Source organism: Sporosarcina luteola, from assembly GCF_007991495.1.
GTDB lineage: Bacteria > Bacillota > Bacilli > Bacillales_A > Planococcaceae > Sporosarcina > Sporosarcina luteola.
The window spans coordinates 57,672-115,342 of sequence record NZ_BJYL01000003.1 but is presented as its reverse complement, the minus strand read 5'-3'; the positions used below and the strand labels follow the sequence as shown (position 1 = coordinate 115,342).

Annotated in this window: 53 protein-coding genes and 1 pseudogene (2 of these 54 cut by a window edge); 15 read left to right on the top strand and 39 right to left on the bottom strand. The window is 41.7% G+C overall.

Going from position 1 to position 57,671, the window contains the following annotated elements:
- Window positions 1-462: the 3' portion of a creatininase family protein gene (locus SLU01_RS00920; RefSeq protein WP_218029682.1), read on the top strand. It extends 297 nt beyond the left edge of the window; only the last 462 of its 759 coding nucleotides appear in the window; the start codon falls outside the window, past its left edge; its stop codon occupies window positions 460-462.
- A 276-nt stretch (window positions 463-738) separates the two neighbouring features.
- On the opposite strand, the gene SLU01_RS00915 is transcribed toward SLU01_RS00920, so the two are convergent.
- The 5 genes from SLU01_RS00915 to SLU01_RS00895 all read right to left on the bottom strand — a co-directional run bounded on the left by SLU01_RS00915 (window position 739) and on the right by SLU01_RS00895 (window position 6,152).
- Complete coding sequence (locus SLU01_RS00915; protein WP_147054360.1) at window positions 739-2,238, bottom strand: tripartite tricarboxylate transporter permease; 1,500 nt, start codon at window positions 2,236-2,238, stop codon at window positions 739-741.
- Between the two features lie 15 nt (window positions 2,239-2,253).
- A complete protein-coding gene (locus SLU01_RS00910) occupies window positions 2,254-2,724 on the bottom strand; it encodes a tripartite tricarboxylate transporter TctB family protein (protein WP_147054359.1) in 471 nt (156 codons plus the stop codon).
- A gap of 70 nt (window positions 2,725-2,794) precedes the next feature.
- On the bottom strand, window positions 2,795-3,778 hold the full coding sequence (locus SLU01_RS00905) for a tripartite tricarboxylate transporter substrate binding protein (RefSeq protein ID WP_170232541.1): 984 nt from the start codon (window positions 3,776-3,778) through the stop codon (window positions 2,795-2,797).
- A 13-nt stretch (window positions 3,779-3,791) separates the two neighbouring features.
- Window positions 3,792-5,255 (bottom strand): aldehyde dehydrogenase, encoded by a 1,464-nt coding sequence (locus SLU01_RS00900; protein WP_147054354.1) that lies wholly within the window; start codon window positions 5,253-5,255, stop codon window positions 3,792-3,794.
- A 15-nt stretch (window positions 5,256-5,270) separates the two neighbouring features.
- Window positions 5,271-6,152, bottom strand: coding sequence for an NAD(P)-dependent oxidoreductase (locus tag SLU01_RS00895; protein ID WP_147054352.1), 882 nt, complete (start codon window positions 6,150-6,152; stop codon window positions 5,271-5,273).
- A 161-nt stretch (window positions 6,153-6,313) separates the two neighbouring features.
- Between SLU01_RS00895 and SLU01_RS00890 the strand changes: the two genes are divergently transcribed.
- Entirely contained in the window at window positions 6,314-7,189 is an 876-nt protein-coding gene (locus SLU01_RS00890; RefSeq protein ID WP_147054350.1) for a LysR family transcriptional regulator, read from the top strand.
- Between the two features lie 248 nt (window positions 7,190-7,437).
- Here the strand turns inward: SLU01_RS00890 and SLU01_RS00885 are convergent, their stop codons facing one another.
- Together SLU01_RS00885 and SLU01_RS00880 are read right to left on the bottom strand one after the other, a co-directional pair.
- Window positions 7,438-7,992, bottom strand: coding sequence for a competence protein ComK (locus SLU01_RS00885; RefSeq protein ID WP_147054348.1), 555 nt, complete (start codon window positions 7,990-7,992; stop codon window positions 7,438-7,440).
- A gap of 464 nt (window positions 7,993-8,456) precedes the next feature.
- Window positions 8,457-8,966: a sigma-70 family RNA polymerase sigma factor gene (locus tag SLU01_RS00880; RefSeq protein WP_246110827.1), complete on the bottom strand. Its 510-nt coding sequence runs from the start codon at window positions 8,964-8,966 to the stop codon at window positions 8,457-8,459.
- A gap of 291 nt (window positions 8,967-9,257) precedes the next feature.
- On the opposite strand from SLU01_RS00880, the gene SLU01_RS00875 reads away from it, so the two are divergent.
- Complete coding sequence (locus SLU01_RS00875; RefSeq protein WP_147054346.1) at window positions 9,258-10,058, top strand: helix-turn-helix domain-containing protein; 801 nt, start codon at window positions 9,258-9,260, stop codon at window positions 10,056-10,058.
- Window positions 10,059-10,298: 240 nt separating this feature from the next.
- Here SLU01_RS00875 and SLU01_RS00870 read toward each other — a convergent pair whose 3' ends face one another.
- Together SLU01_RS00870 and SLU01_RS00865 are read right to left on the bottom strand one after the other, a co-directional pair.
- Complete coding sequence (locus SLU01_RS00870; protein ID WP_147054344.1) at window positions 10,299-12,155, bottom strand: SEC-C metal-binding domain-containing protein; 1,857 nt, start codon at window positions 12,153-12,155, stop codon at window positions 10,299-10,301.
- A 117-nt stretch (window positions 12,156-12,272) separates the two neighbouring features.
- Window positions 12,273-13,166 carry a LysR family transcriptional regulator gene (locus tag SLU01_RS00865; RefSeq protein WP_147054342.1) on the bottom strand — a complete coding sequence of 298 codons (894 nt, stop codon included), beginning with the start codon at window positions 13,164-13,166 and terminating at the stop codon, window positions 12,273-12,275.
- Between the two features lie 129 nt (window positions 13,167-13,295).
- Between SLU01_RS00865 and SLU01_RS00860 the strand changes: the two genes are divergently transcribed.
- Window positions 13,296-14,564: a dicarboxylate/amino acid:cation symporter gene (locus tag SLU01_RS00860; protein WP_170232540.1), complete on the top strand. Its 1,269-nt coding sequence runs from the start codon at window positions 13,296-13,298 to the stop codon at window positions 14,562-14,564.
- Between the two features lie 22 nt (window positions 14,565-14,586).
- A complete protein-coding gene (locus SLU01_RS00855) occupies window positions 14,587-15,867 on the top strand; it encodes an aminotransferase class V-fold PLP-dependent enzyme (protein ID WP_170232539.1) in 1,281 nt (426 codons plus the stop codon).
- 393 nt (window positions 15,868-16,260) lie between these two features.
- On the opposite strand, the gene SLU01_RS00850 is transcribed toward SLU01_RS00855, so the two are convergent.
- The 14 genes from SLU01_RS00850 to SLU01_RS00785 all read right to left on the bottom strand — a co-directional run bounded on the left by SLU01_RS00850 (window position 16,261) and on the right by SLU01_RS00785 (window position 28,825).
- The gene (locus tag SLU01_RS00850) at window positions 16,261-17,682 is read right to left on the bottom strand and encodes an aldehyde dehydrogenase family protein (protein ID WP_147054336.1); all 1,422 of its coding nucleotides are present in this window, start codon (window positions 17,680-17,682) and stop codon (window positions 16,261-16,263) included.
- 59 nt (window positions 17,683-17,741) lie between these two features.
- The gene (locus tag SLU01_RS00845; protein WP_147054334.1) at window positions 17,742-19,334 is read right to left on the bottom strand and encodes a class I adenylate-forming enzyme family protein; all 1,593 of its coding nucleotides are present in this window, start codon (window positions 19,332-19,334) and stop codon (window positions 17,742-17,744) included.
- 10 nt (window positions 19,335-19,344) lie between these two features.
- Complete coding sequence (locus SLU01_RS00840; RefSeq protein WP_147054332.1) at window positions 19,345-20,124, bottom strand: enoyl-CoA hydratase/isomerase family protein; 780 nt, start codon at window positions 20,122-20,124, stop codon at window positions 19,345-19,347.
- A complete protein-coding gene (locus SLU01_RS00835; RefSeq protein ID WP_147054330.1) occupies window positions 20,102-20,524 on the bottom strand; it encodes an acyl-CoA thioesterase in 423 nt (140 codons plus the stop codon). Before SLU01_RS00835 ends, SLU01_RS00840 begins: the two co-directional genes overlap by 23 nt.
- Window positions 20,517-20,912: a hotdog family protein gene (locus SLU01_RS00830; protein WP_147054328.1), complete on the bottom strand. Its 396-nt coding sequence runs from the start codon at window positions 20,910-20,912 to the stop codon at window positions 20,517-20,519. Before SLU01_RS00830 ends, SLU01_RS00835 begins: the two co-directional genes overlap by 8 nt.
- Entirely contained in the window at window positions 20,890-21,282 is a 393-nt protein-coding gene (locus SLU01_RS00825) for a MaoC/PaaZ C-terminal domain-containing protein (RefSeq protein ID WP_147054326.1), read from the bottom strand. Before SLU01_RS00825 ends, SLU01_RS00830 begins: the two co-directional genes overlap by 23 nt.
- Window positions 21,279-22,757: a sodium:solute symporter family protein gene (locus SLU01_RS00820; RefSeq protein ID WP_147054323.1), complete on the bottom strand. Its 1,479-nt coding sequence runs from the start codon at window positions 22,755-22,757 to the stop codon at window positions 21,279-21,281. Before SLU01_RS00820 ends, SLU01_RS00825 begins: the two co-directional genes overlap by 4 nt.
- Window positions 22,758-22,781: 24 nt before the next feature.
- Window positions 22,782-22,991 (bottom strand): hypothetical protein, encoded by a 210-nt coding sequence (locus SLU01_RS00815; protein ID WP_147054321.1) that lies wholly within the window; start codon window positions 22,989-22,991, stop codon window positions 22,782-22,784.
- A gap of 13 nt (window positions 22,992-23,004) precedes the next feature.
- Window positions 23,005-23,781, bottom strand: a complete 777-nt coding sequence (locus tag SLU01_RS00810; protein ID WP_147054319.1) for an enoyl-CoA hydratase/isomerase family protein — start codon at window positions 23,779-23,781, stop codon at window positions 23,005-23,007.
- Between the two features lie 14 nt (window positions 23,782-23,795).
- Window positions 23,796-24,644 (bottom strand): 3-hydroxyacyl-CoA dehydrogenase family protein, encoded by an 849-nt coding sequence (locus SLU01_RS00805; RefSeq protein ID WP_147054317.1) that lies wholly within the window; start codon window positions 24,642-24,644, stop codon window positions 23,796-23,798.
- Window positions 24,645-24,649: 5 nt separating this feature from the next.
- Window positions 24,650-25,822, bottom strand: a complete 1,173-nt coding sequence (locus tag SLU01_RS00800; RefSeq protein WP_147054315.1) for a thiolase family protein — start codon at window positions 25,820-25,822, stop codon at window positions 24,650-24,652.
- Between the two features lie 14 nt (window positions 25,823-25,836).
- Window positions 25,837-27,015 carry an iron-containing alcohol dehydrogenase gene (locus SLU01_RS00795; protein ID WP_147054313.1) on the bottom strand — a complete coding sequence of 393 codons (1,179 nt, stop codon included), beginning with the start codon at window positions 27,013-27,015 and terminating at the stop codon, window positions 25,837-25,839.
- Between the two features lie 124 nt (window positions 27,016-27,139).
- Window positions 27,140-28,129: a LacI family DNA-binding transcriptional regulator gene (locus SLU01_RS00790; RefSeq protein WP_147054461.1), complete on the bottom strand. Its 990-nt coding sequence runs from the start codon at window positions 28,127-28,129 to the stop codon at window positions 27,140-27,142.
- Window positions 28,130-28,513: 384 nt separating this feature from the next.
- Entirely contained in the window at window positions 28,514-28,825 is a 312-nt protein-coding gene (locus SLU01_RS00785; RefSeq protein WP_147054311.1) for a hypothetical protein, read from the bottom strand.
- 254 nt (window positions 28,826-29,079) lie between these two features.
- On the opposite strand from SLU01_RS00785, the gene SLU01_RS00780 reads away from it, so the two are divergent.
- The 4 genes from SLU01_RS00780 (at window position 29,080) to SLU01_RS00765 (ending at window position 33,686) form a co-directional block, all read left to right on the top strand.
- Window positions 29,080-29,886, top strand: a complete 807-nt coding sequence (locus SLU01_RS00780; RefSeq protein WP_170232538.1) for a TrmB family transcriptional regulator — start codon at window positions 29,080-29,082, stop codon at window positions 29,884-29,886.
- Between the two features lie 96 nt (window positions 29,887-29,982).
- Window positions 29,983-30,750: a cyclase family protein gene (locus SLU01_RS00775; protein WP_373866379.1), complete on the top strand. Its 768-nt coding sequence runs from the start codon at window positions 29,983-29,985 to the stop codon at window positions 30,748-30,750.
- A 14-nt stretch (window positions 30,751-30,764) separates the two neighbouring features.
- Window positions 30,765-32,756: a sodium:solute symporter family protein gene (locus SLU01_RS00770; protein WP_170232537.1), complete on the top strand. Its 1,992-nt coding sequence runs from the start codon at window positions 30,765-30,767 to the stop codon at window positions 32,754-32,756.
- Between the two features lie 21 nt (window positions 32,757-32,777).
- Window positions 32,778-33,686, top strand: a complete 909-nt coding sequence (locus SLU01_RS00765) for a fumarylacetoacetate hydrolase family protein (RefSeq protein ID WP_147054458.1) — start codon at window positions 32,778-32,780, stop codon at window positions 33,684-33,686.
- A 144-nt stretch (window positions 33,687-33,830) separates the two neighbouring features.
- Here SLU01_RS00765 and SLU01_RS00760 read toward each other — a convergent pair whose 3' ends face one another.
- From SLU01_RS00760 to SLU01_RS00715, 10 genes are all read right to left on the bottom strand, one after another.
- Window positions 33,831-35,129, bottom strand: a complete 1,299-nt coding sequence (locus SLU01_RS00760; RefSeq protein WP_147054304.1) for a hypothetical protein — start codon at window positions 35,127-35,129, stop codon at window positions 33,831-33,833.
- Complete coding sequence (locus tag SLU01_RS00755) at window positions 35,129-36,937, bottom strand: AAA family ATPase (protein WP_147054302.1); 1,809 nt, start codon at window positions 36,935-36,937, stop codon at window positions 35,129-35,131. Before SLU01_RS00755 ends, SLU01_RS00760 begins: the two co-directional genes overlap by 1 nt.
- A 218-nt stretch (window positions 36,938-37,155) precedes the next feature.
- Complete coding sequence (locus SLU01_RS00750; protein ID WP_147054300.1) at window positions 37,156-37,578, bottom strand: SMI1/KNR4 family protein; 423 nt, start codon at window positions 37,576-37,578, stop codon at window positions 37,156-37,158.
- A gap of 20 nt (window positions 37,579-37,598) precedes the next feature.
- On the bottom strand, window positions 37,599-38,126 hold the full coding sequence (locus SLU01_RS00745) for an HNH endonuclease (protein WP_147054298.1): 528 nt from the start codon (window positions 38,124-38,126) through the stop codon (window positions 37,599-37,601).
- Window positions 38,123-41,251 carry an ATP-binding protein gene (locus SLU01_RS00740; RefSeq protein ID WP_147054296.1) on the bottom strand — a complete coding sequence of 1,043 codons (3,129 nt, stop codon included), beginning with the start codon at window positions 41,249-41,251 and terminating at the stop codon, window positions 38,123-38,125. The genes SLU01_RS00745 and SLU01_RS00740 overlap by 4 nt, the downstream gene beginning before the upstream one ends.
- A gap of 74 nt (window positions 41,252-41,325) precedes the next feature.
- A complete protein-coding gene (locus tag SLU01_RS00735; RefSeq protein WP_147054294.1) occupies window positions 41,326-41,556 on the bottom strand; it encodes a hypothetical protein in 231 nt (76 codons plus the stop codon).
- A 26-nt stretch (window positions 41,557-41,582) separates the two neighbouring features.
- Window positions 41,583-42,026, bottom strand: a complete 444-nt coding sequence (locus SLU01_RS00730) for a hypothetical protein (RefSeq protein WP_147054292.1) — start codon at window positions 42,024-42,026, stop codon at window positions 41,583-41,585.
- Window positions 42,023-44,317, bottom strand: coding sequence for a dynamin family protein (locus SLU01_RS00725; RefSeq protein ID WP_147054290.1), 2,295 nt, complete (start codon window positions 44,315-44,317; stop codon window positions 42,023-42,025). The genes SLU01_RS00730 and SLU01_RS00725 overlap by 4 nt, the downstream gene beginning before the upstream one ends.
- A 3-nt stretch (window positions 44,318-44,320) precedes the next feature.
- Entirely contained in the window at window positions 44,321-45,769 is a 1,449-nt protein-coding gene (locus SLU01_RS00720; RefSeq protein ID WP_147054289.1) for a dynamin family protein, read from the bottom strand.
- On the bottom strand, window positions 45,770-46,762 hold the full coding sequence (locus SLU01_RS00715) for a helix-turn-helix transcriptional regulator (RefSeq protein WP_147054456.1): 993 nt from the start codon (window positions 46,760-46,762) through the stop codon (window positions 45,770-45,772). It abuts the gene before it with no gap.
- Between the two features lie 523 nt (window positions 46,763-47,285).
- On the opposite strand from SLU01_RS00715, the gene SLU01_RS00710 reads away from it, so the two are divergent.
- Both SLU01_RS00710 and SLU01_RS18505 read left to right on the top strand, forming a co-directional pair.
- Window positions 47,286-48,191 carry a fumarylacetoacetate hydrolase family protein gene (locus tag SLU01_RS00710; RefSeq protein WP_147054454.1) on the top strand — a complete coding sequence of 302 codons (906 nt, stop codon included), beginning with the start codon at window positions 47,286-47,288 and terminating at the stop codon, window positions 48,189-48,191.
- Window positions 48,192-48,419: 228 nt separating this feature from the next.
- A complete protein-coding gene (locus SLU01_RS18505) occupies window positions 48,420-48,539 on the top strand; it encodes a DUF7713 domain-containing protein (RefSeq protein WP_445009326.1) in 120 nt (39 codons plus the stop codon).
- A gap of 135 nt (window positions 48,540-48,674) precedes the next feature.
- On the opposite strand, the gene SLU01_RS00705 is transcribed toward SLU01_RS18505, so the two are convergent.
- Window positions 48,675-48,938 carry a hypothetical protein gene (locus SLU01_RS00705; RefSeq protein WP_147054287.1) on the bottom strand — a complete coding sequence of 88 codons (264 nt, stop codon included), beginning with the start codon at window positions 48,936-48,938 and terminating at the stop codon, window positions 48,675-48,677.
- A gap of 259 nt (window positions 48,939-49,197) precedes the next feature.
- On the opposite strand from SLU01_RS00705, the pseudogene SLU01_RS18500 reads away from it, so the two are divergent.
- Both SLU01_RS18500 and SLU01_RS00700 read left to right on the top strand, forming a co-directional pair.
- Window positions 49,198-49,293 (top strand): annotated as a pseudogene (locus SLU01_RS18500) (DUF7685 domain-containing protein); the annotation flags it as partial.
- 6 nt (window positions 49,294-49,299) lie between these two features.
- The gene (locus SLU01_RS00700; protein ID WP_147054285.1) at window positions 49,300-49,749 is read left to right on the top strand and encodes a DUF7713 domain-containing protein; all 450 of its coding nucleotides are present in this window, start codon (window positions 49,300-49,302) and stop codon (window positions 49,747-49,749) included.
- 242 nt (window positions 49,750-49,991) lie between these two features.
- Here the strand turns inward: SLU01_RS00700 and SLU01_RS00695 are convergent, their stop codons facing one another.
- From SLU01_RS00695 to SLU01_RS00680, 4 genes are all read right to left on the bottom strand, one after another.
- Window positions 49,992-50,240, bottom strand: a complete 249-nt coding sequence (locus SLU01_RS00695; RefSeq protein ID WP_147054283.1) for an RNA-dependent RNA polymerase family protein — start codon at window positions 50,238-50,240, stop codon at window positions 49,992-49,994.
- The gene (locus SLU01_RS00690; RefSeq protein WP_147054280.1) at window positions 50,227-50,781 is read right to left on the bottom strand and encodes a DUF3990 domain-containing protein; all 555 of its coding nucleotides are present in this window, start codon (window positions 50,779-50,781) and stop codon (window positions 50,227-50,229) included. The genes SLU01_RS00695 and SLU01_RS00690 overlap by 14 nt, the downstream gene beginning before the upstream one ends.
- A gap of 260 nt (window positions 50,782-51,041) precedes the next feature.
- Window positions 51,042-51,395: a magnesium chelatase subunit ChlI family protein gene (locus tag SLU01_RS00685; RefSeq protein ID WP_170232536.1), complete on the bottom strand. Its 354-nt coding sequence runs from the start codon at window positions 51,393-51,395 to the stop codon at window positions 51,042-51,044.
- 37 nt (window positions 51,396-51,432) lie between these two features.
- Window positions 51,433-51,738, bottom strand: a complete 306-nt coding sequence (locus SLU01_RS00680) for a magnesium chelatase domain-containing protein (protein ID WP_147054277.1) — start codon at window positions 51,736-51,738, stop codon at window positions 51,433-51,435.
- Window positions 51,739-52,264: 526 nt separating this feature from the next.
- Between SLU01_RS00680 and istA the strand changes: the two genes are divergently transcribed.
- Both istA and istB read left to right on the top strand, forming a co-directional pair.
- Window positions 52,265-53,794 (top strand): IS21 family transposase, encoded by a 1,530-nt coding sequence (istA, locus tag SLU01_RS00675; protein WP_147054275.1) that lies wholly within the window; start codon window positions 52,265-52,267, stop codon window positions 53,792-53,794.
- A complete protein-coding gene (gene istB, locus SLU01_RS00670; RefSeq protein WP_147054273.1) occupies window positions 53,794-54,597 on the top strand; it encodes an IS21-like element helper ATPase IstB in 804 nt (267 codons plus the stop codon). Before istA ends, istB begins: the two co-directional genes overlap by 1 nt.
- A gap of 792 nt (window positions 54,598-55,389) precedes the next feature.
- On the opposite strand, the gene SLU01_RS00665 is transcribed toward istB, so the two are convergent.
- Window positions 55,390-57,671, bottom strand: the 3' portion of a protein-coding gene (locus SLU01_RS00665) for a TrlF family AAA-like ATPase (protein ID WP_147054271.1). It continues 520 nt past the right edge of the window; the window shows 2,282 of its 2,802 coding nt (coding positions 521-2,802); its start codon lies beyond the right edge, outside the window — the gene reads right to left on this strand; the stop codon is at window positions 55,390-55,392.

Sequence of the window (57,671 nt, the reverse complement as noted above, 5' to 3'; positions counted from 1 at the left end):
AATGGAATTACTAAAATCCTCATCATCAATGGACATGATGGTAATATCGCGCCGATTGAATTAGCTGCAAGGGCTGTAAAAGTGGAGCATCCAAACGTAACAATAGCATCATTCAACGACTGGTGGGTTGCTGCGGGTAAAATGGTGCCTGACAACTTCTTCGAGAAATGGAATGGACTCGGGCATGCCGGGGAATGTGAAACATCGATGGGTCTGTCTCTTTTTGAAGAATTAATACAAATGGAACATGCCAAAGGGGTTATTCCTGATCTGCCAGAACACGTTGAGATCAAGTGGAGATTCGAGGAATTGACGCCGACTGGTGCTTCGGGTGATCCTAGTGTGGCGACAGTTGAAAAGGGTAAGAAACTTGAGGAGGTTGTCTTGCAAGTACTTGAAGATTTCGTGAAGAAGATGGATGAAAACGGGTGGGAATATGGATTGAAGAAGGAGTTACTATAAAAACCGGGCGACTTAAGTTTAAATAAGATAATCAACTGGTAACAGCATTGCTAAACGTTATAAAGTTACAAAAGGAGCCAATTGAACACTGTAATGATGATTGGCTCTTTCTATCACATTGTTGAAACTGTGCCTCCCATTGAATAGAGTCCACACAATTAGAAAAAGACGTCAACTGTAGACCATAACAACGGCCGACAGATGGCGTCCCTAAAAAAATGTTAATATTGATCAAGTCTTCATTCAAATATAACCTGTTGGACAGCCCCTATTCCATTATACTGTTGCACGTTTCTTCTGCATCATTTTCAAGAAGAATGGCGATAGCAACGCTAGTAGGATGAGAATCATAAAGACAATGCTGATTGGTCTTTGGAAGAAGAAGCTCACTAGATGCCCCTGACCCATGATCATTGATTGGCCAAGGCCTTTCTCAGCAATCGGTCCAAGAATCATACCTAGGATGACTGGTGCTGTGCTGAAGCCCGTTTTACGCATCAAATACCCTAGTACTCCGAAAAACAACATCATATAGACGTCGAACATACTGTTATTAATAGCATACGATCCTAATATACATAAGATGATGATAATCGTTATTAAAATATTCGGAGGCACTTTCAAAGCCTTTATGAAATACTTCGCCCCGAACAATCCGACGATGCCCATTAAAATATTTGCCACAATAAAACCAATGATAACCGCATAGCTAATATGGCCGTTCACTGTGAATAATTCGTTACCCGGGACTAGGCCTTGTATCATCAACCCGCCCAGCAGCACCGCGGTAGTGGAACTTCCCGGAATCCCTAAGGTCATCAATGGGATCAATGCCCCTCCTGTCACCGCATTGTTCGCCGCCTCTGATCCTGCAATCCCTTCGATACTCCCTTTTCCGAATTCATGTTTGTTCTTCGAGAATCGTTTTGCTTCATTATAACCAACCCAAGAACCTACATCACCACCGGCCCCAGGTAAAATACCGACAAGAACACCAAGACCCGATGACCGTAAAATCGTTGGAAGTGTTTTCTTCATATCCGCACGTTCCGGCAGCAGTTTTCCGAGCTTTTGCTCTACGACTTCCTTCTTCGGTCCCTTCTTTTTCTCTAGCATCATGAATACTTGGGATAAAGAGAATAGACCGATGAGCGCCGGAACCAACGAAATGCCGGATTCAAGAGATACGCTGCCGAACGTATAGCGCGGGAAGCCTGTCAGAATATCGATGCCGATTGTTCCAATCAACAATCCCAGCACCCCGGAAGCCAACCCTTTCACCATCGATGCACCCGATAATGAACCGATGATTGTCAAACCGAAGATTGCGAGAAGGAAATACTCAGGCGCACTGAACATTAGTGACAGCTTTGCAAGAGGTGGTGCTAAAAACAGGAGTGCGACCCCACTTATAAAACCACCAATCATTGATGAAACTGTACTAATTCCAATTGCTTTTGCTGCCATTCCTCTTTGAGTCAATTGATAGCCGTCCAAAGCAGTCGCGGCCGAAGCCGGAGTACCAGGTGTGTGTAATAAAATTGATGCGAGCGAACCGCCGTATGTGGCCGACGTATAAATTGCAGTCAACATGACAAGCCCTGCAACTGGTTCCATGCCAAATGTGATGGGGACAAGCAAAGCAACTGCCATCGTTGAGCTTAGTCCAGGAAGCGCTCCGATAATAATCCCACCGACAACACCTATGAAAAGGGCAATGAACGTTTGGACTGTAAATAAGTTTTCTAAGATATTTAAAATAATTGAAGTATCCATTTCATGCACCCTTTCTTAAATTAGTAGTCCAGTCGGAAGAAATACATGCAGCAGCTTCACAAACAGTAGATAAATGAATAACAATGTAAAAATAATCGTCAATAGATACATTTTCAATGAACGTAATTGAAGCATATACAAAATTCCAACCATGAAAAGCGCAGTTGAGACGAAGAATCCTAGCACATTAATGAGAAAAACATATGCTGTAACGACCACTAATATTAGGATTGGTATCTTAATCATGCTTATTGTCAGACGTTCCTCCTCATCAGCGGCAGGCACATCCAAATCTCTTTTCTGTAATGCCATTTTCCGAACTCCATTTATTAACAACAGAATCGCGAAGAATATGAATAGACCAAGAATCAAATTAGGAAACAACGCTGCCCGTTCAGGAAATTCCCTTGCCTGAACTAAGAAATAGATTGAAACCGCCAAAATTACGATTCCTGCATAGACGTCATGGTGCAACTGTTTTAGCATATTTGCTCACATCCTTCCGCTTGTTTCAAAATAAGGGATCAACCTGAAGTTGATCTCTTATTGAAATGTATTATTCCCAGCCTAACAAACCTTTCAGATCAATAACTGCTTCTTCATCCTTTTTCAAGACAGTCATGTAATCATCACCGTTTTCATAGTTTACACCATATCCAAGATCAGCCATTTTTTGAATGTGTTCTTCATTATTGACGGCTTTTTCGAGTGCTTCCTGAAGTTTCGCAAGTACTTCTGAATCCAGTCCTTTTGGGGCAATCAACCCTCGCGATGATTCCTGATAAATTTCAAAACCACTTTCTTCAAAAGTCGGTACGTCTTCCATGAATTGTGAACGTTTCGAGGAAGCAACCCCTAGCACTTTGATTTCCTTATCTTTGTACAAACTAAGAACTTCACCTGCATTCGCAATAAGTATATCTACATGTCCGCCTAGTACCGCTGCCCGGCTTTCTGCTGCACCATCAAAATGAACCGCTTCGAATTGTGTACCATATTTTTTATTGAAGCTTAAAATGACTAAATGCTCATCTGTTCCTTCGCCAGTAGCTGTTACTGTTAACTTATGATCTTTTGCATATTCAACAAGCTCCTCGGTTGTCGAGAAACGCTTTTCATCCTTGCGAATTGCAAGAATGTCAGGATCGATTACATGCATACCTAAGCCGATAAAATCATCGAGGTTCTTATCGCGTTTCAACGCGGGATTCATATACCCTGTAATGATATGCGGTGAATTGGCAAGACCGATTGTATAGCCATCCGGCTTTGCATTCGCCAATTCGTTCCAGCCAACCCAGCCACCTCCTCCTGTTTTGTTGACAACGTTAACTGTTACGCCAAGCTCATCTTCTAAATAAGGTTGTAAGAGACGCGCCCCAGTATCTGTACCACCGCCTGCAGACCAAGGTACGATCAGCGTGATCGGTTTTTTCGGAAAATCGGCATCCGGCTTACCTGCAGAGTTGGATTCTTTCCCGCACGCTGCCAATGCCATAGACAACACCAATATAACTGCCATTACTAAACTTTTTTTCATGAACTTCTCCCCCTTATACATTAATTGAAAATGGATCTTGCACGTCGTTTGATAAATCGATCATGACATTTTTAACGCGTGTGTAATCGAGCATTGAATGCCAACCGCGTTCCCTGCCATAGCCACTTTGCTTTACTCCACCAAAAGGAGCCTGGACAGCACTTGTCCGATAGGTGTTCACCCAAACCGTGCCTGCTTCAAGCTGCCTTGCCACCCTATGGGCACGTGATAGGTCTGAAGTCCAGATCCCTGAGGCGAGTCCATATTTCGAATCGTTCGCTATACGGATGGCATCTTCCTCATCTTTGAACGGGATAATGCTAAGTACAGGTCCGAAAACTTCCTCTCGCGCAATCGTCATTGAGTTGTCAACATTAACGAGGATCATCGGGCGTATGAAATAACCTTCTTCCGGCAATCCGCCTTCTCTGCCGATCAGCACTCTAGCACCTTCCGCTTCAACGTTTTCAATCATCTTTGAAATTGCCATGTATTGGTTTTCATTTGCGACAGGCCCCATTTCAGTCGCTTCATCCATCGGGTCTCCGAGTTTGATTCGACCGACCCGTTCCCCAAGACGCATTGCAACTTCGTCATAAATCGATTCATGTACTAACAAGCGAGAGCCGGCAATACATGTTTGGCCACTCGAAGCGAATATACCGGCCATCGCTCCTGGAACCGCTTTCTTCAAGTCTGCATCTTCAAAAATGATATTCGGCGATTTGCCGCCAAGTTCAAGAGTCAATGGTGTGAAATGATCAGCAGCGCTTTTGCTTATTAACCTGCCTGCGTATGTGCCGCCTGTGAAGCTAATCTTGTTCACCCGTTCTGAGCTTGTCAACATCTCTCCCACTTTTCCATCACCAGTGACGATATTGATGACGCCAGGGGGGAATCCCGCTTTTTCGACTAATTCTCCGAACAACAATGTGGAAACTGAAGCGTGCTCGGAAGGTTTCACAATAACACAGTTTCCTGCAGCAAGCGCCGGGGCTAGTTTATTCATTAGCAATTGCATTGGGGAATTCCATGCAGTGATCAATACTGCAACGCCTACAGGCTCACGCATCGTATAATCGAATAGATTCATATTATCCAAGGGAATTGTTTCCCCATATATTTTATCTGCGTATCCTGCAAAAAATCGGAGCGCCCTAGCTGTGAATGGAACTTGCTTTTTTGTCTCACGAATGACTTTACCATTATCTTTTGTCTCATGTACAGCCAATTTCTCAGCATTTTCTTCTATTAAATCTGCTAATTTCATCATGCAATTGGCACGTTTAAATCCATTCATTGTTTTCCAAGTCGTATGAAATGCTGTCTGAGCTGCCGTTATTGCAAGCTCCACATCTTCTTTGGATGCTTGAGGAATCGTACCCCATTGCTGCTTGTCGTACGGATTAATAACCGGTAAAGTTTCTTCAGCTGACGCTCTCCACTCACCATTAATGAGCATTTTATAATGTTCCATTTTGTTAGCCTCCTTTTATTCTGTAAAGTCGATTCCTGACCAACGTTCCCAAAGCTTCGCAATTGCGGCATAGTCTTCATTTCCAAAACCTTCTTGCATCGCCATCTCATATACGGAATGTGCCGCCTGCACTGAAAATAACGGGATACCCTTCTCTTGAGCGAGCTGTAAAAACAATGTTGAATCCTTTCGAGCGTTTATTGTCGACATGCCGCCCGCATACTCACCGTTTTGGATACGTTCATGGTAACGATGTGTCAGTGGTCTCAACAATGCCGTTTCTCCACGAAGCAGTTCATATACTTTCTGCGGCTCGATTCCGAGTTTCACTGCTAATGCAGAAGATTCAACAATTACACTCATTACCGCATGGGCAACCCCGTTGTTTATGATCTTTGCGGACATGCCTGCACCAATTCTGCCCATTATTTGGACTTCCGTTGAAATCGCTTCCAAAACATGCATCACGCTCGCGGCTGAATTGTCTGAATCCCCTACAAGCAAAGTAGCTGTCTGACTTCTCATATGACCGACGCCACCCAAAATCGCCGCATCAATAAGCCGAACACCGTGTGTCATGCTTATTACCTGCATCTCCAATACTTCGGATGGAAGGATTGTACTAGTTTCAATGATAATCGCCCCCTTTGCCATCAAAGGGCTGATTTGCTGCACAATACCTTTTGAAATCGATGCTTTCGGCATAGACAACAAGACAACTTCAGTTTGTGAGACGACTGCTTCAATTGACGATTCTGTCATTACGCCAAATTCTCTCATCGCTTCCCGTTTTGCTTCATCAATATCAAAACCGACAACTTGAAAATGGGCCGCCAGCTTTTCTGCTATTGCGCTCCCCATGTTACCAAGGCCGATGACTCCAACTTTTCTTTCCATACGCAGAACCTCCAAACAAATTTACGTCGATAGTAGATACCGACTGCTCAACCCAATATTCAGATTAGTTACTTTACCATTATAGTCTTGTTGAGATATAATTTAAATTAAGCGATATTTATGCAACTGTATAAATATTTTTTATATAGGAGGTATTCTTATTGGAAGAAAGAGATTGGATTTTACTTACGAAGATTGGTGAAGGGAAAAATATATCCCAAGTGTCAGAGGAATTGTTCATTACCCAGCCTGCGTTAACGTACCGCGTTAATAAAATTGAAAATGAATTTGGAGCGAAGTTATTCATTCGAGGAAATAAGGGGATTAAACCGAATCATCAAGGTGAATATGTTATCCGCTATGCTGAACGGATGATAAAAGAGCTTCAAAACGCAAGAGAAGAAGTGCTTTCAATGTCATCACGCATAAAGGGAAAGATTTACATAGGAGCTTCAAATGCGGTGGCGCAATACGTATTACCGGATCTATTGTCGAAATTCCTAAAGAAATATCCCGAAGTGGAGCCCCATGTATTAACTGGCTTCAGTCCATACTTGACTGACCTGTTAATAAACGAAAAGATTCATGTTGCTTTTTTGCGTGAAGATTTGGAATGGTTGCATTTCAAGAAATTCCTTACAAAAGAGACGATTTACCTCGTCAATAAGGAAGAAGTGGAAATTGAAAACTTGCCACTGCTTCCTCGCATCAATTATAAGACGAATCAATCCTTGAAATCGATGATTGATGTATGGTGGTCGAAAAGCTTTCAAAAGCCTCCTTATATTACAATGGAAGTCGATAACGGGGACGTTTGCCTCGAAATCGTCCGGGCAGGACTCGGCTATGCGATTTTGACTGAGTTGGGACTATCCAAGGAAAAACATCTTTGGCGAAAGCCGATGACAAACCACTTGGGTGAGCCATTACAACGGGAGACATGGTTATATGGCTCGAAAGAATCCGATAAGTACTATACTGTAAAGGCATTTATGGATTTCATAGATGAGGAAGATATGTTTCAACTCTTTAAATAGGTTTGGCGTTTATGAAAGTCAGCCCATTTCTTCATTTTTAAATTATCGGCAATCATCAAAATGAAAACCGTGCACATCCATAACTCTGGACGTACACGGTTTTCATTTTTCTCAGTTCACACATACCGGAATTACTTAAAACATTCCAACCATGAATGAAGCCAACTCACAGGAGAATAGGTTAGCCAGGTGGAATGCTTATTCATTTCCCGATTCCTTTCCAATCCCTTGCTGCCATAACATACTCTCTATTCATTTTGCCTTTTCGTTCTGTACGTGTAGCCTTTCAATTCACGCACCATTTGATAGTCCACTTCTATGTCATAGGATCGATAACCTAGGTGCTGCCCTTCCATTTTAACCCTTAACCGAGTTGCGCTAGACAATCTCCTCTCAAAGGAGGACTTGCTCACACCCACTGTCAACACGAGACCATTGGTTAGATACACCGCCGTATTTTTCTTATCAATTTCCTTATAATGCGCTACGTGATGCAGTGCAAACCATACGCACTTATGGCTTGCCGGTGATTCACTTGGAAATAAGTACACGCCTTCAGCACCGCCGATTACTAAAGGCGCCATGTCAATATCACCTAAGTGGAATTTTGAACTTTCTTTCGCCCCTATATAGCTGGACCCGTAAGTCTTCAATACTTTATCAATCAGTTTGATTGGTTCCATATCGACCCGGTATACGCCATTTGTCGTGCAGATGTCTGTCACCAGCTTCCCCACTTCGTTATACTCGCTAACATAAGCCAACGTGTTTCGTTTCATGAAAATTGAGTAATCCGTCCTCATCCCAAACTCCCCCTCGTTATTAATAGTTTACGATTTATCGTAAGAAGGAGTATACTAACGATAGGTTGGTTTACTCCAACGCGGTTCCTCAGGTGTATGTCTTGCCGGACGTGTCGCACCTGGGGATTTCCATATAATAATCGAATCACACTTCACTCACCTCCTTCAAGGCCAACGATTCATCCCTTATACTGCATAATTGTAGGCGCTTTCATTTAGTGGATGGAGGTTCTCTAGTCTTATTCCCCTAGCATCAGACATAGTAAAATCTTCCCTCTTAACACCATATTTAGTATATAATGAAATTTATTAATAGTCCACAAAGTACAGCAATCTGGTCGTTTTTTATGTTGATTTTCAAAGAAAACCCTCATTTTCTGTCGACACCGGCTATGAGGGACAACTTTTACAAATGAAAAAAAAGTGAACTACATCGACTGTAGTCCACTTCTTTCCACAAACGGTTACGGCACTGCTACTTTCATCATCTCCCTCAGCCTCTTCATCATCCTCTCCCTTCTCTTCTTTACTCCTGCAACTGAGATGCCCGCTCGTTCTGCGCACTCTGCCAAGCTGCATTGTTCGACAAAAGACCATTGGATAAACGCTTTCTCGCGTGGCTCCAGTTGTCCAATCACTTCAAGGAGCCCATCATGTTCCCGCTTTTCCTCCGCTCCTAAACGATCAATGATTACATCATCAATCACAGGCATAAAACGTTCTTCGAAACGGGTTTCACGCTTCAATTCGTCCAGCATTGCACCTTGAATACTCCGGTATGCAAATGGCGTGAAGTCCCCCTTCTCCGTATCAAACCGTTCCCAAGCTTGCCATAACGCAATCCTGCCGACTTGCCTGTACTGTACATGGTCACGGTAAATATTCAACTTTCGGATAATGTGTGAAATCATCGGTTCATATTGCGCTAAAACATGTTCAAATTCCTGCATGGTGAACTCTTTCTGATCATGCATGATTCCTTGTATTCCCGGGTGATTTCATCGTACCGATTCATTGAATTGTTCACCGAACGAGAAAATTCATTCTCCCTGGGGATTCCACTACTTTCAGGAAAAAAACCGCCTTTTTCTCCAATAAACAGTTTAAAACTACAAAATTGGCCTTATTTTTTTCCACGTAAATAACCACCCATTCCCGCAAATCTCTCGGAAGGGTGGTCTTTACTCATTCCTAAAATTATTTTTATTCTCCAGTATCCCTTTTGACCTCTCCTATCTATATAGAGGGTAAAGGGGGAATTAAAAATGACACACTACCTAAAGAACTACTCAAAATTCAACACAATCGCAGAAATGGATGAAGCAGCCGAAATGCACGCTAAACGCCACTGGGACGAGCTGACAAAATCGGATCGCCAAGTACTCGACATCATCCGCCGCTATTCCGTGAAATACGGTGCGGCACATTTGAAGCACGGAACGATCGAAGAAGCCACTGGGAAATCAAACATCACAGTTCGACGCGCCATCCGGAAACTCGTCAAACTCGAAATCATCGAAAAGAAACACTACATCCGTCCAGTCATGAGCGGACTCGGCGCTAACATTTACATTATTTTACCCTTCAATGACCATGGGAAAATGAACAACCGGGACGATGACCAGAAACCGCATGACAACGAGGAAAACGAACAAAATTCCAAAGACGAAGCTCTACTTTCTAAATCTCTTTTAAAAGCTAAAGATCTTAACTACACGTCTCCTGCGGACCAGTCAAAGTTATCCACAAGTCTGTTCAGTCGAATGAAAAATCTACTTGCCGGAACAATTGGTGACACAAAATTAGCCCGTGAATTCTTCGGTATTCACAGGGCCATTTCTGGGCGCATGTTGAAATATGATATTTATAAAAATGATGGACAAGTTTTCGAGGACCTTGCTTTTCGTGCATTGACGATCACTGTGATGGCGACTAAAAAGAAGGTGATCCGCAACTTGCCGGGGTATTTTAAAGGTGTGTTGGATAAGTTGGTGGACGAGACGTATTTCAAGGATATTTTTATGTTGTTTGATGCGCCCATTGAGGGGTTTTATTGCCCTAGATGATTCTGTTATATTTCGATGCGGGCTGGTTTCGTTGTGTTGCATGCAGCGTTTATTGCTTTGCGGGGTAGGTTCATTACGATGTGAACCAGTTTAATTGTGTTGCAGGCGTTTCATTGCGTTGCGGGCTAGTTTGATTGTCTTGCAGGTCTGCTTTCTTGTGTTGCGAACCAGTTTCATTGTGATACGACAGTCAAAAGGCACCCCCGGTAATTCCGTGAGTGCCCTAGCCAGCTTCGCCAATTAAATAAGCGACCAAATATACATCGCTTCGTCTATACTCCCCGGTTCGACATCCAAACTGCGTGGGTATCCGAGTTTGGGCAGGTCCTCTTGCTGCAATGTTTCGACGTAAGGATTTTTACCCAATGCGTCTTGATAGAGCTTTTCAACTTTCGGCGTCCAAGCCTCATTGGCTTTCATATATTCATAACGCCACAGCAAAAAGGAATGTACAGGATCGCTTTCTTCCACCGGATCATAGGCATCCAATAGCTTCTTCGCTCTACTCAATTCACCGGATTTCAAGTAATTCGCAATCGCTATATTACAGACGCCTTGATTGTCATCCGGATTAATTTCAAGAAGTTTCCCGAAGTATTCCGAGGCCTCTTCATAGATTCCTTCTTCATACAACTCGACGCCGTATGTCAACAGCGCACGCAAGTAGGGCCGGTTTGTCACAAGAAACCACGTATTGTCGACCGTCGGATCAAATGTCGTTTCGCCTAACTGGATAGCCTTCTTCATATGACGCTCCGCTTTGGCAAACGACTCCTCGGTATGTGCAAGCAATAGCGTGGCATCGACGTTGCCGGGGTCAAGCGCCTGTGCCTTTCGAGCCAATTCACGGACCTTCACATGTTCGCCAACTTTTTCATATGCATCATAGCAAAGTGCCTGCGCCTTCTCTTGCGCCGTTTGCGGAATGAAAGGCTCATTCATATGGGCACCGAAAAACTGTTGCGCCTCTTCCAATGTCTCAAACGCCTGCCGCTCTGCCATGCAGTACATTTCCCAGTTCGCTCTTTCCGTCACGCGCGGCAATGTGCCGACGTAATAAGCAAAAGCAGGTGTGGCTTGTCCTGATGTCTGTTCTATTTCATCCAACAGCTCATATAAAGGATTCATGTGTTTCTTCATTGAAGAGACGGAGACTCCGAACATTTTGGCGATGTCCGCCTGTGTGAAATAAACGTCGTCCAGCATTAGCATTTCATTGAGCAATAAAAAGACAGCCGCCGCCACGCCTTCATGTTTTCGGACATTCGGCGCTTTTGCGACATAATAGCTTACATAGATTCCCTCTGCGAACTCCAATGTCATTGTATCAGCTTCAATTGCGCCCAGTTCCTTCAATAGAAGGTCACACGCCTCCCGCTGTTCCGGAGATAGTCTTGCAGAAACCGGTACGCTTGCCCATTTCAAGACAATCTTGTATAAATCAACGGCATGTTTGCGGTAAAACTCCCTGCTGTCCGATAAACCGCTCGCTTCCGCCAACGCCTCTGCCTCTTCCGTCAACTGACCGTCTTCACTCCAAACGTAGTCAAATCCGCTTATGAATTCGACTCCCCGTTCAACTACACGTTCATCCGGCAACGCAAAACCAAAAACGTAGCCGCCTGTACGCAGATTCATTTCCGGCTTCATCCGAAATTCATAAGTCCCGTGTTCCAGCACCTGCTCCATTGACACAAGATCATCTGAAATCTCCGTGAGTCTCGCTAATACCAATATCGGCTCCTGCCACCCCCCCAACATCTTTCGTGTACGCGTGTGTATCGGGCCGTTCAGCATCTTCATCAAGTAACGATTCCACAAATCTTCCCGTTCCAGGAAGATATACGTTTCGAACACTACGTTTTCCCAACTGTCCGGCTTCTCTACATCAGCAAGCGACTTCGACCAAACCCGTTTATAGTTCTCAAATTCACTTATCATATCTGGCGTCTGGAAAACGGATCTGAAGTACCCATCGACCAACCCATCAATTTCATTCTCAGCAATACTGTCAATCGACTGCTCCTGCTTCAAAGCACAGCATTTTTTATACTTCTTCCCGCTACCACATGGACAAGGATCATTTCTCCCAACCATCCATTTCACTCCTCTCCAACACTTGCTCCCGGCAATTCATGTCTTTATTATACAATTCAACTTTATCCTTGCCAAATGAACGTAGTGGATTCTTGGTTGCGGAGAAAAAAACGGTGTCTACCACCAAGGCCTCACAATCTCCTCAATGTGCGACTTTGATTGTAAGATGAATTCACTTAGCTCGCGCACCGATTGATTGACGCCTTCGCGTTCCACATGGTAGCACGTTCGGGAAGGGGGAGAGTCTTCTAGGAGATGGACATTTATCCACCCTTCAGTGTGTAGTGCTCGAGCAATTGATACTGGCACGATTGCCCAGTAATCTCCTTTCAGTAAAAGCTCTTTCAGGAGTTTTGGTGTGTCAATTTGAATATGGGTGTTGTTTGTTGGGCCCCAGTGCTTTTCGTGCCAGATTTGATATTCGATCCCCCAATTGATAAAGAGCTGGTGAGCGGGATTGAAATCCTCGTTTTTCACATTCCCGCTTGGCACCCCGTCCTTTTTCTTTTGGATTAAAACCATTTGCTCTTCAAATAATTTCTCCACTTGAATATTCCTCAAAATCCGTTCTTGCAATGAAAAGCCGATATCCAAATCTCTTTGGACAATTAATGCATAAATCTCATTGGATTGATGGGTGTGAATCGCCATCCGGACATTTGGCATTTCATGAATGATCGATGTGTAAATGTCCTTTAATACATAATTATGAACACTGTCTACGGCCCCAATTGTAATCGTTGTTTCACTACTTATCGTTTTCATATTTTTAGCTTCTCCGAGAAGGGACTCGTATTTCATGGCAATTTGATAAAATCGTTCTCCTTCCTTTGTTAGTGAAACGCTTTTCACACCTTTTTCACGGTTCAAAAGCGTAACTTCATATTCTTTTTCTATACTTTCCAATCGTTGACTGATGGTTGACTGCGAAACAAACAAGTGGTTTGCCGCCTTCGATAGACCTCCTAATCGTACAATCGTTAAAAAAGTTTCAACTTGAATTGGATTCATTATACCCTCCAAATATCGATTCTTTTGATATTTAATTCTATTAAATTTAATTTTACTATATTTAGACTGCTTGTTACACTAAAAACATGAAAGGGCTTTCAAATGTATTTAGAAAAGGGGGATAAGAATATGAAGTGGTGGTTTAAATTACCGTTGTATACACAAATTGCAATCGGGGGTGTCGTGGGGATCATCCTTGGTTTCATTTTAGGTGAAAATGTAAAATACATTGCTCCCTTCGGAGAATTGTTTATCCGACTGTTGCAAATGCTAATCATTCCGTTAGTCATTACGTCCATTCTCGCAGGCATTTTAAAAATGAAAGATGCCAAGTCTGTTGGAAAAGTTGGCGGAGGCTTTCTAGGATATCTTGTCATTACTAGCTTCATCGCCACTACATTTGGAGTGATTGTAGCATTGATCCTTCAACCCGGCAAAGGCCTTCAATCTATATTAGATCATGGGGAAAAAGTCGAAACGGTCGAGTTCAATTTTGTAGACCACTTCCTGTCCTGGGTTCCAAAAAACATCTTCGAATCGTTAATGAATATGGAAATGATCCAAATTATCTTTTTCACCGTGATCATCGGTCTCGTAATGCTCAGTCTTGGCGAAGAAAGAGTCCCTTCAATCACGAAGTTTGTAAATGAAGGCGCAAACATCATGCTTAAATTGACAAGTTACATTATTCAACTTGCACCTTATGGCATCCTTGCGCTACTAGCTAATTTAGTCGGTAAGTTCGGTTCGGACATGCTCTCAGCTGTAGTTAAATTTGTCATCGCTGACTACATTGCATTAGTGCTTATACTGCTCTTAGTCTATCCAATCCTATTAAAAATCACGACAGGATTAAATCCAATCCAGTTTTACAAGAATATCTATCCTTCAATGTTGTTCGCTTTTACAACTTCAACAAGTTCAGCAACAATTCCCGTGTCACTTCAAGTAACGAAAAAGAACATGGGAATATCAGAAAGAACTGCTGGTTTCACAATACCATTCGGCGCTACTGCAAATATGGATGGTTTCGCTGTTGCTATCGGTGTCATCTCGGTATTCGCTGCGAACCTATATGGAATCGATATTACATTCGGGATGATTCTCCAATTTGTTCTTCTAGGATTGGTCCTATCGATAGGGGCAGCCGGTGTTCGCGGAGCAGGAATTGTCATGTCGATTGTCCTATTGGAAGCATTGGGAATGCCATTACTCATCATCCCGATACTCGCCGCAATTTGGCCAATAATCGATATGGGACATACTACAATTAACATTGCAGGAGACTTGACCGGCACCACGATCGTTGCAAAGAAAACGGATGATTTAGATGAAGAAGTCTTCAATGCGAAAAACAACAAACTCGAAACCAAAACAGATACAGAAGAAGTCTTTTAATCATTGAAAGGTTGTGTCCATATTGCCAGAAAGAAATGCAGAGTTTTTCAACCATGAATTACAAAAGAAAATCACCTCCCAGTTTCTATACTTGAATGAGAATCCGAATGGAAATGAACGTCTATTCTTCGAAAATGCAGGTGGGTCGCTCCGTTTAAAATCAACCGTTGAAGCGCAGGCAAAAATGTCATCCTTACCTGATTGCCCAGAACGGACTCATGATATAGCACTGGATATCCGGAAAGCCATAGAAGATGGTACGAAAGATATCCGATTATTTCTGAATGCAAAAGACGGATCAATCGCGACTGCATTGACTGCCTCCAAATTAATGTTCGAAATGGTCACTACCATCGCAGCCGCTAAACAAAACGGCAATATCGTCACAACAGCAATTGAGCATCCATCTTCCTATGATGCATGTCAGTTCGCGTCGGAGCAATATAATCACGAGCTTCGCGTGGCTGAAGCAGATCCGGAATCCGGAAGTATACCTTTAGAAAATATTTTAGCGTTGATAGATGATGAGACAGTACTAGTCTCTATTATATTGACGTCCAATATTACAGGAGCAATGCACAATATCGAGCAATATGCCAAAGCAATCCGAGAGAAAAATCCATCAGCTTATATCGTCGTTGATGCAGTACAAGGCGCACCACACGGGGTGATCGATGTCGATGCCTGGAAAATAGATGCACTCAATATCGCCCCTTATAAAATGTTCGGTAATCGCGGAGTCGGCTTTGCATATCTATCTGATCGCGTCGCTTCATTCCCCCACCATCGATTGCTAGCAACCGATAAGGATAATTGGAATGTGGGCAGCCCGACACCTGCGAATTTCGCAGCATTCACCAAAGTCATAGACTACATTTGTGAAATTGGAGCTTTCTACACATCTAGTACAGATAGAAGAACATTGATTGTCGAAGGGATGCATAGAATCCATTTGCAAGAACAAGCGCTGCTCAATCGGTTATTGAATGGGACAGCCGGAAGACCTGGAACAAAACAGATGCCAAACGTAAAAGTTCACTTTGAGGAAGCGAACGGCATCAGCCAAGATCTCATATTGGCACTAACCTTCGACAATATCTCATGTGCGAAGGCAGTTGAAAAATACGGCAACCATAACATCCTGTTATTTGCCAGAGAATCGAGCAGCCACTATTCGAGAAGAATTCTAGAAGCAGTCGACCTTGATGCCATCGTGCGCGTCTCCCCAATCCATTGCCACACCGCTAAAGACGTTGACCGATTTCTAGAAGTAACCCAACTCATTGCCGAAGATAAAATCTAAACTTTATTCCTTTCTAAGCAGACAGATGCAAGGACATTAACAGGGAGCCAATCGTGAAAAGACATGATTGGCTCCCTTTTTGCAGTTTATGCAATTAATCATCTCGACTCCATTTCGATTGTGCTTACAAGGATACTTTTATGTTGTTTGATACGCCGGCTGATGGGTTTTATTGTCCGAAATGATTGTGTTGCGAGGCACAAATTATAATTCGAGGAGGAGGTATAATGAGCAACAATCATAGGGTGAAAGTACATTAGTCATTTTTACTATGTCGATTTGGCGAGAGTTAACAGTAAAACAGCGATACAACGTCATTCGGAAGTTTCAATAAAAAGCAAGCCGTCATGGTAGCTTTTCTTCTATGACAGCTTGCTGCACTTATTTCTTGAATCAACTGTTATTCCATACTACTAGCTTGCTTTGTGTCATTTCATCTATTGAATATTTAATGCCTTCCTTCGTATTTCCACTTTCCTTGACACCTCCATACGGCATCTGGTCAACCCTGTATGTCGGGATATCATTTATGATAACCCCACCTACTTCTAAATGGCTTTGGGCATAGAAGGCCTCACTTATTTTCTGTGTGAAAATCCCCGCCTGTAGGCCATATATGGAATCGTTAATCTCTTCAATCGCTTGTTCAAGTGTAGACACTTTATTTACCATAACTACTGGGGCAAAAATTTCCTGACAACTTAATCTTGCTTTCTTTGGAACGTTTACAAGAATGGTGGGTTGAAGGACTTCTTCCTCTATAATCCCCCCGCTAACAAGTTCTGCTCCATATTGCTGTGCTTCTTCAATCCATTCCAATGCACGTGACTGTTCTTTCGGCGTGATCATCGCAGATACGTCTGTATCTGGAGAGAGTGGATCACCTATTATCAACTCTCTGGTCTTTTCGTGGAAAACACGTATAAAATCTGAATACAGTGATTCCAAGACATAAATTCGTTGTAATGAAATGCAAACCTGTCCTTGATTGGAGAATGCACCGCTCACACATCGTTCTGCAATTCTTTCTAGATTATTACCATCCGTAATGATAACTCCTGCGTTAGAGCCTAGTTCTAAAGAAACTTTTTTCAATCCAGCATTTTTAAGAATTGACTTACCCACCACTGTACTTCCGGTGAAAGTAATCATGTCAACTTCTTCACTTTTTACTAATATATCTCCGACTAGGGTTCCATTGCCTGTTACCACATTAAATGCACCTGCCGGAAGATCTGTCTGATTTATAATCTCCGCAAGTAACAATGCAGACAGCGCTGTCTGAGTGGCAGGCTTTAGGACAATCGAATTGCCCGCAGCGATTGCAGGGGCAACTTTATGGGCAACTAAGTTTTGTGGAAAGTTAAAAGGTGTAATGGCGCCGATAGTTCCTATTGGCTCTTTTATGGTATAACCCACCCGTCCCCTGCCGGTTAGGGCTGCATCCATCGGTATCATTTCACCTATCAATCTTTTTGCCTCTTCAGCTCCGAATTGATATGTTTCAATTGTACGCTCTATTTCAGCCAAGGCATGTTTGAACGGTTTCCCTGATTCCATCGCAATTACTTCAGCGGCTTCTATTTTTCTTTCTTGAAGTCGTACTGAAATCTGATTGAGGATTCTAGCTCTCTCAAGATTAGTCATTGTTTTCATAGTCTTTTGTGCCTGTTTTGCAGCATTGATTGCCCGTTTCACTTGTTCCGGGGAAGCATTTGCTATTTCTGCAAACTTCTCCATTCCATACGGCTTGTTAATAGCGATAAAGTCTTCTCCATCGACCCACTCGCCGTCAATATATAGTTTCTGTCGCACGAAAAAACCTCTTTTCCATTTCTGATAGCTATCCTATTCAGAATCCAATCACTGTAATGTTACGTACAACTTTCCTCCTGCCTCAACATTCTTCTTAAGACTTTACCTGAACTTGTCTTTGGCAACTCATCTAAAAACTCTACTTCACGTGGATATTTATAAGCAGACATTCTCTCTTTTGCCCATCGGATAACTTCTTCCTTGGTAAGATCACTGCTGTTTGAGCAGACGATAAATGCTTTAACAGACTCTCCCCGAATAGGATCTGGAACACCAATGACTGCAGCCTGGCTTATATCTTCATGTTGAATGAGCATTTTCTCCACTTCCTCAGGATAGACGCTATAGCCGGAGCATTTAATCATTTCCTTCTCCCTACCTAAGAAATACAGATATCCATCGCTATCAAACTTCCCGATATCTCCTGTATTGAAATATCCATTATGGAAACTTTTTTGCGTTTCTTCTTCCTTTCCCCTATAGCCTTTGAACACACTTGGACTTTTCAGGAGAATTAACCCCTGTTCACCAATTGATAATTCTTCGTCCAAGTTTTCAGGATTGACTATCTTAATGTCCGTTTCGAATGTCGGTTTTCCTACCGTTCCATATTTGATAGCTTCCGGAGGCATTAAGGAATTCCCGGTATGTGTCTCACTCATTCCGTAAGCGAATTCCATTAGCGGAATGCCGGTAACTGTTTCCCATTGATCAGAAATCTCTTTTGAAATTTGAATCCCGAAGCTGGTAACAATATTCAAACGCAAACTACTGAAGTCGGTTTTTTTAAATAGAGTAGTTTCCATCATTTGAGTGTTCATCGGAGTCGTTGTGTAAAGAACACTCGCTTTGTACTTTTCAATTATTCTCAACATCGATTCTGAGTTGAATCTTGTCATGATAACCACTGTTCCTCCAGCCATTAAAGCAGCAGTCATTCCTACTAGCTTTCCAGCAATATGGAATAGTGGCATCACTGATACGAAAACATCAGATTGACTGAACTTAAAGTTCTCAGCCACACACCAAGACTTGAATTCCGTATTTTTAAATGTTAGCTGAGCTCCTTTAGGTGATCCTGTAGTACCCGATGTATAAATCACTAATGAAATATCTTCCTTCATATTAATTTCCGTTCTTTCCATTTTGGGGATAGACATCTTCATGACATCTTTCCATTGCTGGGTTTCTGGATAAGTTTTATTAGAAATGATTTCAGGAAATTGCGGATCGCTTTTTTCATTTAGATAATCCGAGTAGTTTGCTAAAATCACTTCACTAACCTCTGTGTCATCTTTAATTTTTTCAAATACCGGATAAAGGTCAGGTGTTGTTATTAACACCTTGGCCTCAAGATCCCTAAGTTGATATTCAAGTTCCATTTCTTTAAACATCGGATTGCATGGCCCAACAGTAGCCCCAAGTTTCTGAACAGCAAAGTATGAAATAACGTATTGTGGTGAATTTTGCATAAATACAGCCACTGTTTCTCCTTTTCTGACTGATAGCGAATATAGATAATTGGCCATCTGATCTATTTCTTTTATCAGTCTGTCATATGTAATTTCATAACCATAAAAATTGATTGCAATCTTTTTAGGATTTTGTATCGAGTGATGTACTAGGTATTCATAAAGGGGCTGATTTTTCATTATAATCTCCTCACTTCCCTACAAAGTTTGACTTCCTTTTTTCCATGAACGATTGTACTCCTTCTTTGTAATCTTCAGTATGGAAAGATCCTAAAGTAGAATATACTTGTACTTGAAGAGCCTCTTCCAACCCTATATTTCTACTTTTATGCATAGCTGTTTTCATCAATCCTATTGCCCGAGTAGCGCTTTTTTCAAGAATTTCTGCCAGTTCTGCAGTTGTCTCTTCCAACTCATTAAGTTCAGTTACCTTATAAAGTAAATTCCAGCTTTTTGCATCTTCTGCTGAAAACATATCACCCGTATATAAATAACGAGCCGCTAAATGATAACCCAGTTGTTCTTGCAGAAGAACTGTGCCTGAAGAAAGCCCACGCAATACAAATGGCAAACCGAACTTTGTTTCTTTTGAAGCGATAATGAAATCGGAAGCAAGAGCAATTTCAAGCCCTGCACCTAAAGCATACTTATGAACCTGTGCAATTATTGGCTTTTCCAATGCTCTCATCGCTTTGACAATCGCCGGGTATCCATCCATATACTCCGTCAGCTTATTGGATGGATTTGGGTTTTCTTCAGTTCCCATATCTATAAGATCATCTCCCGCACAGAATGCTTTACCCATTCCTTTTAGGCATACTACGCGGATCTCGTCATCCTGTTTTGATTGTTTAAGATATAGCAATATATCAGCAATCATATCGTTGTCTAATGCATTCAAAGATTCTGGTCGGTTAAGTATAATTTTTGCGATGGCTCCATGTTTTTCAAACACTACCTTCTTTGACATCAGTTTTCTCCTCCCAATAATGCTTTTCCAATTCTATCCTGATAGATTCTGGAATTGGTTCAGCTTTCTTTGCATTTTGATTATAGTTAACATAGATTGTTTCAGCTTCTACGCATTTTCGATTTCCTTGCCAAATCTCCTCATAAAGAACAAGACTTGTAGTTCCTATCCTTTTTATATAGCATCTGGTCTGAGCGAAATCTCCAAAATAAAGTTGGTCTTTATATTCAATGGTTGTCTTTACGATAACCATTCGCCAGTTCTTAAAATCATGATCCGGCGTAAATAATTTAAATAATTCGTTCCGGCCAGCTTCTAACCATACGGGTACGAATGTATTGTTAATATGACCGACACCATCGGTTTCCGAGACACGTGGTTCAATCAATCCCTCAAACATTTACATCCACCTCAATTTCTCTATTTAGTAATAAAGTCCAATGTCCCTCGCCAATAACACCATCTTCTGTATGTAATGACACTTCGACGATATATATCGGCTTCTCTGTTTTCTCCTTCCTAAACAATCCGTATTTCACATACAGCGTTTGTCCAATCTCCATTTGTTTATGAAAAGACCAATCTTGCCCGATCACTGCTGCTAAATCTTCTTCAAGATTAAATGTACGGTTCAACAAGCCCACTGCAATCATCAAGGTTAATCTCGAATCAACCTTTTCAGCATTTTTCCCTTCCAAATCGATACCAACTAATTCAGCAAACAAAATACAATCTTCTTTTAAGACGGTACGCCCAAGAGATCGCTTAGCTTTGATAAAGCTTTTCAATTGTCCACCCCCCTGTAACAGAGAAGCTTCCACTTAAAATCAATTCATCTCTCTGATTAATCGCTTCAAAATCAATTTGTTTCCTATGGGAATCACTATTTCGTGGGTGATAAACAACATATAGTTCATCTCCGACTGATACACTTTTTCTATAGGAGGCCGAAAAAGAGCTTATATCCACCCAACCTCGGCCCTCCTCAAGAACAAGTTGAATCGCTATACTCAACACCGTGTCACCATGAAGAATCGCATCCTTAAACCTCGATTTACTCATCTTCTCCCGATTGGTATGAAGCTCCAAGTCTCCTTCCCACATAAGCGGTAACAATAGATGGGACTCCACGATTGGAATCTTCTTAGTGATGTTCACCCTATCTCCGCTCCCTGTTTCTCATCCTCAGCTGTATATTCTCTTTCGTGTGCAATTGTAATTCTTCTCATTTGTTCCTTAGTTGGTGGAGCAGTCATTAGTGAAAACAAAATTGAGAACAGAAGCGATGTCGGAAGTGACACAGCAATTTCAGAAAGTGGAGGCATTTCAAAGCCCCAAAGCAAAATAAGATAACTGATAGCCCCTGCCAATGTACCCGCTAGCGCACCGGCATTGTTCATCCGTTTCCACCAGATTCCGAGAATTGCAGGGAAGAACAGTGAAGAAGCTAGCAGACCCATAGCTGCTGAGTAAAGCAATGTCAAAAGTTCCGGTGGATTCATTGAGAGCAAGAGTGTTAGAATCCCAAATCCTACTATAGACAGAGGAACAAGTTTCCGCTTTTTTTCTTCAGAGAAGTCAGGCTTCAACGTTCCAATCAAGTCATATGCAAGTGCAGCACCTAGAGCTAGTAGCATTGCACTAACTGACGACATTACTGCTGCAAAAATTCCCGCATAAGCAATCGCTTTCACAATATCAGGGACTGCTTGGTCTAGGAACAATAGAAATGCTGCATCATTATCTGGCAATGCCGCTCCATTGTTAAGTATTATTGTCAATGCAATTACAAGGATACAGGTGAAAATTGACGTGATAATATACATCCCAACACCAAGAGTCAAGGAAGCACGACCAGTACGCTCATTCTTCGCAGAAAAGATCCGCATGACTGTGTGAGGCAGAATCGCGAGAACCGAAGCCCATACAAGAAAGCCGCCGATATAAGCAATGTGCGGATAAGCTGTCGTCTGCGTCCACTGTGGCGAAATTTCCTGAGCTAGAGAATAAAGGTTGCCAACTCCGCCTCCTTTGGTGACCGCCACAACCCCAGTCACGAGAACTACAGCTATCATGATGAGCCCCTGCAAAAAGTCTGTTAACGTTACTGCTTTCATACCGCCATATGCCGTATAGAAAATATAGACTGCGCCAATCAAAACTACTGACCAAGTATAAGGAATATTGAAAAGGCGCTCTCCAAGGAGACCTCCTACTTTCATTTGTGCCACTAGATAAGCTGTAAGTGTTCCAATGAGGATTAAAGGAACAATGATGTTCAACGTCTTATTGTTAAATCGTTCCCTAATAAATTCTGGAACAGTAGAAACATTCATATTCCGAAAAACTTTCGCGATAAAGAATGCAGTAATGAGATAGCCAACTGCTACACCTGCATTGTAAGCAGTAATATATCCCCATCCCCCTACATAGGAAAGACCCATATTTCCAAGCATTGTTCCCCCAGTTGCAAATGCTGCAAATATCGCAACACCGTTTACAAAGAACCCTACGTTACTTCCGCCAGTCAAATAATCATGTGCGGTCCCCGCGCGTTGTGCTCGATTAGCATAAATCCCAATTCCTATACATAATGCCAAATACAATACCAAAACAACAACCGATATCACCATTTCATCTCACCCCTTCTTTAACAGTCACTTATCATTTTTTGTAATAATGTTTTCAATCACCATGACCACAAATACAAGAAGCATAACCCCCACTAAAAACCAGTTCATTAAAGTTGTTCCATTGTTAACAGTGCTGTACATATAGGAACTTAAAGAGATGATTGATACGATAATTATAATTATCATACTGACGAGCTTATACTTCGACATACTAAAGAACGTGTTTTTCCCCATCCACGCTTCCCCCTTATTTGGATTTAAACTCCGGTTTCCTTTTTTCCATGAAAGCAGACATTCCTTCCTCTTTGTCTTCCGTTGAAAAGAGAATTGATTGAGCAAGTTTTTCAATGATCAATCCGTTGTGTGTAACCGCTTGCGATTGGGCTTTAATTGTCATTTTTGATAATCGTAAAGCTAGCGGACCTTTAGATTTCATTCTGTTGGCGAGTGCTAAAGCTTCTTCTTCAAGCGCTTCCGCTTCCATCACTTCACTCACTAGTCCGATTTGAAGGGCTCGATCCGCATCAATCATCTTGCCGGACATTGTATAATAGAGTGCATTTCCCAAACCGATATGGAGTAATAAGCGCTGAGTACCGCCGGCACCCGGAATGATTCCCAAGTTCAATTCAGGCAATCCGAATTTCGCCTCCTTCGAAGCCAGTCGGATATCACAAGCAAGTGCTAATTCACACCCTCCCCCAAGTGCGAATCCATGAATCATAGCAATTGTCGGTTTTTCAAAACGATCAATCTCATTAAAAAAATCCTGCATTCCATTTGAATCAAGCATTTCAATCGAATTTAAATCCCGTAGCTCTTCAATGTCCGCCCCTGCAATAAACGCTTTGGTCCCTGCTCCTTTAAAAAGCACGACTTTAACGGCAGGATCCACTCTAAAATCATGTAGCGCTTGCTTCATCTCTTGAATGCATTGGGTGTTAAGCGCATTTAAATATTCGGGTCTCCTAATCTCAATGACTCCCACACCATCTACATTAGCCGTGGAAAGATTTTGATACATGTCCTCACTCCTTGTTAATATTCATAAAAGCCCTTACCAGTTTTCTTGCCGTAATGTCCCTGCTCATATAGCAGACGAAGCGATTGTTGCGGCTTGTGTTCTTGGCGGCCTGTTTCTTCGTATTGCATCTCACGAATTAAATAATTGACATCGATTCCTGTTAAGTCCATTAATTCAAACGGTCCTATTGGATGGTTCAATCCTTTTTTGCATGCTGTATCAATCTCTTCAATTGTTGCATAACCGTTTTCGTAAAGAAAAATTGCTTCGTCAAATAAGGTATTTACAATTCGATTCGTGACAAAGCCAAAGATTTCTTTCTCCATTTTAATAGGTGTCTTTCCAATATCTTGTGCAAACTTGTACACATTGGATGCCGTTTCTTCCGACGTATGAGGTCCTTGAACGACTTCCACTAACTCCATGACAAGCGCTGGATTAAAGAAATGCAGATTACAAACACGGGCCGGTTCATCTATTACGTCTGCTAGCTTAGAACTCACAATAGTTGAACTGTTTGTTGCCAATATAGCGTCCGACCTTACAATGCCATTTAATCTCGAGAACAGTTCCCGCTTCGCATCTAATTTTTCAACGATTGCCTCAATGATAATATCCGCATCTTCAGTTGCTTCTTCAAGAGAAGCAGTTATGGTGAGCAAGGCAAATGCGTCAGTGGCCTGTTGTTCAGTAAGTTTTCCTTTTTTGATCCGCTTTCCAATTTGTTCTTTCAGTGAACTTTCAGCCAAATCGAGAGCTGCAGAAGATAGATCGGTTAGAACTGTTTCTTTACCTGCAAGCGCGCATACCATCGCAATTTGCGAACCCATTGCTCCGGCCCCAATAACCGCAACTTTATGCATACTAATCACTCCTCCTCTTTCACATTTTCAATAATTAATGCAATCCCTTGTCCGCCGCCAATACAAGCTGTAATTAACGCATACTTTCCATCTGTCCTTTTCAGCTCATAAATTGCTTTTGTAACCAAAATAGCTCCAGTCGCCGCAATCGGATGACCGTGCGCTATTGCCCCTCCATTAACATTTAGTTTGTTTATATCCAATCCTAGTTCTTCGGCACAGGCCAACACTTGCACCGCAAATGCTTCATTTAACTCTACAAAATCCATATCTTCAACTGTTAAACCAACCTTCTTGAGGGCCATCCTTGTCGCTGGTACAGGCCCCATTCCCATTAAGTTGGGATCCACTCCCGCCACCGCATATGAGACAATTTTGGCTAGAGGATTCAAATTCCGTCGTTTCGCTTCTACATCATCCATTAAGACAAGAGCAGCTGCTCCATCATTTATGCCTGATGATGAACCAGCTGTAACTGTTCCATTTTTCTTAAATACTGGTTTTAGCATATTCAGTTGCTCAATAGTTATATCTGGTCTCGGATGTTCGTCTTTATTGAAAATAACGGTTTGACCATCATCCATCTCTACTTCAATAGGCAATATCTGTTCATTAAATCGCCCCTGATCTACCGCATTCTTCATCCTTTTCTGACTTACTAGCGCATACTCATGTTGTCTCTCCGCGGTTATTTCATATTTCTCCGCAATGTTTTCGGCCGTAATCCCCATTGGTGGGTTTCCAATCCATTCCGGGCTTAAATCCCTGTTTTGAAATACCAATTGGTCAAGAAGTTTGTAGGCTTGACTATCTACTTGAAGAGGCTCTTTTGACATGCTTTCTATGCCGCCAGCCACATAGACGCCTCCGTCACTTTTAATCATTTGAGCAGCCAAGACAACACTGTTAATGCCTGAACCGCATTGTCGATCAATCGTAAGACCAGGCGTGGTAGTAGGTAAATCGCCCTCTAAGGCTGCATACCTTGCCATATTACCAACGTTCGAAAGGCAGTTACCCATAATTACATCCGTGATTTCTTTGTCATCGATTCCTGAACGATTAACCGCCTCCCGAATTATCTTCGCACCGAATTCGGCGGGATGCATATTTTTAAAAGCTTTATTTCGTCTTCCTATTGCTGTTCTGACAGCAGAAACGATTACAGGTTGTGCCATGTTTTCAACTCCTATCAAAATGTTAAATTCCCTTTAAGAGCATTGGAATATATCTCGTGAATTGCTTGCCGTGATAAATTCATCGGACTTCTGCCAAGTAACCTTACTTGTTTCATTGCATTGTCGGTCAGAGAATCCACGTCATTTTCAGTTACTCCATAATTAGCAAGACTCGTTGGAAGTTCCAGATCCTCAATTAAATTAAACAATTCAGTTACTACTTTTCGCGCCAAATCGCGATTAGAATGATTTTCATTGAAAACACCGATTACTTTAGATACTTCAACCAGTTTATCAATACAGGATGGCCAAATTTTCGCATAGACATATGGGAGAAGTACTGCATTCGACTCACCATGCGATAACTTAAATTGACCACCGAGCGGATAGGCAAGCGCATGCACGCCTGCGACTCCGGCATTGTAGAAACTGATGCCTGCTTCCAAACTTCCTAGAGATAATTGTCGCCTAGCTTCTTGGTGATCTCCGTCCCATACTGCAACCCGAATCCATTTGAAGATACGTTCCATTGATTGTTTGGACAATGTATCTGTGAAGGGATTGGAGCTTTTTGAAGTAAACGACTCTATTGCATGAGTAAAAGCATCTACTGCGCTAGCAGCAGTCACACTTTTTGGAAGAGAGTATGTAAGAGAAGGATCCACAATAACATAGTCCGATAAGAGGTATTTATTTGTGATGACGTCCTTACTAGATCCAGTGTTAAATACTGCAATATCTGTAACCTCTGCTCCTGTACCTGCAGTTGTTGGTATCAATACCTTAGTTAAGCCCTTATTGGATAATTTCTTTGTGCCAGTCAAGTTTAGATAGTCACTAATCCCTCCATCATGTGTCGCCAAAACTGCAACAGTTTTTGAAATATCTAAGGCGCTCCCGCCCCCAACTCCAATGACTATATCAAAGGCTTGCTTGCGGACTTCATCTAATAGTTTTTGAGCGACTTCGACCGTCGGTTCGGGTTCAACCTCATCAAGTATTTTTAAATTCAATCCCTTTTCTAAGATTGCTTTCTTCAAGTCATTTACCAAACCAAGTTTAAGTACAATGGGATCACAGATCAAACATACATTCTGAAACTTTTCTGCCGTCAATATTGAGATAAGCTCATTTAGTAGACCTTCTCCAAAATGTATCTCAATCGGGGATATAAAACTAAAGCTATTTTTCATTTCCTACACTCCTTCTTGAAAATGAATACGTAACCATTTCTTTGTGAATAAAAGCCTTTTCTCTATTTGTAAGAGCTTTTATCCTGTTATATCAATAGAATAATGAATACGTAACCATTTTTGTTTAAAGAAAATCAGTTGTTTCTCTTTTGTAAAGTTTTACAGGTAAAGTTGTTTGTATTACTTCCATATTTTCTTCTGACTTCTCCATAAGCGCAAATAATTCTTTAATTGCTACTAAACCTAGATTCAGCTGTTCGCAATTGCCTACTGTACTAATTTGTAAAGAAGCATGGCTCGCAAGCCTTACATTATCAGTACCAATCAGACTGATATCTTCAGGAACTCGGTATCCATCGCTTATAAATCGATCAAGTAATGACAATGCAATGGAATCAGTGGATGCGTAAACCGCAGTCACCGTATCTAACAAAAAGACAAGCCGTTGATAGGCAACTTCAAATGATCCATCCTCAACAATAACGAGATTTTCGTTCACCGGAATTCCAGCTTCATTTAGTGCTCGTTCATATCCCTTAAAACGGCCACTGAACGTACTCATGTTTAAATGACTGCCAATCCATATGATATTGCGATGCCCCAAATCAATTAAATGCTTTGTTGCAATATAACCCGCTTCTTCGTTATCAATCTCGATGAAATTACATGGTTCTTTGTGTTTACGATTGAACATAACTAACGGAGTGTTAAGTGATTTCAATTCTTCAAAAATCTGATCCTCGTACAAGATTGAACAAAGAATAATTCCATCGACTTTTGTTTCAAAGATACCATCATATGTCTCTTCTTGATTCCATTGATTTTCAAAGTAAACGTGTATTCTGTAGCCTTTTTCATTTGCATAATTTACAATCGCTGTCGTTGCTTCCATAAAAAAAGGGTTTGACAATGGACCAGAAATTAATGCGATTGTCTTGGTTTGGTTTGATACAAGCGAACGCGCAATAGAATTCGGTCTGTAGCCGAGCTCCTGTATTGCATGGTTTACTTTATCAATCGTTTTCTGTCTGACTGCCTCGGGATTATTCAATACTCTTGAAACTGTAGTTTGTGAGACTCCAGCACGTTTCGCTACGTCTTTTGAGGATACCATTTCTATCTCCATTACTAATTAAAATATTTTGAACCTTACGCCAATGATATTGCTTTAAATTTCGAATGTCAATGTTTTTTTGCAATTCATTTTATAATATGAGTTTTATAATCTTCTTAATCGACTACAACAGGACGCAATTCAGTTACCTATAACTCTTGTCCGCCAAGAGTTATGGGTAGAAAAAAAGGAAGTACCACTACAGTTGATTATTCCGGATGAATAGCGTTGCATATGGAAAGTTATTCATCCGCAACAATCAAAAAAGCCCTCTAAACGGAATCACCGAATAGAGGGCCTTTCATCTTTTCAACTATCATTTCTCCCTACTGTAAAAAGCGTATAGACACGAATGCCCAGCTCCCCCACTACCTCTTCAACTCATCAATGAAATCTCGGTCCCTCAAGCTCCCCCGACACTTCACTATTAGCTAACACAGGTAGTCCCATCACCCGCCAAGCCACACCGTCAATCCTTCTCCCCTCTGGAATATAGCGATAATGCACTTCCTGAATATCCCGATCCCTGGCATCCTCTATGTATTTCTTTGAAGCATACACAACATCCCCGCGTCTCTCCATATCATACTCCCCATCCACAACAACCGTAATGATATCAGAATCATGCTTTCGCAATTCCTCAATCAATGCATCCGTTTCAGGATGATCTCCCCAGATGATGTGTGACACATACATTCCCAGCACCCCTTTTTAATTTTAATTAAAACTAGATTCTCACCATGTCCATTTTATCATAGTAAGGAGAACGTTTTCCCTACAATTCAATTTATATAGGCTATTCAGTTAAGAATGCCCAACATCTCTTATTTTCAATTGTCGGGCTTATCTAGTTGTGACAATTTCTGTTTACGGTTTAGTTGATTAATTAAACAGAAAATTTAGTTTGACTTAGTACTACTCAGGTAGTAACATGAATTCAGGTGATGAAATTGAATCTTGATAAAACTTACTCAATTCTAAAGAGATATGGGTTTACGGAGTATGAAGCAAAAATCTATGTTGCTTTGTTGCAGACCCATCCATTAAACGGGAATGAAATTGCTATAAAATCAGGGGTTCCGAGTCCCAAAGTCTATGAAAATCTATATAGGATGTGCGAGAAGGAAGTTGTCTTTCCAATTTTAGAGGGGAATGCTTCCAATAAAAAATTGTATTCTCCACTTCCTTATAAGGACCTTTTACAAAAGATTGAAACGGACTTCCAAAATGACACTGCTTTGATGGAAAGCCAATTTAAGGAACTATCTAATCAGATGAAGCCTGATTGGTCGGAACTTTATCACTTGGATGGCTATGCGTCATCTATTAATGCGTTAAGAACTATGATTCTATCGACAGAGCATACGATTTATCTTAGTTGCTGGGAAACAGAATTGGAGCTTGTATGGGAGGACTTATTAGATGCCTTTCATCGGGGGGTTCGGGTGATTTCCATTTTATTCGATAGTACAGAGAGGACGATCCCTTGGCTGCATTTCAGCCATCATCAGGGCAAATTTTCCGACCGCAGACATACCGGAGAACTTTCGTGTGTAGTAGATGAAAGACAGGTGCTTATTCTGCATTCCTCCAAGGATGCTGCGCATGCAATTATATCGAGCCATACGGCGTTAACACGGACAACTGTCAACTATATTCGACATGATATTTATATCAATCAAGTAGTGAACCACTTCCATGATGAATTAGTAGCTAAATATGGGAAGGATTTCGAAGAGCTATTGGACATCTTTTAAGAAGGTTGTACCGATTCATCGTTATTCATATAAAGAATGGGGAGAAAGGAGGATCGTTCGTCGTTTTTCACGTTTTATTCAATTACGAAAGGGGTTTTGAGAGTGGGAGCTCAAATTATCGATTTAAGTGTACCGATGGACAATAACGCAAAAGAACCTTTTCCGCCTACGATTGAATATGAGGCACATGAAAAGGGAGCTGAACAAGCTGCGTCTATTTTAGGCTTGAAAAAAGAGAATTTTCCTGACAGTAAAGCATGGGCTGTTGAAACAGTAACATTGACTACGCATACCGGCACACATGTGGATGCACCTTGGCATTATGCCGATAGGACAGCGGGCAAAAAATCAAGGACCATTGATGAACTTCCTATTGAATGGTTTTACGGGAATGGTGTGCTTTTTGACTTCAGTGATAAGGTGGCGGGATATGAACTGCAGGTCGCGGATTTCGAAGAAAAGTTAGCTGAAATGGAATATGAACTTCAACCTTTCGACATCGTGCTTGTTCGAACAGATGCCGATAAGCGATATTACGAGGATGCTTATGCTTTCTGCCATGCCGGGGTGTCGGCCGATGCAACCAGGTGGTTAATCGGCAAAGGCATTAAAGTCATGGGGATCGATGCATGGGGATGGGATATCCCGCTTCCTCTCCAAGCGCAGCAATATCGGGAAAATCCAAAGGATGATATTTTATGGGCCGCCCACTACGTCGGAAAAGAGGCGGAGTACTGCCAAATTGAGAAACTCGCAAACTTAGATCAGCTCCCTAGAAAACACGGCTTCAAAGTTGCTGCATTTCCTATCAAGGTCAAAGACGGAAGTGCCGGCTGGGCAAGACCAGTCGCCATTTTCGAATAAAAGGGAGGATGGCCATGGGATTCAATGGGGTTTTCTTAATCTTCTTCACAGCATTCGTGCTAGTCCTGTTACTCGGAGGCTGGGTAACTAGAAAATGGGTTACCGGTTCGAATGACTATTTCATTGCTGGTCGGGAAATCGGATTGCTTGTGAATATCTTTGGTGTGGCTGCGATTGGATTTGCAGGTACTATTATCACATTAGGGCCAGGTCTCGCGATTTTAACTGGTTTCTGGGGATCTTTCGGCTTCGGGATTATATATGGTATCGGTGGGCTTGCGTTATACGGCCTTTTCTTTGCCCCCTATATCCGTCGATCCGGAGCACACACCTTATCCGAATGGTTGGAGATGCGTTTCGATAAGAGAACGAGAACACTAGTCACTGTCGCGACGATACTGGGCCTGTTAGGCATTATGGCAAATAACGTCATGTCGATGGCCATCGTGACAACTAGTTTTACAGGATGGTCGCTGATCGGTACACTTTCTGTTATCTTTGCGATGTTCCTCTTGTTTACGTATATTGGTGGGTTTTGGGCAGTTACCCTGACAGATTTCATTCAAATGTGTATTGGTCTAATCGCTTTGCCCGTCATGCTCATTACACTCATTTCCAAGTTTGGTGGGTTTGATTTCATAGGCAGCAATTGGCCTGGAAGCGGAAGCTACTGGACAAGCGGGATAGCGGATGGGCAGTTGCCGTTGCTATCATTTCAATATCCAAGCGGTCTGACATTCATCATCTTATTCGCCTGTTTCCTTGTATGGGGCAATAATTACTATTGGCTGCGTGTTTCATCGACCAGAAGTGAGCGGACGGCCAAGCTTTCATTTGTGTACGGCGCACTGCTCCTTGTCTTCGTTCCGATATTGATATTAGCGTTAACAGGATTGTATGCAGGATCTGCCATGGGCGATCAATTCCTCCCATACGGAACCGTTGACCCGATGGCTGCATTCGGCGTTGTATTGAAAGCGTTGCCGATCGTTGTTGCCGCTTTTGCCCTGCTTGGTGCATTGGCTGCATCCATTTCAACATCCACAACGGCGCTTATCGGAGCTTCCAGTACTGCCGTACGGGATCTCTATCAACGCTACTATCGTCCAAATGCGACTTCGAAAGAATTAACATTACCTTCAAAAATCATCACCTTAGCATTAGGATTAATTGTTTGGGCGTTATGCTTTTATCCTGGAGGGCCGCTCTATCTATTCGCATTCTCCACGGCTTGGCTCGGGGCGCCATCCATTCTTGTCTTCTTAGGAATGTGGTGGAAAGGGACAACTAAAAAGGGTGCTTTTTATGGTGCAGTGTTTGGAATCTCAGCGACAGCGATCTTCACGATCCTTGACCTGACCAAATTGCTTCCTCTAGGTCAGTACACTCATGTCGGTGTTGTAGGTCTTGTCGTTACGGTGATTACGACAGTTGTCGTAAGTTTGATGACGGAATCGGACTATTACACAAAGAAAGAGTGGAATGAAGATCTCAGTCTTCCAAATTCGTTACCGGATAAGGAGAAAAATGTATTGACACTCATTCATTACGGATATGACACGATGGCAGAGATCAGTGACATGTTAGGTGTAGACTCTTCGATTAGTAATCAAATCATCGAGGATTTGGACAAGCAGCATTTAATTCGCAGACGTAAGTACTCAGGTCCAGGATTTTACACATTTTATATTCCAACCAATGTTGCCCCTCATCTTTACTTGGAGGAAGTGGATGGCAAGTTTGCGAATGACAAGTTGACGGAAGATGATTATTTATTCCTTGAGAAGTTGGAGGGCGGTTTTGCAATGTTAACTACACATCTTCAGCAAAACAACATCGACTCGTTAATGGCCTCTGCCATTCTTTCAAAACTCATTAAACAAGGTTTTCTCGTGGAATCCGGCCTCTGGAGAAGAAAAGTAACCCTTAGTCCGTCCGGAAAAGACATACTCAAAAAATACACCAATTCTTCACCAGCAACGAAGGAGTTGCATCCCGTACATTAATTCTTGAAAGGACTGACAAATATGAAACTCGTCACATTTAAAGCGCTAAACCAAAAAGCGCAAGCCGGCTGGATTGAAGGAGAAACCGTCTATTCGATAGCAGAGTGCAGCGGCGGGAGTCTTCCCAGTACGATGGCAGAGCTTATCAAAATAAGTGCAGACAAAATGCCCGAACTTCAACAATTAGTTGGCAAGCAGCAAAAAGGGTTTTCTATTCATGAAGTGGAGCTACTGGCACCGTTAGAGAATCCATCAAGTGTCCGTGACTTTATGGCTTTCGAAAACCACTTACTGAACGCTTCCAAAAAGAGCGGTCTGACGATACATCCCGAGTGGTATAAGATCCCGGTCTTCTATTTTACGAACCACCAATCCATTCACGGGCCAAATCAAACGGTTGACATCCCACCAAATTGCAAGATGTTCGATTACGAGCTAGAGATAGCAGTAGTCATCGGCAAACAGGGAAAGAATATCAAAGCCACCGATGCAGATGACTATATCTTCGGCTACACAATCTTTAATGATTGGTCTGCCCGTGACCTACAGTTCCAGGAAATGCCGGTCGGGCTTGGTCCTGCAAAAGGTAAGGATGCAGCTACTTCAATCGGACCGTATATTGTAACGAAGGATGAGTTGGAAAGCTACCGTTCACAAGATCGATATGATTTAAAAATGACTGCCAAAGTGAATGGCAAACTTCTATCAGAAGGCAACTTTAAGGATATTCATTACACATTCGGCGAGATGATTGAACGCGCGTCTTCCGGTGTCACGTTATATCCCGGTGATGTGATCGGTTCAGGAACAGTTGGAACTGGATGTTTACTAGAGTTGGGGCAAGACGTTCATCCTTGGTTACAGTCCGGTGATGAAGTAGAGCTTGCAATAACGGAACTCGGCGTCTTGAGGAATAGAATAGGAGGATAACTGCAAAGTTCCTTGTTTCAATCTGAAAAGGCGATATTTCGTTTGAATTTAAATGAAATATCGCCTTTTCCTTTTGAGTTAACAGAAATGCACGGCATTGATCGTTACGTTGCAATTTGCGATGCTGGTAGTTCTTTTGAGGTTTCATCGTTCTATACGATTCTTTTCGATATTCAGGTCACTCTCCATATTGATCACTTTAACCAACGGATGCTCAAATGCCTCATTAAATTCAACGTCGCGCAAGCACAACATACCTGTAACCTTGATTCGGCTAAAGTCTGCATACTGTCCTCTTTCATCTTTAAGCAAATACATGTAATGAAGCAATTCACGAAGCCCTTGAGATGCATATGATTTCTTTGAAGTGTTTTTGACTTCACCGATTAGTAAACTTAGCAGTTCGCCATCTGTTTTGTTGTATGTTTCCAAAATAAAATCAGGGCGGCCGCGCCATAAATAGTTCATTTTCTTTTCACTGAAGAGTCCCGCAGCCATTTCATGATAAGAAGAAATCGCGTCTCGTTTCCTAATCAGATAGGGATGACGACTGTCTGCTACTTCATCTAACCTGACCAAAAAGCGTTTGCTTTGTGAACCCGTGGAATCATGATAAAGCTGGTATCTCTTATCCTCATCCTCCCAAGACGCAACCAAATTTTGCCGACCATCTAATAAATATAATGTGCGCTTACCACTATATGCTTTCAGCAGCTGGACGACATAGAATAACTCAAACAACACATCCCGATCTTCGGGAACAATCAGTGTTTGTGATAATATTTTGTGAAGATCTTCTTGCTCATAGCTACCCCTCATCATTTGGCGATAACGAATCAGCAGCACTGCTGATTCCCGGTAAAAAGAATTTCGATGAAAGCGAGTCTTCGTCAGCATGCGATCAGGCAGAGAGCGCGTTTCAATCCGGTCAATATAGACGTTTCTTAAGTAGATATCCGCAACAGATTTCCGTAATGTCTGCCATTCCTCAAAATAACTGCGCTTTTCAACTGATCGGATAACAGTATCTGAAAACAGCAGTTCATACAAAATGCCTAATAGCTCTTTCAGCACGATGTTTTCCGGGTTATTATACGAGCGCACGCTTTCAGTTACTGAAAATATTGTCTTGTCCTTATAGTTTTTCCGAAGTCTTTCTTTTGTCGTCTCCGTCCAATCAATGGATCCTCTCACTTCACCGTAATGAGTTGCCGTTTCTGCAACGGTTGTCGTTTTAATCGTTTGGATATTCTTTCGGAGCATCCGCACAAAGTTCATCGTTTCAGGTAGCAATAAAAAACGAATCTTTAGCAAGTCCTCGATATTTTGAATTTTAATTTCTGCTTTTGAAAAGAAGGAACGCAGCGAAACAGTTCCTTCTTTCAAATAGCCGTGCAAATGATCTGCGATTTCTTCAACGATCTGTTCATCCGTTTTGACCATTAAAACAGCCCGTCTTCAAAGAAGTCATTTATGAAATCATTCAGCTGTTCCATTACAATAACCGCTTCCGTCTTGCTGTCGATGTCTTGAGCAAACTCTTTGATCCTTTGGATAGGCAGACCTTCAAATTGAGGCAAGACGTACAAAATAATGGAAGATGTAAAATCTTCGTTGTCAATCGTATGTCTGGCAATATCTTGTATAATGGCAGGCCCAATCTTTCGGTACTTATTTATAAGCCTCCAAATTTCCGTCAGTATTTCGACATACGGATAATCTGTGATCTTCCAGCTTTCCAAGTATTGCTCCATGAGCATACTTGTTATTTCTTTAGGGATGCCGACTGGAATAAAAGCGAAACGTCGCATAAATGCATAACTCATTTCATACAAAGAAGACTTATCGACTGTATTCATCGTACCGATGATTCGCCAGTCTTTCGGCACGATAAATGTATGGTCGTTCGTCTCAAGATTCCCGGTTTCCGTTTCCGGTTTAATAGTAATCAATTTTCCGCTTTTGCTCTCAAACGGCAATGTAATTTCATCGCCTGCCAACACAGAAAACAAGGAGCCAAATGCTTTATCGATATCAGCCCGGTTAATTTCATCGATAATCAGCCACGTATTAAGCGATTCGTTGGTCTTTTCGTCTTTAAAGCATTTCAAGAAGATGCCTGATTCAAAATTTAAGATGCCGTTCCGATCAGGTCTATAGCCGCCAATCGTTTCATACGTCGACCAATTGGAGGAAGCTGTCACCGCAATTGGTCTCTTTCCGTACAGTTCATTGATTTTATAAGCTAATTTCGACTTCCCTGTTCCTGGTGGTCCTGTCAGGATAATATGTTTGCCATTCTGGATGGCCGTTGTTACTTGCTCAATAAGCACTTCTTCATTTTCAAATACTAGGCCATCTCCAAATTTATCGAACGAGGAATTGATCGAGTTGCTGTCGTCCTGCTTCCCAGTCCCCGTAGGAGCAGGCTGTATCTTCTTTTCCAGCGGCGCCCACTTCTCTGCAATTTCTTTCGTATCGTAAAAGTCCACGTTTTCGTCTACGTAAGACTTCTCGAAATGCTCACGGATCATCAGCAATTTTTCGTCAGTGTCATTCAGCTTTGCGTTTTCAGTTATGTACTCAAATGCACGGACAATGCGATCTTTATGACCATAGCTCGCAATCCGCTCAAACTTATCGGGCATGACAAGGTGCAGTAATACATGCTGCATCTGTACACGCTTCCCTATTAAAGCACGGGTTTTCACTGCAAAATCTTTTATTTTTTTCTGATCCGATAAAATTTCCTGTCTCTCATCAATCTTTTTTTCTTTAAGGTGAAGGGCAATTAAAATGATATAGGAGATCTCATCAAACTTATTTGTATTGTAGAATGTGCCCGTAGAGCCTAACCCGTTCTCCAATCCCTTAAAAATAGCCGCCTTTTGATTTATAGATATATTTTTCCAAGAAGCGATTTCCTGCAGTTTATTCAACTTCGTTTCAAATCGGATGGAACGTTTATAAGGAAATAAGTAATAGACGAAAACCAGCTCTACAAATAATTTATACATATAGTCCGGTTCACCATGAAGCTGCTTTTTCAGCTTCTCTTCAAAACTGCTGCCCGATTCATCTGGATTGTGGACAAAGATCTCCTGCAGCCGCTTCAAGTTGGAATGCGTCCAAATAGATTCATCCTCCCAAATAATAGATCCATCATGAATCAAACATCGCTCTCTCCACTTCGCAGCAGCATCATAAACAGGCGTGCGATCCTCATCTTTTTTCAAAAGATACATAGCCATTTGTCAAAGCCCCCCTTACATCACATACAAATTTGCTACTCAAGTATATCGCCGTCCGTCGGTTAACCCAACACCCGACGAACAATCCTAATAACCCTACTTAAAACTATAATGCACAGGTATTCATTATTCCAGAATTCGTTCGTCTCGGTAATTGCATTACAAACCACTTCATTGTGATGCGATGTCATCACCCGGCGATGTAGTACCCACTTAATTTAGATCTCATAAAACCCTTGTAAAAACTCCTCAAAATTACTAGCAATGACCTGTACACTTTCACTTCCCAACTCATGCTGCCAAAATACAATCGTCGGTTCGTCTTCCAGTGGGTCGAACATGAAACAGATATAATTGCCGAATTGATCGCCCATGAAAGGCAATGCGTTTGCAGGTAAACGGTTTTTCAGGTTTTGGTAAGTGGACCAAATGTTGTCTAGATGTTCTTCATCGTATGAAAGCAAGCTTTTGGCGACTAATTCCTTACGCGTAGCAGTGTCAAAAACATTCGGCCTCGGCCGTCCTGCGTTATGCTTTTTTACGACTTTTTTATAATCATTCGGAAGCTTATAGCCGTACAGCTTCTCGAAGCGCTCAATTGCATGATCATCTTTCAATTCCTTCTCAAGTACCCATTTCATCAGTGTCACCCTTTCTCTCATCATCTAAAATCGGAGCCGCCGCCCCAGAGTGAACGACCGCCGGTATGTCCAGTTTTGTCGTGGATGTCTTTGTCGACAAGCTGCAATACGCCAGGTTCCTCGGAATGATGCCATAAATATCCTTCCGGAGTGTCTCCCGCTTCGATTTGCATTAGCTGATCCTCCGTAAACTTCCCTGCAAGTTCAGGGTCGTTTGCTACATTTTCAGCAAGCTGTTCATTTGCTGTTTTAAATTGCCGGGCATCGCTATCCATGTACTGAGACTCATTCAATTGAACGTCATGCATGGATTCAAACTCTGGAAATACGCCTTCAACTGTTTCGCCGGACGGCAATTCCACTTGTTTGCTCTCAAAAGGAACACCCGTTATTGGATGAAGATCGCCTTCCAGCGTCTTATTCCTAGTTTCTACATGCGTAACAGGTTTTTGTGTTAAATCTTTAGTATTCATACCTTCCTTGCCAACTTCCGCAAGTTCCTTCGCTTCCACTACTTCGGTAGCAACGGCACTGACCGCTTCTATCATATTGTCTCCCTCACTTTCATCTCATAGGCACACCATTCTTCATAGAACGACGCAAAGCTTGGAAACTTCATCGCATATTCATAGAGCAAGCATTGCATGACAGCCAGGGAAAGCTCTGCATTGCCGGGGTCCACATACGTAGCCAACGCACGTAAAAACTTCTCCGTGAACACCACAATATCTAAGGATGATTTTGAATAGTTCACGAGTCTATCTCCATCGATAAGTTCAGAGATGATTTGAGCAAGCTTGTTGAAATGTTCCTCATCCCAATAGATCAATTCATTCGTAGCTAGAAGGTTTTCCAGTGCATACGTAACTTGAAACCTTTTGTACGCTGGCAAATCACTTTTCCCCACGAATTCGACGCACTCCTCTACATACTTTGCATCGGACGCAATCTTGTAGGACAGCCTGCTACGCAATAAAAGCTGCATCACTTTTGTCATTTTTCCCCGTTGTTCCTTTAATGCTTGTTTCGGATTATGCGAATAAGAAAATGGAATCGCACTTCCAAAGTAATCGATCTTAGACAATACAGGTTGTAACCAGTTGTTTTGATAAACAATGGCAACTCCTGTTTCAAGTTTTGATATTTCATTCAGCTGCTCATCATTCAAACTGGCGGAGGCACCGACTTCGACTCTGTCATTTCCGTCCGGCAGCCGCATGATAATTTTCGTATTTGTATTGCGGATGACGGATGGATCCAGCAAATTCGGGGATTGGTCTGCTATGATGAATCCTTCGCCATAGGTCCGCATCTCGGATATCGCGTTCGTGAGCATTTCCACCGACTTGCCTTGTAAATTCGCCCCCTCGTCTGATTGCGTGACAGATGTTTTACGCAATAAATGATGGGCCTCTTCTAATACTGTAATATGTCGCAGCGGGTTATTCATACCGGTACTATTGGCCATCCGATGCTCCTGCAACCGCATGAATAAAATCCCCATTAACAAAGACTTCGTTTCAGACGAGCCGACGCGACTTAAATCAACGATGCAATTTTCGTCAAACAAGTGCTCATTCGGAACTTCTTGGTCGACGAAGATATTTCCGACCAATCCCATTGTCAATGATTTCACACGCGTTACAAGGGAGCCGACATAATTACTTTTCACCTCTTCGGAATAGGCGGATCGCTCAATGACGGCTGGCAAAATAATGACCAATTGTTTCAATGTAGGATAGACAGGAATCGGTTCAAAATGGATTGATTTCTCCAAATCCCATCCGGCTTCCTCATACACATTTTCCACTGCCTCCCTCAACACTGCCGGCATTGCTGCATACATCGGCCAACATGCGTTAAAGATTTCAATGAGTCTGTCGATATGCTCCAATACATGGATGGCATCGGGAAAACGGAATGGATTGATTTTCAGCAATGGCGCAAAGCTGGGATTTGTCCCGAACACCCGGACATCTGGCCTCCCACCAAAGATGTTTTTATATTCGCCCTTTGCAGGCTCAATGATGAGGAAGCGGACATTCTGCTTATCCAATTCATTCACGAGATTATAAATCGTATTCGATTTCCCCGATCCTGTTGAACCGGTCACAAATGTATGCATCGCGAGACTTTCCACATTCAGCTCAACATTCGTCGGTTCTTTTTGCCCCATATAATAAATGTTGCCTAACCGTATTGTCCGATCCTCTTGCTGCAAATCAACCCGATAGACGTTTCTGCCAAATTCTGCCGTCTCGATCACCGGAATGCCGCTCACTGATTTTCGTGGCAATCCGTAAGCAATCGCGAGTTCCCTGCTATTGATCAGTGTTCCACCATTCACTTTCGATAGTTGCGAATTAAGACCTTCTTGCTGACTGAGTGAAGGATGGCTAAAACGTGATAGATACTCCATCAGCAGATCTTTTTGAATATGCCCTGGCTTCCATACATTTATGCTCGACCCCTCAAGTGCTGAATTATTTCCCCGGATGAGTGACTGGTAATTCGTTGCCGCCACACGTGCGGTTTGTTCATCGTCCGCAAGAAAATAACAGGAATAATGCCATAGTCCTAAATCCTCCGCGTGACGCAACCTGTCAAGTTGCTCATCGATTTTCGTCAACAGCTGGGACACCGTTTTATTTTCAAACTGCACTTGCATCGTGCGTGAAGAGCCTTCTGTTTTCGTTTCCCCGCTGTTTTTTGTATTGGAGGTTGCCCGTGAAACGCCTTCCGTTGTCGAATTCCCTGTCGTTGACGACTGGTTTTCATTATAATTTCTCGTAATCCCCTGCGCCGTACTGACTTTGCCCCCGAAAAGCGTTTTAACGGTCGCACTCAAAATATTTGGAGCTTTCGTATCTGTAACGGAATCGCTTGACCCTTCCGTCTTCCCCTCTGTAAAGCTCTGTGTTTTGGTGATGCTATCATTAATCGTATTCGTAATGCCTTCAGTAATCCCTTTCACAACTGCGAAACTATCATTTTGACCTGATGTGATTGTCGTCTCCTTGAAAGGTGTGAGATTCGTATACAATTCCTCATATCCTTGACGTGTTTTTTCAGCTCCATTCAAATCGACTGCATCGGCTAAGAAAAGTGCAGAAAACTTTTCCCCTCGCATGGCATCGATCAGCTTCTCCAGCCCTTGTATGTATTGATCCTGCTCTACATCTTTGAATGCTGGAATACCCGTCACACTACACACTGTGCGTTGCTCTTTCGAAAAATCTCCAGTGAATAAATGATCAATCAGCGTCTCAATCTGCGAATTTCTGATGTTCTTTAACTGCGTGCCGGGAAAGTTCCCTTTAAAGCTTTTTTCAAGGCCATCCTGTGCGGATAACACATTGCCCGAGCGGATTCCTATGTAAAGTTGCACCTCTTTGCCATCACTATCAATGATAAGCGCCAATGAGCTTCCTAAACTGCCGACAGTATTATAAATATTGATTAATTTCTCGGTCACATCTTCGTTTTTATCATAGACAATCTTCGTGATCTGAAAGAGCCGGATGTTTTGACGGACAGTGATATTGGCAATATGCGCAGGTATTGGCGAAACTTCATATTTGGTCAAATTATGTAAATATGTTCTTTCTAAAAGCTCTTCTGCCAATGTAAATGAACGCTGTAATTTCTCTTCTTCCCGAATCGCGAGTTTCATCATAAGCACCTCTTCTAAGATAAAACTCCTATTTCAACTAGTAGCTGTTAAAAATAGGAGTTTTTAATTGGACATCAATCGTATTTAAGGGGTTGGTCCTTCATTTCCAGTTGCCTTATCTCATTTTTCAAATTCTCAATTTTAGCATCTTTGATGCGGATTTCGGCTTGATATTGCTTTTCGAGATCAGCTACTTTTTCTTTCATCCCGCGGATTTCCCGGTGTAAAGATGAAATTTCACGTGAGAGCAACTCCGTATTCTGACCTGCCATATCGCCATTCATCTCCACAAGAATAGTGACCATTCTGGAAAACTCCGTGAACAGACTTTCTATTTTATTACCCAGTAGACTACTGCCACTGTTGCCACTACGGCCAGACCCACCCCTATGAACTTTCCCATATTGCTGTTGTTCGATTGGCTTGATGTTGGTCGGGACGGACTTTTCCTCGCGGGTTCCGGACGATTAAGCTCATCCCTATAGGCGACGCGTCCCACTTTCAAGATATACTCAACGCGCTTCTTTGAAAAGTTGGTAATAAGCTGTGCTTGCAATTTACCAAAATAATCTTTCGTCCACTCATCACGGCTTTCGACAAATTCCCGGCCGTCATGCTCATCCCACACGGCGATTTCTTTTTCGTCGATCATGCGTAAAGCCTGTTTAACTTCTTGCTTTGAGTCAAGAGGATTTGTTGATAGATACGTCATTAGACGCGTCTGTATTTTTTTGACATCCCCGCTGTCAATCGCTTGCATTAAACTATTCGTCATTGTGTAACACCCACTCTTTCTTCGAGTTCTAATACTGAATCCAACTTCAGTACAAATTGTTCCAACCATTCCTTCTGATTTTGTTTCTGCCTTAACTCTTCTTCAAGTTCCGACCTGTTCTCGGCTAATTCCTTAATTTCCAAAACACGTTTCTTCATCACTTCATCCAAACGATCGATTTCATTGATGAAGAATGTTTGTAAACTCGCAAGTTCGCCTTTCATAAATTCCTGTGCGTTGGCAAAGTTATCTCGTAAGGAATCGACGACTGGCTCGAGAAACTCTTCCCTAACCTCTTGTAAATTGACGTATTCCACATCACCGTAGACATCTTCATCGATAGTTCTTGACATGAAATATGTCCATGGCTTATACCATTTCTTTTTCTCATTCCGAACGCTCCTGACCCCGACTACCTCCCTCTCCGAATAGGCGAAATCATTTAAAAGGTTATCAATGTCAGGAATATCCGCAGTGATCGCCTTTTCCCAATTCCCCGTATTGATCGAGTTCACTTTGAAATCCATGATGCCTTCAATGTATTTTTGGTATTCTTTCAAATACTGTTCCGCTTTTTTACGTGATGTCGTGTCTATGATTATTTGCAGATCAGTCATGGCGTCGTCTTGTAGTATGACCAGATCCTTTTTCATTTTGTATAATAAAATATCTGCTTCCGTCTTTCGGATCCGATCATCACGCATCTTTTCGAATAGCTCGTTTATTTTTTCACCAAACACTTTTTCATTGATTTCCTCAAAATACTCACCAACGTTAAAATCCAATTTCATGATTTTCTTCTTAAATTCCTGTGCTTGATTACCTTTTACAAGCTGAGCTTCAATTTTCTCCATAGCTGCATGGACATTTTTACGCTCTTCTTCATTAGAAGCTAGCTCTTCTTGGAGATTTTGCATGAACTGCTCGCGTTCAACGATCCGTTTAAACGTATTCACAGCATTCGTGATTTTGGAAGTGAGAGCGTACTTGTCCAAATACTCATTAATAGCCGATTCCACACTAGGGACTCCGGAATAATATAGCGCTTCCGTTTGCTCATCCCCATTTGCCCTCGCAACTTCGATTTTCCTGGAAATGTTATCCTTTAAAGACGGACTTAACGGAGCATACTCGTTCAAATGCATGGATTCTTCTTCTAAAAATAAGTCGATGCCTTGTAGAGATTGTCGCTCATGACGTGTCAAATCATAGTTATTTTGTGCTTTCCGAATGACTTTCGCCGTTTGGGCGGAAACCGGATAAATATTAGGATTTTTAATCCCGTGCTGCTCCAAATAGGTACGAACATTTTCAATCGCATCGCTTAAATGCTCGTTCTTTTCCGGGTCAAAGCAATCCGCTTTATTCACCGCGAAGATAAAACGGTCTTTCGACTGTTTACCGCCTACCGCCATCGCTTCAGCGACAGTTTTCAACAATGTGAAATCATCATCGGTGCGAAGCTGTGTGGCATTCAACACATAGAGCACCATCGGCTTGTCATCGCTTTTAATGACAGTGAACGTGTGCTCCCGGTGAGTTCCATCCATGGAGTTATTCGGCCCTGGCGTATCTACTAACACGAGATTCATCTTTCCTGACGCAATGGACGGGATGTTCCCTTCAATTTCAACGAGAGCGATTTTTGGATCATCGTTGAAATCCTCGAAATCTTCAACTGTTGCATCTTCGATTGACTTAAAAGGGATATGATTTTGATCGTAAGCTACTGCTGAGAAGTTTTCGATTGAATCATTATTGCGGATTCTTGAAATCTTCGCGGTGCAGGCCTCGTTTTTCGACGGCATTAGATCACGGCCTAAAAAGGAGTTGATCAATGTCGATTTCCCTGAACTCATCGTTGCAATCACTGCAATTTCAAACTCACTATTCAACGCCTTATCAAAATTATGCCGGATTTTAGGGTCACGAAGCGCTTCAAACGGTCCTTCCTGCATCATGTCGACTAGGTCTTCTAGTTCAGTGAATTTATCCGACGCTTCTTGGACAGGAACGTGTTCGAGTTCAATCATCATATCGCTGTGTTCTGAGCAAAACACATTCCGAATTGCTACCACATCTTCATAATCTGCGCGCATGCCGACAAAAGTGATCTGGATTTGAGATTCATTCAATACCTCTTCAAGTAAAGGAAATAACTCTTCGATCCATACTTGCAGACGATCCCCTTTGAATTTGCTAAGCTTCGTCTCCTCCATGATGTTCATAGCTTCCATTTGAATGCTTGTTTCCACTTTATAAGGGTTGTATTTCATCCATATTTTAACCATAATTTATATCTCCTTCTTTTTCATAGAAATATCTTTCATACTAGCCATCACTGTGTAATAACCGCAGTTTTGCAATGCTCGTTGTATATCTGTGTCAGGCAGTTTGACTTCCGCTGTGTTCTTGGTCGCATATTTCGGTAATGCATAGGCCTCTTCCAAAAACAGCTCAAAAAGAGAATTAAAATCCCTTCTCTCTTTTCTCGTAAGCTGCTGGCCATTCTCTTCCATCTGAAACAACTTGGCCGCATATGCCGAATACGGAATCAGACATGGATGATCGATGCCTAACGCACTCAAATAAGTGGTAGCGCTTTGCATGAAATCATCAATGGATTCCCCCGCTTCGATATCGAGTTCATCCACTTTGTTCACGATGAATGTAATGTCTTGCTCCCATCTGTCTTCCGGGATGTGCTCTAGAACCCTTTTCAATAAAGCCCGGTCATCATCCGCAGCCATATTGGTGGCATTCAGAACGTAGTAAATATGATCGTAGTTCTTTTCCTTCAAACGATCCAACGTGATTGTCGAGTGAGTTCGATCTCCGGAATTATTCGTTCCAGGCGTATCAATTAAGGTAACATTCAAATCGGAGAACTCACCCGGGAAAAGACTTCCTTTCATATGGATCCGCTCTTGAGCCTCAATTTTATTCCATTCCGCCAACTTATCGGTCTCTATAAAACTTTCATACTCAAAACGGTCACCTGTACGATAACCTACAAAAAACGGTAAATCCTCTTCATTTTCCAATGAAATAATTTTGGCGGTACATGCCTCATTTTTAGTTGGAAGGAAGTCCCTGCCGATCAAGCTATTACTGAATGTTGATTTCCCGGCACTCATCGTCGCCATGATAAGGACATAGCTATTCGACTGCTTCTCTTTTAATGAATGATTTTCGAGTTCGGAGAGGAAGTATGGCAACGTCCTTAAAGGCTTAGCCGTTTCTATCAAGCTAGTCGCCCCTTGAAAATCACCAGCATTCACCTTTTCAACAAAACGAATGATCTGTTCCAGTTCCTCATCCTTGATCTTCAAACCTTCCACCAACTCTTTAAAAAAGGAAGACGCCACCGTCCGATCAGGTTGCTTTGCCATGAACAAGGCATTTGCAACGAAGGTATATTTATAGTTCCGCTTGCGTATTCGCCACCCTTCAAAAGAATAGCGAGTTTTCCGTATTCTTTTTACATGTGCAAGCAGGTCGGAAGTCGCTTCAACATTATCAGTAGCGTTTCCTTGATGTTCATCACCGAAAGAAAAACGCTGTTTGTAGACTTTCATGGTTGCTTGAATATATGGTTCAAATTCCTTCTCCTGCCTTAACGCTGATTCCATTAAGGCAAGATAGCTGTTCTTCAAGTCGTATTCTTCTGCCACGATCGGATGATTGCGGTTGAATAAAGTTACTCTTTCATGATAGAAAGGTTCTATTGTTGTCCGGGCCATCTAGTCACCTCTTACATAATCTTCCAATACATAACTAACTAACATCGTACTGACACTTCTTTTCATTTCTTCTCTCAGTTCCAACGGCTTCAACACTTCTACGGATTCTCCCTGACTAAACAGCCACATTTTCACGCCACGACCGAACACCTCAGCTTCATAGATCAAACTTCCACTCTCTTCCTTTACTACCCGGGCTGTCGGAAGCCGATCTAGTACGGCTTGGGGCGAGGGACCCTTATACCGAAACTGAATTGTCATTAGCTCTCCCGCGTGCATGAATTGAATCCGTTTACGGAACTCCCCCTCTTGGAAACGGTCCCTATAAGGGATTTTGAACTGTTCATCCAGAACCTTGTAGTTCGTAATTCTATCGATGCGATAGATTTTTGGTAAGTCCAAATCATCGTTCGATGAATAGGCTAGCAAGTAAAAATAATAGTCCGAGAATATCAGACCAACTGGTTGAATCGTTCGTACACCGACTTCCATTGCCAATTCTTTTGTATACTCCATTTTTACACTACGCTTCAAATGCACCGCTTTCGCAAGATCCCAAATTATGTAGAATAGTGATTTCTTATGCTGTAGATCCACATATAAATGCTGCTCATTCAATAGCAGTTTTCTAATCAATACCTTATCTTCCGTCGGAGCCAAATCGATCAGCTTCAACAGTAGCTGCTCCATGTCTTCCTTCGGGAATGCACGCGATTCAATGAGGATCTTGGTCATTGCCAGAATCTCTTCACTTTGTAAGAAATCCTGACTATCAGCTTCCAGCTTATAAACATTTGAACGACGGACATACTCGAGGTATTGATTGGTCTTTGAAGTCTCCAGAAAGTGACGAATCCCATCAATATCCCGCTGAATCGTTTTCTCACTCACTTGATAAGTAGCCGCCTCATCCTTTTTACAGAGCGTTTGACCCTGTTTTAGACGGTCATACATCGAAAGCATTCGGTACGTCTGATTCTGCTGTTCATTCATCGAAACATCTTCACCTTCACCTATACTTTCATTATGCATTTTCAAATAGACATAATATGTCCATTTGAGTATGTATTTCTCTTTTATAATTAATAGACTAATTATATCATAAAAATGGATTTTTGAAGGAGGAAAGTTGCAGGTAATTAGACGCATGAAACGAAGTGGAATGCGTCGTTTCTCTTGTGGAGAATAATTCAAAATAACTAGATTATATTGATATGTGAGCCCCTTGTCCGTTAATGGTCGGTGCCTGTGCAGAGAACATTCATCGTTATTCATCCGATTTGTATAGAAATTCATAAAATTCATACTACATCTCTAGACTACTGCTTCATGAATTCATCTTTATACAATTGTCATGAAACCCATTAAGCAAGGTTTTCTCGTGGAATCCGGCCTCTGGAGAAGAAAAGTAACCCTTAGTTCGTCCGGAAAAGACATACTCAAAAAATACACCAATGCTCCACCAACAACGAAAGAGCTACATCCCGTACATTAATTCTTGAAAGGACTGACAAATATGAAACTCGTCACATTTAAAGCGCCACACCAAAAAGCGCAAGCCGGCTGGATTGAAGGAGAAACCGTCTATTCGATAGCAGAATGCAGCGGCGGGAGTCTTCCTGATACGATGTCAGAGCTTATCAAAATAAGTGCAGACAAAATGCCCGAACTTCAACAATTAGTTGGCAAGCAGCAAAAAGGGGTTTCTATTCATGAAGTGGAGCTACTGGCACCGCTAGAGAATCCATCAAGTGTCCGGGATTTTATGGCTTTCGAAAACCACTTACTGAACGCTTCCAAAAAGAGCGGTCTAACGATACATCCTGAATGGTATAAAATTCCGGTCTTCTATTTTACGAACCACCAATCCATTCACGGGCCAAATCAAACGGTTGACATACCTCCTAATTGCAAGATGTTTGATTATGAACTCGAGATAGCAGCAGTCATCGGCAAACAAGGAAAGAATATCAAAGCCACCGATGCAGATGACTATATCTTCGGCTACACCATTTTTAATGATTGGTCTGCCCGTGACCTACAGCTTCAGGAAATGCAGGTTGGACTCGGCCCCGCAAAAGGTAAAGATGCAGCTACTTCCATCGGGCCGTATATTGTGACAAAGGATGAGTTGGAAAGCTACCGTTCAAACGATCGATATGATTTAAAAATGACTGCCAAAGTGAACGGCAAAATCCTATCAGAAGGCAACTTTAAGGATATTCATTACACATTCGGCGAGATGATTGAGCGCGCATCTTCCGGTGTCACGTTATATCCCGGTGATGTGATCGGTTCAGGAACAGTTGGAACTGGATGCTTACTAGAGTTGGGGCAAGACGTTCATCCTTGGTTACAGTCCGGTGATGAAGTAGAGCTTGAAATAACGGAGCTTGGTGTTTTAAGGAATAGAATTGAATAACCGGGTAATAGATTTAATGGGCAAAGTTCCATGTTTCAAATATGAAAAGGCGAAAGTTCGTTTGAGTTTAAACGAACTCTTGCCTTTTTCCTTGTTTTCGCCTTATAACTTACTTGTTCTACTGAGATTATCCTGCCTGCTACTTATGGTCTTGGCAACAGACCAAACTTCTCACTTCATAAAATTAGTGAAGTAAGGACTTTGTGATAAGATAAAGATAAAAACGGAGTGATTCGGATGGAATGTACAGAAACCGACAGTGAAGCACCGCTCGTCATCATAGACGGCAAATCATATACACGGAAAGAAGTCGGCCGTCTTTGCGGGCATTTGAAGGCTTTCAGGTAAAGATTGAATGAAGATTTGGTGGATGAGTGGGATTATTGAAATAATAAAAAGGTGCTAAAACAATTTAGAATTCAATGAGATCCGGGTATCCGAAATCTATAAAAAAGAGCCCTCAAATGAGGACTCTTTTAGTTGTTACAAAGAAACTTCTATATGTGCAAAGTCTTGATAGTCGAGTTCATTTACGGCAATTTCACGAGATCTCATAAGGTCAATAAGAGTGGCTACTTTCATGGAAACTTTAGCACTAAAAACTGGCTCTTCCATGTTATTATTAAAAACTTTACAAGGTACGTTCTTTACAACGTATTTCTGGTCACTATCCAAAAACTCATAGTCTTGTGTGTAAACAGGTTTATTGCCAACCATAGCACTAACCCCCAATGTAGATGTTGCCATTCTTTTTCACCCCTAAATATGTATACTTGTACGTCTAAGTTATAGTTTAGCTATTATGTTGCATTGTATACCCAATTAGTAACTTATTCAATCATTATTGTTTTGTTTGGACTTTGCTATCTTCAACATTTGTTCTCTTAAGTCATCTGAGAAGAGAGATTGCATTAAGTCTTTTTTAACAATGTCGAATTCAATGAGAAGCGGGCGCTCTAAATTAAGGACTTTGTGATAAGATAAAGATAAAAACGGAGTGATTCGGATGGAATGTACAATTTGTGGAAACACCCCGGTGCGCGTACAGTTCGACGGGCAGCCGCTTTGTATAGATTGCTATAATGCTATGATGGCGGAGGAATTCGGGGTGGACCTTCCCAAGCTGCCCAAAACATTTTCCGTGGACGATGTAAATGGTGTTCAACGTATTTTTGAAGTCGAACGCCGGGTCATGGCTACGGCAATTGTGTTGACAGCCCGCGAACGATGGGAGCACGGCTATGAATTTGAAGTGGATGGAGAGCTAGTTGCCGATCAACATACACTGTTCGACCAACTCAAAGAAAAGACCAAACGTGGGCTATCGAAGACTTATCTCGAATCAGGAGAGTATCCAAGTGGCGCGCCGTACATCTCTGTCAAAGGCAATCACTTGAAAGGCGTGCTGTCCTATAATGAAACCGACAGCGAAGCACCGCTCGTCATCATAGACGGCAAACCATATACATGGGAAGAAGTCGGCCGTCTTTTGCAGGCATTTGAAGGCTTCCAGGTAAAGATCGAAATGAAGGATTTGGCGGATGAGTGGGACGATTGAAATTGTATGTAGACTTCTAGTGCCACTTGGAGAACTGCTTGTCATACGTCAGAGCAATCGCCGCCGGCGGCTTCTCCCTCGTAATGAAAAAGAGCCCTCAAATGAGGACTCTTTTAGTTGTTACAAAGAAACTTCTATATGTGCAAAGTCTTGATAGTCGAGTTCATTTACGGCAATTTCACCTGGTACCTGAAATTAATCGGGTCGTGCACAGGTACCCGTTTTTATATACGAGGTACCCTTCAAAAAGAAGCAGATTCTCCATGCTCTCCCCATTTTGTACGGTTATGGGACATTTGATCGATAATAAAGTCTGCCCAATAAACAGGTGGATAATGTTGGACGTATTTCGGATTCTCTTCGTACCGTCTGAAAAACGTCGATGCCTCCATCAATTCTTTTGGTTCACCACCATGCTTCTTACGAACAACCTCTAAAATCTCATCAAAAAACATTTGTTCCAACCGGTCGTAGTCCTCATACTTCTTCAATGTATTCCACCTCCTCTACTATAAGACAATTCACTGCTCCCACTGAATGCACCGATAATTGATTGTATGCCGTCATGCTGCCCTTTGGTGCAATCTCATTAATAAATTCCTCAGTAGTGATCAAGTTCATCTTCAAGGCATTCATTAAGGTTCTCATATAACCATCCGCCACAGGACCTGCTGCATAATCATAAGGCAAGTCGTAGTACATATGAGATTGTAGCCTATTATTCAGAATGAAATTCCCCCATTCCAGATTGGCTTCAGAAAAGGTTTTTCCAACGAGCTTTGAAAGCCTTTTAATATCCAATCGATATCGTAATACAACTGGTTTGGCATTAATCCAATCATTCCGGTCGTTAGCATCTCTCGCTTTGTTTCGCGCCCAATCTTCCACTTGTTCTCGGTTATTTGTAAGATAAAATCCTTGCCCGAAATCAGTTCCTGGAACCGGAATGGAAAGGTCGATTCCATGATTGCGGATCATCAATCCCTTGATATCTACCGTACCGTGATAACACACTTGAAATGTCTCTAACATCTGTATTCCCCGATCATTATCTACTTCTCATTTCGTTATATTCATTGTAACATCCAATTCATTTGTAACAAAGACATTCCAATCCACAGGTATTGAAAATTCAAAATGACTCTAATGTTATACTTTCAGGTTTTGGGATACCTGTGTTCGGGATTCTAAAATATTCGTTCATTTCTCGATTGGTATTGAAAATGTTTTTCGGTTGTTGCCCCGGACAATGACGGTGATAAAAGCCGTTCGGATGCCACCCTCTCTTTTGGTTAGCCACCTGCAACCACCTCGGACTTATTTCCATGAATGGCTGATGCTATCCGCAGGTAATCGATCGCTTCTGAAATAGAAGCCACGCTGATGGATTGTTCACCCACCAAATCCGCTATCGTTCTTGCAATCCTGATCAGTTTCACCATTGTTCGATTGCTCCATTTTCCCTTGAAGCAAATGGATTGGATGAATCGCTCCTGCTCCATAGACAACATGGCTGCTGTCATAGGCTCGGATACTGGTACATTCCCATTTAAGTGAACGGAGGCATATCGCTTCCTCTGTATTCCACTTGCAGCAGTGACACGTTCACGGATGACAATAGAAGACTCTGCTTTTCTGTTATTCAATACACCGACACTTTTTAAGGTAAGGATAAAGTTGATCCTAAATCACACAAGTCGAGTCATCGATCGGCAACGGCTCCTTCAAAACCTCCTGCATGACAGCAAGCAACATTGCACAATCAAAACCCGTCCCGCTTTTACGTATATCAGACGGTGATAGATGGATTGTGATCTTTTTCATTTCGATGTCAATATTCATGTCATGCAAACAACTGAGAATCCGATCCTTCGACTCTTTGATGGATGCATCGGGCAGTCCAATAATGACACACTGCTCCTTATCTGTCCGTACACTCGCTTCAACCGTAACCTTATGCCCCTTCATCCCTTGTAAACCAACACTCATAACTACTGACGCGATTTCCCCTCACCTCTTCTTTTCCTCAACTTTACCGCACTGCCAATAGACTGACAATTGTCCGAATTCAACAGAATTCCATAATAATTCGAGTAGAATCGGGAAAAGTGGGAGATAAATCGAATAGAATAGCGAAAAGGGAGGATAAGAAAATTTTGAGGTTTGTGGAGTATTTAGGTTTTCGAAGTGCCCATCTTTTTGGAGTACCTATTATCAAATAAATTCCCCACCCTGTATCCTTTCTGACCGCTCCCGTCTATATAGAAGGTAAAGGGGGAATTAACAATGACACAATCATTCTTCGAACAGGAAAGATTCAAAAATGAACAAGAGATAATACAAACTTTTTCCAAACACGCAGACCGCCATAAGGCCGTTTGTATTTGATAATCTAGTATTGAGCCACTAATCTACGTTTCGATCACATATAAAATGAGCCACGCGATTTCCAATTCTACTAACCTTCCTTATGATAGATAGTGCTTAAGCTTTCTACATCAGGGAGGAAAAAAGGATGATCGACATGGCTCAATATCATCGTATCAAATTTTTAAAAGAGGTTGAAGGACTATCCGAAAGACAAATCGCAAAGAAGTTGGCGATATCAAGGAACACGGTCAGTAAGTACTTGAAAGAGGGGGCGAAGCCTCCAACAACGATTCAACGACAGACGGTTTACGGGAAGAAAGAGTACTCGGATGAAACCAAGCGAATTCTTCCTTTCATTGATCAATGGCTTGAAGATGATCTTCATACTTGGCAAAAACAGAAACATACTGCCGCTAGGATTTTCCGCAGACTAGAAGAAGAACATGACTTTAAGGGATCTGAATCAAATATCAGAAAGATTGTCGCACAGCGCAAGAAAAAACTTCAAGAAGCCTTTATTCCACTTGAGTTTCAAATCGGCCACCAATTCCAATTCGACTGGGGAGAGGCGGATATCATTCTACAGGGTCGAACGCAACGTATATACCTCTTCTGCATTCAGCTTTCGGCAAGTCGTCTACGTTTTGTCAGAGCGTACCTACATGGTAAACAAGAGGCATTCTTGGATGGTTTTGTTCATGCGTTTGAGTTTTTCGGAGGCGTTCCGACGGAAGGCTTATTCGATAATCTGAAAACAGCTGTCGTGAAGATACTTAAGGGCAGGGATCGATTGGAACAGGAAGCTTTCCTGGCCCTACAGGCTCATTATCTTTTCAAAGCCGAGTTCGCCAACGTTCGTAAGGGTAATGAAAAAGGACGTGTGGAAGGGACTGTTGGATATGTTAGAAGGAATGCCCTTGTTCCCTATCCGCAAGTCCAATCCATGGAGGAATTGAATGAATACCTCTTGAAATGGTGTCTGCGCGACGCGGAAAAAAGAATGGTGCCACATACAAAAGAAACGGTTAAAGAAGTTTGGGAAAAGGAAAAGTCCAAATTGCACCCCCTACCGGTAGACCGTTTTGAAGCATGCAGGCTTCTATCCTGCCAGGTCGATAAGACATCACTAATTACAGTGGACACAAATCAATATTCTGTACCAACCTATTTTGTAGGACAGGCCGTATGGGCAAAAAATTTTGTCGATCGTGTGATCGTCGTGGCTCAAAATCAAGTGATCGCTGAACATACCCGTTCTAATGATCGTTATGAGATGATCACCGTTTTGGATCATTACTTAGATATCTTATTGAAAAAGCCGCGTGCCATCAGAGATGCCCATGCATTCCAATCAGATGCAATTCCTGAGGTGTTCCGAAATTTTCATCGCAAGATGAGGGAACAGGAGGGGGCAGAAGGGGATCGAAAGTTTATCAGACTACTTCTGCTACATCGTGAAATCGGAATGGAAGGGTTGACGAAAGCCCTACAGGAAGCGGAACAGACGCAAGTATATAGATATGAGGTAGTCCACGAAATCATCCAAAGGAACACCAATGGTGTTGTCGAGTTCGATCAGCTACCCCAGAAAAAGACACCCACGAATCTATTGGAGTATAAAGTCCAAAAGACCAATGTGGAGAAATACGGACAATTACTGGGAGGTCGCTCATAATGACAACTGAATTACTTTTAGATCATATGACAAAACAACTTCGTATGCCGTCAGTCGCCAGACAATATCGGTCACTTGCGCGGGAAGCTGAAGAAAGAAATCTTAGCTACGAGGAATATCTGCTCGCCTTATTGGAAGTTGAGGTGGCGACCAGAGAGGAAAATCAGCGACAACGGCGCCTAAAACAGGCAAAATTCCCTGTCCATAAGACGTTGGATATGTATGATTTCAGCCTGATGCCAAGCCTTAATCGAAATCGGTTCCTGACATTGGCCAAAGGAGATTTCATCGAAAAGAAGGAGAATATAATTTTTCTTGGCAACAGTGGGACTGGGAAGTCTCATTTGTCAACTGGGCTAGGGATAGAACTTATTCAGAATGGTTTCAATGTCAAATTCATCACGGCAGCTGAACTGGTGGATGAGCTTTTGATGGCAAATGAAGAACACAAACGAGGTGCTTTTGAGAAGAAGTGGCTCAAATTTGATGTGATCATTGTGGATGAGCTCGGCTATGTCCCCTTTTCAAGAACCGGGGCGGAATTACTATTCCAGTTTTTCTCGGGACGTTATGAACGCGCCAGCGTCATCATTACCACCAATCTGGAATTCTCAGAATGGACTACCATCTTTGGAGATGAAAAAATGACAGCTGCGTTGCTTGATCGTTTAACACATCGATCTCACATCCACCTGTTAAATGGTGAATCTTATAGATTCAGACAAAGCCTTCGCCAAACAAATCAAGGGGGTGAAGGCGCGCGCGATGTTTATGATTCTGGCCCCTCGGGGCCAGAATCATAAACATCCAGGATTCCCCAATACTGGGGAATCAAAAGAATGAAGTGGCTCACTTTTGATGTGATCGCTCTGGCTCAATTTCATGTTGACAAAAACAGCCGTTCTTACAAGCGATGACCGCTATATTATGCTCCAGATCGGTCTCCACACCGTTCGGTATAAGACTGCCGGCATACCAGCTGCGTGGCTTGTATCGCCAGGGAGAGGCCATTTCACCACGCTGTCCTCAATTCTGAAACTGCAAAAACTGGGCATCCTTGCGCAGCACTATTCGACAATCGACGGCGTCGAAACCTCACTTTATTCGCTGCGACCGTTTGAAGAGATGCCGGTCGTTTCCAAAATGATATTGTGCAAAAGAACAAGTCCGCTGCTCATTACGGACAACAGTGTCCGGCAGATCCACGCAATGGACTAGCATCCTGCCACGACCAAAAGCGACCGGCCCGCGCCAGTCGCTTTCTCTCCTGCTGAATCAACACCAAGTTAATGCAGAACCAGCGTGTCCACCTTCTCCACCCGCCAAGCCTGTCCGCCCTCGCGCAGATCGAGATGAATCTAGTGATAATGCACTTCGGGAACTCTGCGATTTCTGGCAGCCTCCACATTTGTGTTTGGTGCAAGAAACATTCATGTTAATTCATACAATTTGTATGTAAATTCATACTGTCCGATTGAATTGCTGTATTTAATAGCTTTCAATTTGATTTTTATTCAATTGTAGTTAATTGACTGAATTAAACCGTGCACAGGCACCCATTTTAATATTACATTGTACGTTGGTATCCTAAATTGTTAAAAACCATACTTCCTTTCCCGAATCTCAAAGGCTTCCTTCCCACCTTCAAGAATTTCACAAACATGTGTTTTTATACCTTTGCCATCCATCTTAATTTCATCTTCCTTGAAATCACATTCTAAAGCACCAGTTATATATTCAAATCTATGTTGAGTATTTTCTATTAGTTGACCGTCTTGATTTGCAACAATAACATTTTCTGAGTCTGTTAATACTACTAAATTAGCATTATGAGTAACAATAATTATTTGTCTAGAAACTTTTTTTCTTTTTATGATTTCAACAAGTTCTTTACTGATTGTTCTGTTGTCTAAATTATCCTCAGGTTGATCAATTAAGATTGGATGCTTCTCGTCACTCATTTCTAAAAATAGCTCTAAAAGTACTAAGCCCCTTTTACCCGGGGACATTTGATTTAGACTGTCTCCGTCTTTCAGAAAATCAAAAACTATTTTCGTATTACCAGTATTAAACAGATGCTCAACCGCATCTTGCTTTGTGAATGCCTTCCTAAGCTTTAATTTGGGATCCTCATTGTCTATGATCATATTGCAAATGTACTTTAACTTATCAAGGTAATTCTCCATATCGAAAATAAATTGTTCATCATCATCAAAAAGTGTTAACCCTTCAGTGTCTGGAAATATATTGCCTATCTTCCCCTGTCTGTTAAACAATGAAAGAAAACTTTCTTCAAATTTACTAGCCTCAAAAGATATATTAGTTTTAAGGATTAAATTCAAAAATTCATCATCTTCTTTATTAAAGTGATTTTTTATTTCTTGTAACGTATTTAAATACTTTTCGAAAGTATTAAATACGCCTTGTTTAATCTGGTTAATTGTTAGTTTGAGTTCCTTGCTAGCTTCTTCAAGGGTTTCTAAGCGCTTTATCAATTTCTCTTGCTCGTTCAAGCTACTCTTAAAATGTGAAATATCCGATATACCCTTTAGCTTCTCTTGGTACGGTTTCAACTTTTCATCGATTGCTATAACTCTTTGAATTTGTTCCTTATTCCACTCGTTATAATATTGACTCTTACTATTAAGTTCATTTTGTGTATTAACAAACGAACCATTTACCTGAATACTCAGCATATCCAAAACCAACAAGAATTCTTCTGACAATCCTATTTTCATGTCTTTTAAATTGCTATTAATGTATGAAAGCAACGAATCGAGTTCCTCTGAAACCGCTATACCTTTTTCATTAGCAGATCTTTTCTCACTGATTAAATTTTGAATCTCCTTTTTTTCATTTTCAAATTTTTTCATTTCCAATTCATCGTCTGGTGTAATATTTGAAGACTTAATTCGTTCTTCAATTATCTTTTGAAGCTTGTCATACTCTTTTTGTACTGCAGCTTTATTTCCTTCCTTTTTAATTTTTTCCTCATTCGATGCTAACTCTTGGATTTTCTCAAATAATCGACCTATGTCAAACTTGATTTCTTTGGTATAGTTCTTTATTTGATCTTTCTTTTCTGTCAAAAACCTTGAATGCTCCTCATTTTGCATTAGAATTTCAATGATTTTTTTCTGAAGATCTTTATTAGCTGTTTCCTCTGATAATGAGTTAATATACATTTGAGGAATGTAAGTTACTTTTCCTTCACTTTCAGAATCATTGAAAGTAATTTCCTCATTTCTCCAGTTAACTTCGAAGTTCACTCCCTCTATAAAACTATTTGAATATGGATTCTTCCACTTTTTGTCCATTGAACGTGTTTCTATTTCATTCTTAGAAATTGCCTGTGCTATTTTATATAGCAATAATGATTTCCCTGAAGATTTACCACCAATAATTGTATTTAATCCAGGATTCAACTTTATTTCATTAGTTCCGAACTCATCGTTGTCAATAAATCTAATCGATTTGATTATATTATAATCGGATTTAAAATCCGGATTATTTTCTTGGATGATAACCCTTTCATCAGGCTCATGAATGATTTGTAAAAGGCCATCAAACGATGGATCTGCTTTAATCCATGTATACCTATTCATATCAGGCTTGCATATTTTGTCTATTTTATGCGCATCAGAGCCATGAATACACGGTTTTACTGAACCATAATTTTCAATGATTATTTTCCGTGGATGATTTACAGCTTTTCCAAGAAAAAACTCCCTGTCGTCGGGCCTACTAGAAAAAATAGCATCTGCAAATTGATAAATTTTCCGTTGCTCCATTAGCATAGAATTTTCTCTGATACCAGAAGCTCCATCTGTCGATTTATTAGCTACTATGGTAAAATAGTTATTTGTAAAGATATTTT

What these genes read in the sequence shown, in the direction of transcription:
- SLU01_RS00690 (WP_147054280.1), bottom strand. Translation starts at nt 50,781, where the DNA reads ATGTTAGAGACATTTCAAGTGTGTTATCACGGTACGGTAGATATCAAG.
- SLU01_RS00790 (WP_147054461.1), bottom strand. Translation starts at nt 28,129, where the DNA reads ATGGTATCCTCAAAAGACGTAGCGAAACGTGCTGGAGTCTCACAAACT.
- SLU01_RS00720 (WP_147054289.1), bottom strand. Translation starts at nt 45,769, where the DNA reads ATGGCCCGGACAACAATAGAACCTTTCTATCATGAAAGAGTAACTTTA.
- SLU01_RS00875 (WP_147054346.1), top strand. Translation starts at nt 9,258, where the DNA reads ATGACACACTACCTAAAGAACTACTCAAAATTCAACACAATCGCAGAA.
- SLU01_RS00915 (WP_147054360.1), bottom strand. Translation starts at nt 2,238, where the DNA reads ATGGATACTTCAATTATTTTAAATATCTTAGAAAACTTATTTACAGTC.
- SLU01_RS00785 (WP_147054311.1), bottom strand. Translation starts at nt 28,825, where the DNA reads ATGTATGTGTCACACATCATCTGGGGAGATCATCCTGAAACGGATGCA.
- SLU01_RS00715 (WP_147054456.1), bottom strand. Translation starts at nt 46,762, where the DNA reads ATGAATGAACAGCAGAATCAGACGTACCGAATGCTTTCGATGTATGAC.
- SLU01_RS00870 (WP_147054344.1), bottom strand. Translation starts at nt 12,155, where the DNA reads ATGGTTGGGAGAAATGATCCTTGTCCATGTGGTAGCGGGAAGAAGTAT.
- SLU01_RS00805 (WP_147054317.1), bottom strand. Translation starts at nt 24,644, where the DNA reads ATGCATAAAGTTGCGGTTATTGGGGCCGGAGCAATGGGTTCGCAAATT.
- SLU01_RS00865 (WP_147054342.1), bottom strand. Translation starts at nt 13,166, where the DNA reads ATGAATCCAATTCAAGTTGAAACTTTTTTAACGATTGTACGATTAGGA.
- SLU01_RS00765 (WP_147054458.1), top strand. Translation starts at nt 32,778, where the DNA reads ATGAAACTCGTCACATTTAAAGCGCTAAACCAAAAAGCGCAAGCCGGC.
- SLU01_RS00795 (WP_147054313.1), bottom strand. Translation starts at nt 27,015, where the DNA reads ATGAAAAATAGCTTTAGTTTTATATCCCCGATTGAGATACATTTTGGA.
- SLU01_RS00750 (WP_147054300.1), bottom strand. Translation starts at nt 37,578, where the DNA reads ATGAAATGGGTACTTGAGAAGGAATTGAAAGATGATCATGCAATTGAG.
- SLU01_RS00735 (WP_147054294.1), bottom strand. Translation starts at nt 41,556, where the DNA reads ATGGTCACTATTCTTGTGGAGATGAATGGCGATATGGCAGGTCAGAAT.
- SLU01_RS00730 (WP_147054292.1), bottom strand. Translation starts at nt 42,026, where the DNA reads ATGACGAATAGTTTAATGCAAGCGATTGACAGCGGGGATGTCAAAAAA.
- SLU01_RS00680 (WP_147054277.1), bottom strand. Translation starts at nt 51,738, where the DNA reads ATGAGTGTTGGTTTACAAGGGATGAAGGGGCATAAGGTTACGGTTGAA.
- SLU01_RS00840 (WP_147054332.1), bottom strand. Translation starts at nt 20,124, where the DNA reads ATGTCAAAGAAGGTAGTGTTTGAAAAACATGGAGCCATCGCAAAAATT.
- SLU01_RS00770 (WP_170232537.1), top strand. Translation starts at nt 30,765, where the DNA reads ATGGGATTCAATGGGGTTTTCTTAATCTTCTTCACAGCATTCGTGCTA.
- SLU01_RS00755 (WP_147054302.1), bottom strand. Translation starts at nt 36,937, where the DNA reads ATGGCTATGTATCTTTTGAAAAAAGATGAGGATCGCACGCCTGTTTAT.
- SLU01_RS00895 (WP_147054352.1), bottom strand. Translation starts at nt 6,152, where the DNA reads ATGGAAAGAAAAGTTGGAGTCATCGGCCTTGGTAACATGGGGAGCGCA.
- SLU01_RS00760 (WP_147054304.1), bottom strand. Translation starts at nt 35,129, where the DNA reads ATGGTCAAAACGGATGAACAGATCGTTGAAGAAATCGCAGATCATTTG.
- SLU01_RS00910 (WP_147054359.1), bottom strand. Translation starts at nt 2,724, where the DNA reads ATGCTAAAACAGTTGCACCATGACGTCTATGCAGGAATCGTAATTTTG.
- SLU01_RS00810 (WP_147054319.1), bottom strand. Translation starts at nt 23,781, where the DNA reads ATGTATCAAAATCTTTCCACGGCTAATGTAGATGGTGTGGGAGTCATT.
- istB (WP_147054273.1), top strand. Translation starts at nt 53,794, where the DNA reads ATGACAACTGAATTACTTTTAGATCATATGACAAAACAACTTCGTATG.
- SLU01_RS00905 (WP_170232541.1), bottom strand. Translation starts at nt 3,778, where the DNA reads ATGAAAAAAAGTTTAGTAATGGCAGTTATATTGGTGTTGTCTATGGCA.
- SLU01_RS00800 (WP_147054315.1), bottom strand. Translation starts at nt 25,822, where the DNA reads ATGGCACAACCTGTAATCGTTTCTGCTGTCAGAACAGCAATAGGAAGA.
- SLU01_RS00835 (WP_147054330.1), bottom strand. Translation starts at nt 20,524, where the DNA reads ATGTTTGAGGGATTGATTGAACCACGTGTCTCGGAAACCGATGGTGTC.
- istA (WP_147054275.1), top strand. Translation starts at nt 52,265, where the DNA reads ATGATCGACATGGCTCAATATCATCGTATCAAATTTTTAAAAGAGGTT.
- SLU01_RS00710 (WP_147054454.1), top strand. Translation starts at nt 47,286, where the DNA reads ATGAAACTCGTCACATTTAAAGCGCCACACCAAAAAGCGCAAGCCGGC.
- SLU01_RS00815 (WP_147054321.1), bottom strand. Translation starts at nt 22,991, where the DNA reads ATGGGGAAAAACACGTTCTTTAGTATGTCGAAGTATAAGCTCGTCAGT.
- SLU01_RS00725 (WP_147054290.1), bottom strand. Translation starts at nt 44,317, where the DNA reads ATGGTTAAAATATGGATGAAATACAACCCTTATAAAGTGGAAACAAGC.
- SLU01_RS00820 (WP_147054323.1), bottom strand. Translation starts at nt 22,757, where the DNA reads ATGGTGATATCGGTTGTTGTTTTGGTATTGTATTTGGCATTATGTATA.
- SLU01_RS00900 (WP_147054354.1), bottom strand. Translation starts at nt 5,255, where the DNA reads ATGGAACATTATAAAATGCTCATTAATGGTGAGTGGAGAGCGTCAGCT.
- SLU01_RS00860 (WP_170232540.1), top strand. Translation starts at nt 13,296, where the DNA reads ATGAAGTGGTGGTTTAAATTACCGTTGTATACACAAATTGCAATCGGG.
- SLU01_RS00745 (WP_147054298.1), bottom strand. Translation starts at nt 38,126, where the DNA reads ATGATAGAAGCGGTCAGTGCCGTTGCTACCGAAGTAGTGGAAGCGAAG.
- SLU01_RS00880 (WP_246110827.1), bottom strand. Translation starts at nt 8,966, where the DNA reads ATGCATGATCAGAAAGAGTTCACCATGCAGGAATTTGAACATGTTTTA.
- SLU01_RS00845 (WP_147054334.1), bottom strand. Translation starts at nt 19,334, where the DNA reads ATGAAAAATCAGCCCCTTTATGAATACCTAGTACATCACTCGATACAA.
- SLU01_RS00740 (WP_147054296.1), bottom strand. Translation starts at nt 41,251, where the DNA reads ATGAAACTCGCGATTCGGGAAGAAGAGAAATTACAGCGTTCATTTACA.
- SLU01_RS00705 (WP_147054287.1), bottom strand. Translation starts at nt 48,938, where the DNA reads ATGGCAACATCTACATTGGGGGTTAGTGCTATGGTTGGCAATAAACCT.
- SLU01_RS00885 (WP_147054348.1), bottom strand. Translation starts at nt 7,992, where the DNA reads ATGAGGACGGATTACTCAATTTTCATGAAACGAAACACGTTGGCTTAT.